This window comes from Rhizobium etli CFN 42 (genome assembly GCF_000092045.1).
Lineage (GTDB): Bacteria > Pseudomonadota > Alphaproteobacteria > Rhizobiales > Rhizobiaceae > Rhizobium > Rhizobium etli.
Genome location: NC_007764.1, coordinates 112996 through 170666 on the forward strand (window position 1 = coordinate 112996; position 57671 = coordinate 170666).

General features: G+C 61.8%; 50 protein-coding genes and 3 pseudogenes (1 of these 53 running past the window's edge). 35 read left to right on the forward strand and 18 right to left on the reverse strand.

Annotated features, from left to right (window positions below):
- Positions 1–578 carry the 5' portion of a zinc-dependent alcohol dehydrogenase family protein gene (locus RHE_RS23375; RefSeq protein WP_020922833.1) on the reverse strand. It extends 406 nt beyond the left edge of the window, so only the first 578 of its 984 coding nucleotides appear in the window; its start codon is at positions 576–578; its stop codon lies beyond the left edge, outside the window.
- Between the two features lie 197 nt (positions 579–775).
- On the opposite strand from RHE_RS23375, the gene adhP reads away from it, so the two are divergent.
- From adhP to RHE_RS23390, 3 genes are all read left to right on the forward strand, one after another.
- A complete protein-coding gene (gene adhP, locus RHE_RS23380) occupies positions 776–1849 on the forward strand; it encodes an alcohol dehydrogenase AdhP (RefSeq protein ID WP_187331740.1) in 1074 nt (357 codons plus the stop codon).
- Positions 1850–2096: 247 nt separating this feature from the next.
- The gene (locus RHE_RS23385) at positions 2097–2819 is read left to right on the forward strand and encodes a CBS domain-containing protein (protein WP_011427734.1); all 723 of its coding nucleotides are present in this window, start codon (positions 2097–2099) and stop codon (positions 2817–2819) included.
- A 159-nt stretch (positions 2820–2978) separates the two neighbouring features.
- Complete coding sequence (locus tag RHE_RS23390; RefSeq protein ID WP_011427735.1) at positions 2979–3593, forward strand: hypothetical protein; 615 nt, start codon at positions 2979–2981, stop codon at positions 3591–3593.
- 110 nt (positions 3594–3703) lie between these two features.
- Here RHE_RS23390 and RHE_RS23395 read toward each other — a convergent pair whose 3' ends face one another.
- Positions 3704–4528: a universal stress protein gene (locus RHE_RS23395; RefSeq protein ID WP_011427736.1), complete on the reverse strand. Its 825-nt coding sequence runs from the start codon at positions 4526–4528 to the stop codon at positions 3704–3706.
- A 215-nt stretch (positions 4529–4743) separates the two neighbouring features.
- Here RHE_RS23395 and RHE_RS23405 point away from each other — a divergent pair, with 215 nt between their 5' ends.
- From RHE_RS23405 to RHE_RS23415, 4 genes and pseudogenes are all read left to right on the forward strand, one after another.
- Entirely contained in the window at positions 4744–5064 is a 321-nt protein-coding gene (locus RHE_RS23405) for a TraR/DksA family transcriptional regulator (protein ID WP_011427737.1), read from the forward strand.
- A gap of 27 nt (positions 5065–5091) precedes the next feature.
- Positions 5092–5628, forward strand: coding sequence for a hypothetical protein (locus RHE_RS32165; RefSeq protein WP_244425812.1), 537 nt, complete (start codon positions 5092–5094; stop codon positions 5626–5628).
- Positions 5517–5896: pseudogene (locus RHE_RS34530) on the forward strand (HAD family hydrolase); the annotation flags it as partial. The gene RHE_RS32165 and the pseudogene RHE_RS34530, both read left to right, overlap by 112 nt.
- Before the next feature lie 202 nt (positions 5897–6098).
- Positions 6099–6554: a pyridoxamine 5'-phosphate oxidase family protein gene (locus RHE_RS23415; protein ID WP_011427738.1), complete on the forward strand. Its 456-nt coding sequence runs from the start codon at positions 6099–6101 to the stop codon at positions 6552–6554.
- Positions 6555–6708: 154 nt separating this feature from the next.
- Here RHE_RS23415 and RHE_RS23420 read toward each other — a convergent pair.
- Positions 6709–7541: pseudogene (locus tag RHE_RS23420) on the reverse strand (universal stress protein).
- A 154-nt stretch (positions 7542–7695) separates the two neighbouring features.
- Between RHE_RS23420 and RHE_RS23425 the strand changes: the two are divergent.
- A complete protein-coding gene (locus RHE_RS23425) occupies positions 7696–8022 on the forward strand; it encodes a hypothetical protein (protein WP_011427740.1) in 327 nt (108 codons plus the stop codon).
- A 64-nt stretch (positions 8023–8086) separates the two neighbouring features.
- Positions 8087–8521 (forward strand): annotated as a pseudogene (locus RHE_RS23430) (DUF4010 domain-containing protein); the annotation flags it as partial.
- Positions 8522–8652: 131 nt separating this feature from the next.
- On the opposite strand, the gene RHE_RS23435 reads toward RHE_RS23430, so the two are convergent.
- Together RHE_RS23435 and RHE_RS23440 are read right to left on the reverse strand one after the other, a co-directional pair.
- Positions 8653–9237 (reverse strand): cysteine hydrolase family protein, encoded by a 585-nt coding sequence (locus tag RHE_RS23435; protein ID WP_011427742.1) that lies wholly within the window; start codon positions 9235–9237, stop codon positions 8653–8655.
- 56 nt (positions 9238–9293) lie between these two features.
- Positions 9294–11666, reverse strand: coding sequence for a putative bifunctional diguanylate cyclase/phosphodiesterase (locus tag RHE_RS23440; RefSeq protein WP_011427743.1), 2373 nt, complete (start codon positions 11664–11666; stop codon positions 9294–9296).
- Positions 11667–11789: 123 nt separating this feature from the next.
- Between RHE_RS23440 and RHE_RS23445 the strand changes: the two genes are divergently transcribed.
- Positions 11790–12596 (forward strand): transporter substrate-binding domain-containing protein, encoded by an 807-nt coding sequence (locus tag RHE_RS23445; protein WP_011427744.1) that lies wholly within the window; start codon positions 11790–11792, stop codon positions 12594–12596.
- A 108-nt stretch (positions 12597–12704) separates the two neighbouring features.
- Here the strand turns inward: RHE_RS23445 and fdhA are convergent, their stop codons facing one another.
- Positions 12705–13895 carry a formaldehyde dehydrogenase, glutathione-independent gene (gene fdhA, locus RHE_RS23450; RefSeq protein WP_011427745.1) on the reverse strand — a complete coding sequence of 397 codons (1191 nt, stop codon included), beginning with the start codon at positions 13893–13895 and terminating at the stop codon, positions 12705–12707.
- Positions 13896–14617: 722 nt separating this feature from the next.
- On the opposite strand from fdhA, the gene RHE_RS23455 reads away from it, so the two are divergent.
- Positions 14618–15052, forward strand: a complete 435-nt coding sequence (locus tag RHE_RS23455; RefSeq protein WP_011427747.1) for a hypothetical protein — start codon at positions 14618–14620, stop codon at positions 15050–15052.
- 154 nt (positions 15053–15206) lie between these two features.
- Here RHE_RS23455 and RHE_RS23460 read toward each other — a convergent pair whose 3' ends face one another.
- Positions 15207–16103 (reverse strand): DMT family transporter, encoded by an 897-nt coding sequence (locus RHE_RS23460; RefSeq protein WP_041678960.1) that lies wholly within the window; start codon positions 16101–16103, stop codon positions 15207–15209.
- Between the two features lie 108 nt (positions 16104–16211).
- Here RHE_RS23460 and RHE_RS23465 point away from each other — a divergent pair, with 108 nt between their 5' ends.
- Positions 16212–17084 carry a LysR substrate-binding domain-containing protein gene (locus tag RHE_RS23465; protein WP_041678978.1) on the forward strand — a complete coding sequence of 291 codons (873 nt, stop codon included), beginning with the start codon at positions 16212–16214 and terminating at the stop codon, positions 17082–17084.
- Here the strand turns inward: RHE_RS23465 and RHE_RS23470 are convergent.
- On the reverse strand, positions 17062–18051 hold the full coding sequence (locus RHE_RS23470) for a GlxA family transcriptional regulator (protein WP_011427750.1): 990 nt from the start codon (positions 18049–18051) through the stop codon (positions 17062–17064). The two genes, RHE_RS23465 and RHE_RS23470, sit on opposite strands and share 23 nt — an antisense overlap.
- Positions 18052–18157: 106 nt before the next feature.
- Here RHE_RS23470 and RHE_RS23475 point away from each other — a divergent pair, with 106 nt between their 5' ends.
- From RHE_RS23475 to RHE_RS23515, 9 genes are all read left to right on the forward strand, one after another.
- Positions 18158–19060 (forward strand): BKACE family enzyme, encoded by a 903-nt coding sequence (locus RHE_RS23475; protein WP_011427751.1) that lies wholly within the window; start codon positions 18158–18160, stop codon positions 19058–19060.
- Positions 19061–19067: 7 nt separating this feature from the next.
- Entirely contained in the window at positions 19068–20558 is a 1491-nt protein-coding gene (locus RHE_RS23480) for a carnitine 3-dehydrogenase (protein WP_011427752.1), read from the forward strand.
- Positions 20559–20568: 10 nt separating this feature from the next.
- Entirely contained in the window at positions 20569–21729 is a 1161-nt protein-coding gene (locus tag RHE_RS23485) for an acyl-CoA dehydrogenase family protein (protein ID WP_011427753.1), read from the forward strand.
- Between the two features lie 4 nt (positions 21730–21733).
- Entirely contained in the window at positions 21734–23788 is a 2055-nt protein-coding gene (locus RHE_RS23490) for an acetate--CoA ligase family protein (protein WP_011427754.1), read from the forward strand.
- A 7-nt stretch (positions 23789–23795) separates the two neighbouring features.
- The gene (locus RHE_RS23495) at positions 23796–24578 is read left to right on the forward strand and encodes a carnitinyl-CoA dehydratase (protein ID WP_042119745.1); all 783 of its coding nucleotides are present in this window, start codon (positions 23796–23798) and stop codon (positions 24576–24578) included.
- 117 nt (positions 24579–24695) lie between these two features.
- Positions 24696–26285, forward strand: a complete 1590-nt coding sequence (locus RHE_RS23500; RefSeq protein ID WP_042119747.1) for an ABC transporter substrate-binding protein — start codon at positions 24696–24698, stop codon at positions 26283–26285.
- 97 nt (positions 26286–26382) lie between these two features.
- On the forward strand, positions 26383–27390 hold the full coding sequence (locus tag RHE_RS23505) for an ABC transporter permease (protein WP_011427757.1): 1008 nt from the start codon (positions 26383–26385) through the stop codon (positions 27388–27390).
- Positions 27387–28214 carry an ABC transporter permease gene (locus RHE_RS23510; protein ID WP_011427758.1) on the forward strand — a complete coding sequence of 276 codons (828 nt, stop codon included), beginning with the start codon at positions 27387–27389 and terminating at the stop codon, positions 28212–28214. Before RHE_RS23505 ends, RHE_RS23510 begins: the two co-directional genes overlap by 4 nt.
- The gene (locus RHE_RS23515) at positions 28207–29838 is read left to right on the forward strand and encodes an ABC transporter ATP-binding protein (RefSeq protein WP_011427759.1); all 1632 of its coding nucleotides are present in this window, start codon (positions 28207–28209) and stop codon (positions 29836–29838) included. The genes RHE_RS23510 and RHE_RS23515 overlap by 8 nt, the downstream gene beginning before the upstream one ends.
- A gap of 59 nt (positions 29839–29897) precedes the next feature.
- On the opposite strand, the gene RHE_RS23520 is transcribed toward RHE_RS23515, so the two are convergent.
- On the reverse strand, positions 29898–30683 hold the full coding sequence (locus RHE_RS23520) for a helix-turn-helix domain-containing protein (protein ID WP_011427760.1): 786 nt from the start codon (positions 30681–30683) through the stop codon (positions 29898–29900).
- Between the two features lie 121 nt (positions 30684–30804).
- Here RHE_RS23520 and RHE_RS23525 point away from each other — a divergent pair, with 121 nt between their 5' ends.
- Both RHE_RS23525 and RHE_RS23530 read left to right on the forward strand, forming a co-directional pair.
- Positions 30805–32382 carry an ABC transporter substrate-binding protein gene (locus RHE_RS23525; RefSeq protein WP_011427761.1) on the forward strand — a complete coding sequence of 526 codons (1578 nt, stop codon included), beginning with the start codon at positions 30805–30807 and terminating at the stop codon, positions 32380–32382.
- 21 nt (positions 32383–32403) lie between these two features.
- Positions 32404–34407, forward strand: a complete 2004-nt coding sequence (locus RHE_RS23530; protein WP_011427762.1) for a CocE/NonD family hydrolase — start codon at positions 32404–32406, stop codon at positions 34405–34407.
- 3 nt (positions 34408–34410) lie between these two features.
- Here the strand turns inward: RHE_RS23530 and RHE_RS23535 are convergent, their stop codons facing one another.
- Positions 34411–35322: an alpha/beta hydrolase gene (locus RHE_RS23535; RefSeq protein ID WP_011427763.1), complete on the reverse strand. Its 912-nt coding sequence runs from the start codon at positions 35320–35322 to the stop codon at positions 34411–34413.
- 265 nt (positions 35323–35587) lie between these two features.
- Between RHE_RS23535 and RHE_RS23540 the strand changes: the two genes are divergently transcribed.
- Both RHE_RS23540 and RHE_RS23545 read left to right on the forward strand, forming a co-directional pair.
- Positions 35588–36109 carry an RNA polymerase sigma factor gene (locus tag RHE_RS23540; RefSeq protein ID WP_011427764.1) on the forward strand — a complete coding sequence of 174 codons (522 nt, stop codon included), beginning with the start codon at positions 35588–35590 and terminating at the stop codon, positions 36107–36109.
- Complete coding sequence (locus tag RHE_RS23545) at positions 36106–38208, forward strand: vWA domain-containing protein (RefSeq protein ID WP_042119749.1); 2103 nt, start codon at positions 36106–36108, stop codon at positions 38206–38208. Before RHE_RS23540 ends, RHE_RS23545 begins: the two co-directional genes overlap by 4 nt.
- A 251-nt stretch (positions 38209–38459) precedes the next feature.
- Here the strand turns inward: RHE_RS23545 and RHE_RS23550 are convergent, their stop codons facing one another.
- Positions 38460–39386: an SMP-30/gluconolactonase/LRE family protein gene (locus RHE_RS23550; RefSeq protein ID WP_011427766.1), complete on the reverse strand. Its 927-nt coding sequence runs from the start codon at positions 39384–39386 to the stop codon at positions 38460–38462.
- Between the two features lie 180 nt (positions 39387–39566).
- On the opposite strand from RHE_RS23550, the gene RHE_RS23555 reads away from it, so the two are divergent.
- Entirely contained in the window at positions 39567–40637 is a 1071-nt protein-coding gene (locus RHE_RS23555; RefSeq protein WP_042119751.1) for a LacI family DNA-binding transcriptional regulator, read from the forward strand.
- 11 nt (positions 40638–40648) lie between these two features.
- On the opposite strand, the gene RHE_RS23560 is transcribed toward RHE_RS23555, so the two are convergent.
- Together RHE_RS23560 and RHE_RS23565 are read right to left on the reverse strand one after the other, a co-directional pair.
- Positions 40649–41680, reverse strand: coding sequence for an L-idonate 5-dehydrogenase (locus RHE_RS23560; RefSeq protein ID WP_011427768.1), 1032 nt, complete (start codon positions 41678–41680; stop codon positions 40649–40651).
- Positions 41681–41690: 10 nt separating this feature from the next.
- A complete protein-coding gene (locus tag RHE_RS23565; protein ID WP_042119753.1) occupies positions 41691–42632 on the reverse strand; it encodes a 2-hydroxyacid dehydrogenase in 942 nt (313 codons plus the stop codon).
- A gap of 135 nt (positions 42633–42767) precedes the next feature.
- Between RHE_RS23565 and RHE_RS23570 the strand changes: the two genes are divergently transcribed.
- From RHE_RS23570 to RHE_RS23610, 9 genes are all read left to right on the forward strand, one after another.
- A complete protein-coding gene (locus RHE_RS23570; RefSeq protein WP_011427770.1) occupies positions 42768–43532 on the forward strand; it encodes an SDR family oxidoreductase in 765 nt (254 codons plus the stop codon).
- A gap of 13 nt (positions 43533–43545) precedes the next feature.
- The gene (locus RHE_RS23575; protein ID WP_042119755.1) at positions 43546–44100 is read left to right on the forward strand and encodes a gluconokinase; all 555 of its coding nucleotides are present in this window, start codon (positions 43546–43548) and stop codon (positions 44098–44100) included.
- On the forward strand, positions 44090–44983 hold the full coding sequence (locus RHE_RS23580; protein ID WP_011427772.1) for an NAD(P)-dependent oxidoreductase: 894 nt from the start codon (positions 44090–44092) through the stop codon (positions 44981–44983). Before RHE_RS23575 ends, RHE_RS23580 begins: the two co-directional genes overlap by 11 nt.
- 107 nt (positions 44984–45090) lie before the next feature.
- Entirely contained in the window at positions 45091–46587 is a 1497-nt protein-coding gene (locus tag RHE_RS23585; RefSeq protein ID WP_011427773.1) for a sugar ABC transporter ATP-binding protein, read from the forward strand.
- An 18-nt stretch (positions 46588–46605) separates the two neighbouring features.
- Positions 46606–47646, forward strand: coding sequence for an ABC transporter permease (locus RHE_RS23590; protein WP_011427774.1), 1041 nt, complete (start codon positions 46606–46608; stop codon positions 47644–47646).
- Positions 47647–47695: 49 nt separating this feature from the next.
- Complete coding sequence (locus tag RHE_RS23595; protein WP_011427775.1) at positions 47696–48793, forward strand: ABC transporter substrate-binding protein; 1098 nt, start codon at positions 47696–47698, stop codon at positions 48791–48793.
- 92 nt (positions 48794–48885) lie between these two features.
- Positions 48886–49224: a hypothetical protein gene (locus RHE_RS23600; RefSeq protein ID WP_011427776.1), complete on the forward strand. Its 339-nt coding sequence runs from the start codon at positions 48886–48888 to the stop codon at positions 49222–49224.
- A 237-nt stretch (positions 49225–49461) separates the two neighbouring features.
- Positions 49462–50532, forward strand: a complete 1071-nt coding sequence (locus RHE_RS23605) for an LLM class flavin-dependent oxidoreductase (protein ID WP_011427777.1) — start codon at positions 49462–49464, stop codon at positions 50530–50532.
- A gap of 442 nt (positions 50533–50974) precedes the next feature.
- Positions 50975–52945, forward strand: coding sequence for a HAMP domain-containing methyl-accepting chemotaxis protein (locus RHE_RS23610; protein ID WP_011427779.1), 1971 nt, complete (start codon positions 50975–50977; stop codon positions 52943–52945).
- Positions 52946–53013: 68 nt separating this feature from the next.
- On the opposite strand, the gene mctP is transcribed toward RHE_RS23610, so the two are convergent.
- From mctP to RHE_RS23635, 5 genes are all read right to left on the reverse strand, one after another.
- Entirely contained in the window at positions 53014–54489 is a 1476-nt protein-coding gene (gene mctP / locus RHE_RS23615; protein ID WP_011427780.1) for a sodium:solute symporter family monocarboxylate transporter, read from the reverse strand.
- A complete protein-coding gene (locus RHE_RS23620; RefSeq protein ID WP_003591841.1) occupies positions 54479–54676 on the reverse strand; it encodes a DUF3311 domain-containing protein in 198 nt (65 codons plus the stop codon). The genes mctP and RHE_RS23620 overlap by 11 nt, the downstream gene beginning before the upstream one ends.
- A 248-nt stretch (positions 54677–54924) precedes the next feature.
- Complete coding sequence (locus RHE_RS23625; protein WP_011427782.1) at positions 54925–55596, reverse strand: two-component system response regulator MctR; 672 nt, start codon at positions 55594–55596, stop codon at positions 54925–54927.
- On the reverse strand, positions 55593–56978 hold the full coding sequence (locus RHE_RS23630; protein WP_011427783.1) for a two-component system sensor histidine kinase MctS: 1386 nt from the start codon (positions 56976–56978) through the stop codon (positions 55593–55595). Before RHE_RS23630 ends, RHE_RS23625 begins: the two co-directional genes overlap by 4 nt.
- 95 nt (positions 56979–57073) lie before the next feature.
- On the reverse strand, positions 57074–57538 hold the full coding sequence (locus RHE_RS23635; protein WP_011427784.1) for an Lrp/AsnC family transcriptional regulator: 465 nt from the start codon (positions 57536–57538) through the stop codon (positions 57074–57076).
- Between the last annotated feature and the right edge of the window lie 133 nt (positions 57539–57671).

Genomic DNA, 57671 nt, shown 5'->3' on the forward strand with positions numbered 1-57671 from the left:
CTCGAGAACGCATAGACCTCACGGCCCTGCCAGCGGCAGATTTGGGCGATGATATGAGCGGCCGCACCGAACCCGTAGAGCCCGATCCTAGCGCCGTCGCCAGCCTTCTTCAATGAACGCCATCCTATGAGACCGGCGCAGAGCAGCGGGGCAAGAGCGACAGGATCAGCCTGAGCGTCCAGCGCGAAGGCATAGTCGGCATCCGCGACGACATGGGTGGCAAAGCCGCCGTCGCGCGTATAGCCGGTGAACTGCGGCCGGTCGCAGAGGTTTTCCTCTCCGGCCCGACAAAAGGAACAGGATCCGCAAGCGTGGCCAAGCCATGGTACGCCGACCCTTTGTCCAATCCGCGACGAGGCGATCCCCTCCCCGACCGCCTCGACGATGCCGACGATCTCGTGGCCGGGAACGAGCGGGAGCTTGGGGTTGTCAAGATCGCCGTCACAGACGTGAAGGTCGGTCCGGCAGACGGCGCAGGCCTCCATTCTCAGCATCAGCTGCCCCTGTCCCGGCACGGGATCGGGCCGCTCGACCGGGCGCAAGGGAGACCCGACCGCTTCGAGGATCATTGCCTTCACGCGTCCTCCTCCCGTTGGTGATGCCACGTTGCGCAGGGGACAAAGGGAAACCCCATGATGAGCGCGCTTTGGCCGGCGTCAAGCTTCAAGCGCGATCAGCGCGATGTTCCCTCCCGCTCTTTGCGATAGCTCAATGAGCGGCGCTTCCATCGCAAGCATGATCCGACCGGGATAACCATCGCGAAGGGATGAAGATCATGACGAGCAAGATGATGAAGGCGGCAGTGGTGCGCGAATTCGGCAAGCCGCTTGCAATCGAATGCGTGCCGATTCCTGTTCCCGGTCCAGGTGAAATCCTGGTGAAGGTTGCCGCCTGCGGGGTGTGCCATACCGATCTGCATGCCGCCGAGGGCGACTGGCCTGTCAAGCCGGTGCCGCCGTTCATTCCCGGTCATGAAGCAGCCGGCATTGTTGCCGCCCTCGGTCCTGATGTCACCGAATTCAAGGAAGGCGATGCCGTCGGCGTCGCCTGGCTGCACGATGCCTGCCTGCGCTGCGAATATTGCGAGACCGGCTGGGAAACGCTCTGCGCGCATCAGCACAATACCGGCTATAGCTGCAACGGCGGCTTTGCTGAATATGTCGTCGCCTCGGCCGCTTTCGCAGCCCGCCTGCCGGCCGGCCTCGATTTCGCCGAGATCGCTCCCATCCTCTGCGCCGGCGTGACGACCTACAAGGGATTGAAGGAGACGGAGGCGCGGCCCGGCGAGTGGGTGGCAATATCGGGCGTCGGCGGCCTCGGTCATGTCGCAATCCAATACGCCAAGGCGATGGGCCTCAAGGTGGTGGCGCTCGATGTCGCCGCCGCCAAGCTCGATCTCGCCCGCCAGGTGGGCGCCGATCTCGCCCTCAATGCCCGCGCCGAGGACACGGTCGAAAAGGTGCTGAAGGCAACGAATGGGGGAGCGCACGGCGTGGTCGTCACCGCCGTCTCGCCACCGGCTTTCTCGCAGGCTCTCGGCATGGTGCGGCGCAAGGGCACCGTCAGCCTCGTCGGCCTGCCGCCGGGCAACTTTCCGACGCCGATTTTCGACGTCGTGCTGAAGCGCATTACCATCCGCGGCTCGATCGTCGGCACCCGCCGCGATCTCGACGAAGCCCTGGCTTTCGCCGCCGAAGGAAGGGTCCGCGCCGAGATTGCCAAGGCGCCTCTCGACGATGTCAACGATATTTTCGCCAGCCTTAAGGCGGGAACGATCGAAGGTCGCATGGTGCTCGATATCGCTGGGGAGGCGGGCGTATCCGCAGCGGCAGAGCAATCCGCCGCATAGCCTGTCCGTAGGCCGCTGCCTTTGCCATAGGGAGAGCGGCCTACACATTCGCATGCCGGCAAGCCGCGGCGGGATGTCCGCATATATGTCAGCGCCGACGCTCAAATTTGACGTCGATCAAAGAATTCGGACTGCATCGCCGCTAGCTTGTTCCCATTGGGTTCGCCGGCAAGCGCCTGCCCATTCAAATGCTTGAGACCATGTCCGCCCGACGTGAAACGGACGCTTGTCTCATCGGGAGTGAACCATGCTCGTTCAAGCCATCATGACGTCGCCGGCGATCACCGTAACGGCATCCGCCTCCGTAGCCGAAGCGGCCAGGTTGATGCTCGACAACAGGATCAGCGGCCTGCCGGTCGTCGGTGCCAACGGTGCGCTCGTCGGCATTGTCAGCGAGGGGGATTTCCTGCGCCGCAGCGAACTGAGCACCGAGCGCAAACGGTCGTGGTTGCTCGAATGGCTGACAAGCTCGGGAAGGATCGCCGCGGAATATGTGCGCACGCACGGGCGGCGGGTGGAGGAGGTCATGACAGCGCCGGTCAGCGCGATTGCCCCGACCGCCTCCCTTTCCGATGCGGTGCGGCTGATGGAGCGCCAGGAGATCAAGCGCCTGCCGGTCGTGGAGGGTGGCAGGCTCGTCGGCATCGTCGCCCGCTCCGATCTGCTGCGCGCGCTTTCGCAGGCGCTGCCGGCCACTTCCACGTCTGCCGGAGATGCGCAGATCCAGGCGGCGATCGAGGCAGCGCTGGCAAAGCAGAGCTGGAGCCGCAACGGCTTCATCCACTCCCGCGTGACCGACGGTATTGCCGAGCTCACCGGAACCGTCTTCGACGAACGGGAGCGTCTCGCCGCAAAAGTCGCCGTCGAGAATGTTGCGGGCGTCACGTCAGTCAAGGATCAGCTCGTCTGGGTCGATCCCTATTACGGCATCGCGCTGCCGCCGCCGGACGCCGAAACCAGCCAGGCGTGAATTTGGTCAGCCGGCAGGGGGGCGCCGCAAAAAGCGGAAGCCGGCACCCGCCGTTCGCGATGGCGCCGGCCGTTCTGACGCGCGAGGCACGCTGTCGCGGCGCGGGCTGCGGCCTGCCCAAACCTCTCGCGCGGACACATATGGGAGCGAGACGCTAAAATGCCGAAAAGTCTGCTCGGTTTCGTGCTTCTCATCAGCCGCTACATCAGATGGCGATTGCAGCCCTATCCATCGTTCTTTTTCCTCGCCGGCACGGCACCGCTCGAAATCCAGAGGCGCATCATCAATGCAGCCACTGAGCGCGGCTCCTATAGGGCAATCCTGATCCTCGTCCTTGCCTATCTCGGGCTTGTCCTGCTGGAGGGGCTGACCAAGCTGATGTTGAACGTCTATCGCGGCTGGGTCGGGGAAATCGCGGTCCGCTGGCTGCGCAAGTCGGCGCTCGCCGCTTCGCAGCGATCGGAAGAAGCGCCCCTCGATGCGCTTGCCGAAGGCGTTCAGCTCTCGATCATTATCGCCGAGGCGGAGCCGGTCGGCGGTTTCGTCGGCACCAGCATCTCGGGAGCCGCTGTTGCAGGCTGGGATTCTGGTCGCCGTCGGCTGCTATTTGATCTTCCTGCAGCCACTGATGGCGCTTGCCGTCGCCGTCGTCTTCCTGCCGCAGATCGGCTTCGTGCCGCTGATGCAATCGGCGATCAACCGCCGGGTGAAGACAAAGATCACCGTGATGCGACGTGTGAGCCAAAGCATGGTCCAGCATGTCGTTACCGATGATGCGCTTGATGCCCAGACGCCCCGGGTGGAGAGACTCTTCTCGCTGAACATGAGCGTCTACAGCACCTTGCCCTCGCCGGGCCGATCCTTGAACAGGGCCCCGCACTCTCCTAATGCGACAGTAGGATAGGCAGGGTGATGCTGGTCAGCACTGCCCGGGTGGCGCCGCCGAGCACGAATTCTCGCAGTCGCGAATGACCGAAGCCGCCCATGACGAGAAGGTCGGCCCGCAGTTCGAAAGCCTTGTTCTGCAGCACCTCGCCAACCGGCTCGTCACGAGCGCGCACCTGCGCCACCTCGGCCACCACGCCGCTCTTCAGCAGGTTCTCGACGAGATAATCTCCCGTTTCGTATGTCACCGGCTTTTCGTCGATGACGGTGAGCAGGTAGACCTTGGACGCGCATTCCAGGAAGATCGAGGCATCATGGGCCGCCCGCGCAGCCGCGTGGCTGCCGTCCCACGCAATGGCGACATGATCGATCCGGCCGCCGAAAGGTGCGGGTGGATAAAGGATGAGCGGTCGCCCGGATCCGAACAACACCGCCTCGACGATCGGACGGGAGAGTCCCGCCAGTTCCAGAAGCACGAGATCGTAGGCGCGCGAGGCTTCTGCCAGCGCTTCGACGACGAAAGGTTCTTCAACCTTGATCTTGCGCGTCCGCAGATCGACGGAAGCCGCCCTTGCCTCGTCCATCGCCTTCTGCGTCAGCACGGAACCGCGTTTGCGGCTCAGCGCTCCGGCCTCCCGCGCCATCTGCGCCGCATCGATGATCAACGAGGACAGCGCATTGGAGACATCCGGAACGGTGATCTCGACCGCACAGACCGTGAGTGTCGCCTGCATGTGGCGCGCAAGTGCGATGGCATTGGCGATCATGACGTCCGAAGTCGCATCCGGATAGGTGAGGAGCGGAACAAAGATATGCTGTTTCATGACAATCCTCCGGAGGAGAGTGCGATAGCTGATGTCGCGACCCTGACAGCTGCTCGGAATTGCGCATTGACATGCCTCAAGCCGGGCGCCTCACATCCGTTGATGCCGATCAATGCAGCGCTGCTCAGAGGCTCTACGGTGATGATCAGTGATTTGTGGATGGCCGCCGGCCGGTTGAGACATATGCCGCCGGTCCTGCAGCAGGGAGAACATCGATGAGCGAAAAGATGGAAAACAGACTGAAGACCTTGAGAGCGGATCTGCAGCGCCGGGTGTCGGCGATCGATGCCGACCTTGCTGCCGCTCTGGACCCGGATAGCGAAGATCGTGTGACCCAGCTCGAAAACGATCAGGTGCTGATGGAAATGCGGAAGGAAGCACGTGAGCAAATCATCTCTATCGACGCGGCTCTCGAGCGCCTGAATCACGGAAGCTTTGGCCGCTGCGTCAGATGCCTCGACCCGATCGACCCGGGCCGGTTGGAAGCCATTCCCTACACCCCCTATTGCGTGACCTGTGCTCGCCTGGCGGGCTAGCAGCCGACCGGGACGCCGGGGACTGACATGACCGCGAGCAATCTGGATCTCTCCGGTCCAAGGGGTGCGAGGCCAACGATCATGTCATACCCATTGCGCCAACTTCGTCCGGTTGTCCTCATTTTGCTGTCGACGTTTGGCATTGTCGCCTCCATCGCTTTCCGTTTTGCCAGCCTGCCGGCGGCATCCTCCTATGTGCTTGCCGGATGTATTGTCGTCACATTGCTGTCTCTTGCCGTGGACGTCGTTGCAGGACTTCGTGCCGGAGAGTTCGGGCTGGACTTTCTCGCCGCCGTTGCGATGGCTTCGGCGCTGTGGTTCGGCGAGAATCTGGCCGGTGCGATCGTTGCCGTGATGTACGCCGGCGGCCAGTTCCTGGAGGCTTACGCGCACCATCGAGCCGACGAGGGCATGTCCGATCTCCTGGCGAAAATTCCGCGCACGGCACGCAGGTTGCGGCGGCGGTCGCCTCCACCCTCAGCCTCGGCGCCGTCAAAGCGCGCCTTTCGCCCGCCGACAAAGTGGCCGTCATCAAGGAAGAGCGCGCTGGCGGATCGGTGCTAATGGTCGGTGACGGGGTGAACGATGCTCCGGCCCTGGCGGCGGCCGACATTGTCCTTGTCAGGGATAGCCTTCGAGGCATCGTAGATGCGATCACAACCGCCCGCCGCGCGCGCAATATCGCACTGCAAAGCGTCCTTGCCGGATGGGCCTGTCTATCCTTGCAATGATCGCCGCGGGATTGGGATATCTGCCTCCGGTCGCCGGCGCGATGCTGCAGGAAGTGATTGATGTTGCAGTCATCATGAACGCGTTGCGAGCCCTTCACTGATTGCTGACAAGGCATAGCGGCTGTCGTCCGGCGACCTTGAATACCGCAGCAAGGCTTGGCGAGGTGCTCGCTGCGGCAGGCCGGCATCTGTCAAAGACTCTTCGGTTGCTTCCTTGTCTTGGTCTCGGAAATTGCGCTTCATCAATGCACGAGGCGGGCGTCAACCTACAATACGTTGGCGATCAGGTGAAAGGAGCACCTCATGTCATTGGGTTTACGGGAATTCACCTTGGCCGAATGCTACGCCATCCTGGAAGAGACGCGCTTTGGGCACCTGGCCTGCTGCAAGGACGGCCAGCCATATGTCGTCCCCATCTATTTCGCCTATGACAGCGGCGTCGCATACTGTTTTTCGATGCCCGGCCGCAAACTGGAATGGATGCGCGAAAACGACAAGGTTTGTCTGCAGGTCGATCAGCGGGCGGGCTCGGGCTGGAGGAGCGTCATCGCTGAAGGAAGGTTCGAGGAGTTTCCAGATACCGAAGTTTGGCGCAGCGAACGCCTGCACGCCTGGGAAATGTTGCAGAAACACTCGGACTGGTGGGAAGTCGGCTCGCTTAAACCACAAGAAGTTCCAGTCTTCGGCAAATCTCCGCACATTTTCTTTGGAATCCTTGTGCGGTCATTGTCGGGCCGAACCGCTTTCGCCGTCGACTAGCGCGCGCTTTTGGGAACGCATGGGGGCGGTTCAAAGATTACAGCGCTGCGGGGCGGCTCCTGCAGCGCTGAATTGTCGTGGTGTTATCATTGCCGATGCGGCCTGGCTCCGACCGCAGGCCTCCTCCTCCGAGGTCGGCTCGCGGTCTGCCCGTTCAATGGGCCATGAAAATCGGGGCCTTGGCCTCTTCGATCATCCTGCGCGTCACGCCGCCGAATATCGTCTGCTGCCAGCGCGGATGATTGTAGGCGCCCATGACGATCAGATCGGCCGATGTATCGACAGCGTGCTGCCGAAGAGCCTCGTCTGCGCGCTGTCCGCCACTGGCAATGCGGTCCACCTGAACTTTGACGCCATGACGGGCAAGATAGGTGGCGATATCGGCGCCCGGCTCCTCGCCATTCGCGCGCATCCTGGCAACCGGATCCACCAGAGTGACATAAACAATGTCTGCCTGTTTGAGCAGATCAAGCACCTGCCGGGCTGCGCGCGACGCCTCGTCGCTCGAATCCCAGGCCAGCAAAACCGACCTGCACGGCGAATTCATCGGCCGTGTTCCGCGGTTGATGAGAATTGGGGTTGGCGTCCGGAAGAGTGCGCCGTCGATGATCCTTTTGCGCAGCTGGTCGTCCCGGGCCGCCTGCCGTCCGACCAGGACGACATCGGCGTAAAGCGCCCGCTCGGCAATGTCCTCGCCAGCCCATGCAAACTCCGTATAGACGTCCTGGACTTCGTAGGAGATTCCGCTTCGGCCGAGAATAGTCTTGATCTCGTCGGTCTTTTCGGAGAGCGCGTCGATTTCGCGCTGGCGCTCTTCGATCCAGACGGTAGAGATGGCGTTATACTCGCCGATCATCGGAGGCGCTCCCAGCGAAATCACCATCGCATTGAGATGTGCGCCATGAGCGCCGCAAAATCGACTGCGGTTTTCAGGTCTTCCTCGAACTGATTGACGCTGACGATATTCAGTACCGTCCGGATGGTCATGTCGATATACCTCTCTGGTTGGATAGGAGAAAGCGTAGCAGCCACGGCAGAGCGTTCCTTGACCTTCGTCAAAGCGATGCCGATTTAACTGTGTAGGCTGTTCTTCCCTGGCAGGACTTTCCGGGCAGGCCCGGTATCAGTTTGGAGGCGGCAGATGCTTTCGACGGAGCGAGATTTGAAGCGGGGCGGTGAGCGCTTCCCCATCCCTTCGCAAGGTGAAGTCGAAGGCAGGCTGCTGATGTTCGAAGTGGTTGCCGTCACCTGTCTGCAGGAGCTTCTCGCGAAAACGGATCCGCATCTGGTTTTCAGGCTTCGCCGCAAGCTCCTTCGCAATCTGAAGGAAAAGTGCGCCCCGCTGAAGCTATGCGCGGACGACGAAAAGGCCGCAAAGGAGTTCGCACTCCAGCTGTTGAGCGCAGCTGTGGAACAGGCAGAAGACGAGGGGCGAACCGGCAGCCAAGATCCTCAGCAAGGCCATTAGGAGCCACTGCTCCATCTCTTTCTCGCCTTGCGATCAAGGGCCTCCCTGTAGGCGGGTTCCAGGAGCCGGCCTGCTGCTGACGGGTGCCTGCGGCGGTATCGTCTCCTCGACGGCACTGACGCTTTCCTTTGCCCGTCAATCGAAGCAGACGCCCGCCCTCTCGCCGCTGCTTGCGGCCGGAGCGATGCTGGCGGGGGCCGTATCCCTGAGACGTGTGCTATTGATCTGCGGTGTCATCGCACCTGGTGTGTTGATGGAGCTTGCGGCATTGCTCGGACCGGCTGCCGCAGTGCTCGCCATCGGCGGCGGCCTCGCCGACTTCTCGCCGCGCTCCAACGACGGCCCCGACTTTTCACCGAAAAATCCGTTGGAGGTGATGGTCGTGTTGCGTTTTGCTCTGCTGCTTGCCGTCGTCGACGTGCCTGCGGATGCGGCGCCGGACGACTTCATCATTCCACTGATCAGCTTCAACGACATTGCTTTTCTCCGGATCGGTTGAACTCGTAAACCTGCCGCGGGAAGCCGCCGGGCTCGTGGCGCAGGCTGTCGGACATTCTGTCCCCATGCGGAGCCACCTGCCTTGACGCATATCAAGTGAAATCGCCCACCGGATGCCCGCGCAAGGCCTCCTCAGCCGAGGTCGCTCAGGAATGCGTCGGTCTCCATGAGTTCCAGCTGGACGGAAAAACGATCGTGCAGCAGTTCCAGCGACGCGTCATAAGTGTCGTCGGCGCTGCTGCAGACAGCATCCTTCAGCAGGATGACACGATAGGCGAGATCGATGGCGCCGAGGGTCGTGGCAAGCACGCAGACATCCGTCTCCCCGCCGGTGATGACAAGGGTGTCGACCCGCTCCGACTGAAGAAGCGTATGGAGGCGGCCGTCGATCCACGGTGAATAGGTGCGTTTGTCGAAGCATCGTGCCGGCGGAACAAGCGAGGCCAGCGAGGAAGCCAGATTGACGAGCTCGGGCGGCAGATGCTCGCCCGTCATCATCCACCATTTCTGGTAATAGTCGCGCCATTTCCCCGGCATCGCGTCCGGATGCTGGGGTGGCACGAAGCGCGTAAAAATCGTCCGGGACGGATGCCGGCCGGCAAGTTCCTCGATCTGCGGAGAGATCCGAACCATCCAGGGCACGTGCCATGGGGTGTCTTCCGCAAACATGCGCTGCATGTCGACGCAAAGATGCCGCCACTCGCCGATCCCGGCCATCACATCCTCCCTTCGTCTTCGGGCGTCAACCGCTGCCCGGAACGAAAGTTCCCGCTTTAGGCAATGGCTCCTGAGGCGATTGTTCGTGGTCCGGCGCCGCCCTCCGATTTGGCGAAGCAGTCGAGTTCGCGAAGCGGAACCGGTTTGGAGAAGAAATAGCCTTGGAGATCGGTGCAGCCGAGGGCGGTCAGAAAGTCGCGCTGATATTCGGTTTCGACACCTTCCGCCGTTGTCGAGATGCCGAGGTTGCGGCTGAGGGTGACGATCGCGCCGATGATGGCCGCGCCGTTGGCTTTTGCGCCAAGCTGCGAGACGAAGGAACGATCGATCTTGATGCGGTCGATGTCGAAACGCACCAGGTGGCTGAGGCATGAAAAGCCGGTGCCGAAATCATCGAGAGAAATTTGAATGCCCCGGCTGCGCAGCGTTTTCAGGACCGTATATACATCCGAATTATCCTCGATCAGCGAGGACTCGGTGAGCTCGAGCTCGAGGCGGGATGGCGGCAGGCCGGTCTCTTCAAGAACGGTGAAGACTTCCTCGGCAAAATTCGGTCTTCTGAGCTGAGCCGGCGACACGTTGACCGCCACGAAGGTCTCTACCGGCCATTTGCAGGCAGCCTTGCAGGCTTCGCGCAGGACCCAGAAACCGAGGGCGTCGATGAGGCCGCCCTCCTCGGCAGCAGGGATGAAGCTCGCGGGGGTCAGCAGTCCGCGCTGACTGTGACGCCAGCGCACGAGAGCCTCCGCGCCTGAGGCCGCGTATCCACCCTCGGCGCGATGCACCGTCTGGTAATAGACCTCCAGCGATCCGAAATCCGGCCTGGTGCTGCCCGAGCCGGTTTGGGCACTGTCAGCGGACGAGGCCGTGCCTTTGGCCAGAACTTCGCGTAATTCGTTCTTGAGAATGTCGCGCGCATTTCTGCCCCCGTCCATGGAAGGGGAATAGACGCGCCACTGGCCTCTTCCGCCCATCTTTGCCTCGTAAAGCGCGACGTCGGCATAACGCATGAGGTCATCGGCAGTTCGCCCGGCATCGGGCACGATGGTGAGGCCGATCGAGCCGCCGACCCGGGCGACCGCTTCGCCCCTCAGGAGCGGGAAGGGCCTGCCAAGTTCGGCGACGATCGCGTCGCATATGGACAGCAGGACTTGATCGTCATCCCTGATGTCGCGCAGAAGCAGGGCAAATTCGTCGCCCCCGAGCCGGGCGAGCGTGTCGCCTGGGCGAAGGACGGACCGGATCCGCTCCGCGGCCATCCTGATCAGCTCATCACCGGCGGCATGGCCGAACGTGTCGTTCACCGCTTTGAAGCGGTCGAGGTCGAGAAGTGCGACGGCCGAGCGCTCGGTCGAATACCGCGTTTCGGCCAGGCACTCCTCGAACCGCATGGCGAACAAAGCGCGGTTGGGAAGGTCGGTCAGCACGTCATGCAAGGCCAGCTGCCTTGCATGCAACTCGCTTCGCTTCAACTCGCCCAGACTGCTCCGCAGCCGCACGAGCAGCACCGAAAACAGCACGGCGATCACCAGGGCCGCAATCGAAAGCGCCGGCATCAATCGGCCGATCACCCGTGAACCTGGAAGATCGGGTCGCCATACGATGAAGCCGATCGGTTCACCATTTGCCGTTGCGTCGATCTGGAACGCAACCTCGTTTTCGTCAGCATCGGCGGTGCGGGCAAAGCGCGCCCCGTTGAGACCCTGCTGCCGGCTCAATTCGTCGAGGGCCGCACCATCGAGAAACCGCACGACGATCAGGAATTGCCGCGTCGGCTGCGGCTGTCCCTCGGGCGCTTCGTTGATGGCGACGATGCCGACGATCGTCGGCCGCCCCTCCAGCCGCATCAGATTGGCCAGCGCATGGTTGGGGCGAACCGCGCTCGCCCGGCGGCTTTCCAGCGAGGATGGCATTCGGTCGGTGAATGTCGGGCTTTGGCTCGCGGTAAGACGGCTGTCTTTAAGGAGCGGCAAAAACAGAGGCTTCATCCAGCGATAGCGCTTTTCCGTTTTCGCATCGGTCAGCATGCTCAACTGAGCCTTGTCGTCGACGACAAAGGCCTGGTCGTATCCGAAGGCGGACATTGCGGTTTCGCTGATTGCGCTGCCGGCCGCCCCGGTCAGAACCGTATCGAGGCTGGAGGAAACACCTGCCGACCGGGACGCAGGATAAACGCGGGCAAGATAGCCGTTGCCGAACTGACCGATGACGTGGGCGACCTGATCAACCTGTTCCCGCAGGCGCGCATTGACCAGCTGACGCTGGCGATCAAGCGCCGCAGCATCGCTTTCTGTTCCCGCCCAAAGCGCGGAGAGGACGACCAGTCCAATCGCTCCGAGCCCGCTGATGGCGATCAGAAAGAGAATTCTTCCCGAGGCGATCCAGGACTTCTGAAACGTGTTGGAGCTGGAAGGAACAACGATGTGCAAGCCTGGACCCCTGGACCCCACGATACGGGCGCAATTGCCACGCTAACAAATAAGCGTTCACGTAGAATTAAAGCCTGCGGCGCACGATAGGACGAGATCGATCACGCCCAGGGGGTTCCGGCGATGTTGCGAATATCCATTCAGACTTTGTTGCGCGGAGCGCTGATGTTGGGCGCGGTCGGCGTCGTTTTGGGTGTGGCCTCGCCGCTGCCGGTGGCCGCGCAAGAGCGGATGCCGATGAGAGTGGCCGTCGAAGGTGCGTTTCCGCCCTTCAACTATCTCGACGCGAACAACAAACTTCAGGGTTTCGACATCGATATTGCCAATGCCCTCTGCGAGACCGGCAAATTCGAATGCCAATTCATCATCGAGAAGTGGGACGACATGATCCCCGATCTCGTTGCCGGAAAATACGACGCGATCATTTCATCGATGTCGATGAGCCTGGAGCGGCGCCAGAAGGTCGCTTTCACCGAGAAATACTATAACAGTCCGTCAGTGTTCATCGCTCGCAAGGACTCGCCGATCACTGACGTCAGCCCCGCGGCCCTCAGTGGCAAAAAGCTCGGGGTGACGTCGTCGACGGCGCAGGAATCTTACGCCAACCATTTCTATCCCGACATGAAGAAAACAGTATTCCGGTCATCGCCGGAATTGTACAAGGGCCTGTCGGACGGGCGCGTCGACATTATCCTGGAGGATAAGCTCGCCATTTACGACTGGATCGCCAATACGAAGGCGGGAACCTGCTGCGCGTTCAAGGGGCCGGATCTGGTCGACGTCACTTATTTTGGCGAAGGTGCGGGAATTGCGGTGCGTCTGGATGACAAGGACCGCCTTGCACGCCTGAACGAGGCGTTGAAGACGATCAAGGAAGACGGGACTTATGACATGATCAATGCCAAATATTTCCCGTTCAGCATCCAGTAGCAGGCAACAGAATTTTCGTGTGACTGCTGCGAGATGGCCGGTTTTCCCAGCCATCTCCGTTTTGAGCTAAAGCGCGCCGTTGCGCACTTTAGCGCGACATCCTTCTCGTCAGGCGGCTTTCGCGACCTCGCCGTGCGGATCGAGGACATACTTCGTTGCCGCGCCATGGTCGAAACTTTCATATCCAGCGGCGGCATCGTCGAGCGGGATGACCTTAGCGTTGACGATATCGGCGATCGGCAACCGGTCGTGGAGAATCGCCTGCATGAGCTGGCGATTATATTTGAGCACCGGAGTCTGGCCGGTGTGGAAGGATTGTGCTTTTGCCCAGCCGAGACCGAAGCGAAGCGAGAGATTGCCGTGCTTGGCGGCATTGTCGACCGCGCCCGGGTCCTCGGTCACGTAGAGGCCGGGGATGCCGATCGAGCCTGCGGCGCGGGTGATCTCCATCATCTGGTTGAGCACGATCGCCGGCTGTTCGCCGCCGGAATGGCCGCGTGCTTCGAATCCTACCGCGTCGATGGCGCTGTCGACCTCGTTGCTGCCGACGACCTCGGCAATCATGTCGCCGAGACGATCGCTCTTGGAAAGATCGATGGGTTCGAAACCGACCTTCGCGGCATGCGCCAGGCGGTCCTTGTTGAAATCGCCGATCATGACGACGGCGGCACCGAGGATGCGAGCCGAAGCCGCAGCCGCTAACCCGACAGGACCGGCGCCGGCGACATAGACGGTCGAGCCGACCCCGACGCCCGCGCGCACTGCACCGTGAAAGCCGGTGGGCAGAATGTCGGAAAGCATGGTGAGATCGCGGATCTTCGCCATCGCCTTATCCCGATCCGGGATTTTCAGCAGGTTGAAATCGGCATAGGGAATGGTGACGTAGCGTGCCTGCCCGCCGATCCATCCGCCCATGTCGACATAGCCGTAAGCGCCGCCGGCGCGGGCCGGATTTACCGTCAGGCAGACGCCCGTATCCTGGGATTTGCAGCAGCGGCAGCGGCCGCAGGCGACGTTGAAGGGCACCGAGACGATGTCGCCGATTTGGAGCATCTCGACGTCGACGCCTTTCTCGATGATCTCGCCGGTGATTTCATGGCCGAGGATTAGGCCCGGCATTGCAGTCGTGCGGCCGCGGACCATGTGCTGGTCGGAGCCGCAGATATTGGTGGAGATAACCTTCAGGATCACGCCGTGCTCGATGCGGCGGCCATCGGGCGCTTCCAGTTTCGGATCGTCGATATCGCGGACTTCGACCTTTCCCGGCCGGAGATAGACGACGCCTCTATTCTTGCTCATGGATTCCTCCCATGTGTTGAATGCCTCGAGCTGCAACCGATGCAGTCGACGGCAAGCTTTCCTCCGGCCTGCCTCCTCTGCAGTCCGGTATTCACATCGCCGCATCGGGCGATATGTCGAATTTCGCAGCTAGGCGCGGACAGGCTGGATCGAGGAGAGAGTGTGCACGATAGGTCTGGCCTGTCGTTCCGCTCGTCATCGCCCGCCGCAATCCGGAGATCTGCTGCGCAAAGAGCTGGTTTCGGGCTCCAGAACCTCCTTTCGATCCGTCTCGAGGTCTGCGGATATCAATCCGACGACCGCTTTCAGGACTTCAGTTCTTCTACCGCTGCGGGGCAGCGCGCCGGCGGCTGGCCAGCCTCGCATGTTCATGTCGTCAGCTTGCAAGGCAACGCCGTGAACATGACCAGAAAACCATGCCTGACCGAAAACGGCGCCCGAAAAAACGACATAGGTGCACCTCCAGGCGACAGGCGGCAAAGCCGCAATCACTTTCGGTCGGGGACGACAGGTTGATCTCGCGAATGCGGCAGTTTTCCGGGTCGCTCCGGATGATGTGATCGCAGCTGTCGGGCTCCCCCCGTTGAACTCGTGGCACTTGTGATCACATCTATTGGCCAGCGGCAGATGTCGTTTTCAATCGTGATTGGACTTCGGCTGTGACCTGAGCGAGGCTGTTTTTGGGAGCGGACCATCTATTTTTCCGGGGATAGGAGGCCGAAATGGAACAGCATGCACTCGAGCAGTTGAAAACGATCGCGAAGGTCAGCACGACCTATAATCACCTTGAAATGACGAGGCGCGAACGGCTTGAACGGTGGGCCGACAGTCTGGAACGCAGTCCCAGGCCGTTTCTCAAGACGCTTCACGAAACCGAATATCAGCCGATTGCAGATCGGCTTGCCTTGCGAGACGACGACACTCCGATCTCTGTTGCGTTCGCTGATCCCATTCTGCGGGCGGCAGGAATGGAAAATGACAGCTATGGAGAAGCCAGGCGGTTCTTCGAACTCAGCGATGAGCAATTGCACGACCTGGTCTGCTTTTGTCATTTCGGGGAACGCGTCAGCGCAGCAACACTAGCTCGCCGCGTACGAAAGATGGCGGCTTACAAACCAGGCGGGTTTTTCGCTCAGCTTCGTGCATTCTTTGGCTGATCGAAGCTGAGGCCACCTGGAGCTACAAAGGGCTGGTCCGTTCCGGCGGGTGGAGCGGCCGCCGCCGCAATCGCTTGGTCGCTCATCGGCGCATGAGCGAACACGGTCAAACCCGTCGCCTCAGTGGACTGGAGGATAGGCGGCAGCTAGCCGCCTACGGTCGGCGGGCCCGGTTGAAGTCGACCGCGGTGTGCCAGAACACAGCGCCGATGATGATCGCGCCGCCGAAATAGGTGGCGATCGGCGGCTGCTCGGAAAACAACAGCCAGACCCAGAAGGGCGTCAGCACGATTTCCATCGTGCCGATCAGTGCCGCCTCCGCCGGCGGCATCCGCTTTGCCCCGGCAAGGAAGAGCACCAGCGCCAGCGAGAAATTCGTCGCCCCGAAGGCGGCAAGGACGATCCAATTGTGCAGATCGAGGGAGCCGACCGAACCGAAAGGCGCGAAGATGGCGAGCGTCAGGAAAGCGCTGACCACAGTCGGCGGCAGGCTCGGCACGCCTGGGTCGATGCGGGGAATGATGATTACGAGCGCGAAGGAGGCGGTCATGCCGAGCGCCAGAAGGTCGCCCCAGCCGGTGCCGCCGCCGATCGAGGAGGCGACGATGACGCCGACGCCGAAGAGGGACACGGCGCCGGCGATCAGCGTCCGCCTGGCAACCCTCTCCTTGAGGATGAGCCAGCCGAACAAGGCCGCGATGAAGGGCGTCGTCGCATAAATCATCGTCACATTGGCGACGGTGGTCATGTAGAGCGCGCCGATGAAGCATCCCTGACTGAAGGTCTGGCAGGCAATCATCGCAAGACCGGACGGATGGAGGACGGAACGCCATTGCCGCCGCGAGATGCCCCCTTCGAGGAAAAGGCAGGGGATCAGCAGGAACAGGCCTCCGAACAGCGACCGCCAGGCGATCGCCGTCCATACGTCGGTCGTAAGCAGCCGCGAATAGACGCCGCTCGCACTCCAGGCGAGCGTCGCGGCAACGATGAGAAGCACACCCTTCTCATGCTCGCTGCCTGCGAGGCGTGTGGTCGAATTATCAATGGTCACGCAGATTCTCAAAGAAGGAAGTCGAACGCCGCCCATTTCTGCGCCAGCGATTGACATAAGGCAAACGAATAGTAGTGATAGCTACCATCGATTTTTTCTATGGCGGCCATGCAAGAACCTGTTGAAAGCGATCTTCTCAGAACCTTCCTGGTCGTTGCTGAGACCTCGAATTTCTCCGCGGCTGCCCAGCGCATCGGCCGGACTCAATCGGCCGTCAGCACGCAGATCAAGAGGCTCGAGGCGGCGATCGGCGAAACTCTGTTCGAGCGCGTCGCCCGCGGCGTCCTGCTGACGCGTCAGGGCATACAGCTCGTGCCCTACGCCCGTCGGGTCATCGACCTGCTGAACGAGGCGGCCGCTACAATCCGCAGCAAGCCGCTTGACGGCCCGGTGCGCATCGGAATTCCCGAGGAATACAGCCAGACGGTACTGCCGGCAGCGCTCGCGGCTTTTGCGGTTCGCCATCCGGCGGTCGAAGTGACTGTCTCCTGCGATTACACGGTCCGCAACCTTGCGGCCCTGGAACGGGACGAACTCGATCTCGCCGTCGTCTTCGACTGGAGCGATCAGAACAAGGGCGAGGTTCTCTGTGTCGATCCGACCGTCTGGGTCACGTCGATGGTACACCGACTGCACGACATCGATCCCCTGCCGGTTGCGACCTATCGCAATTCCACCTGGTCACGCGATTTTGCGCTACGCTCGCTGGAGCAGATCGGCCGCAGCTACCGGATCGCCTTCATCGCCGATACCGGTTCGGGACTGAAGAATGCCGTGACAGCCGGCCTTGCCGTTACGACGCTTTCGCGCAGCAGCATTCCGCCCGGCTGCCGCGAACTGACCGCCGGGGATGGCTTCCCGCCGGTCGATTCCTCGAAGGTCGTGCTGCGCCGCAATAGTTTCCGCTCCAGTGAGGCCGTGCGGGAACTCGCCGAAATGCTGCGGGACGCGTTTCAGCCTATGTCGGTGCCGATGATATGATGCGGCGGCGCAAGCGGCGCCGCGTCTCCGACGGGCTCTCGGAAAAGCTCGCCCGGTAGCTTCTCGCAAAGGCCGAGGCTGAGTTGAAGCCGGTTGCCGCTGCGATGTCGGCGAAGGAGGCCGTCGTCTCAATCACCTTGCGGCGCGCCGTGTTCAGACGCAGCGCCAGATAATGCACATGCGGCGGCGCGCCGATGCTCTGCTGGAAGAGGTCCTGAAGATGCCGGGCGCTGACACCGACCCTGCGGGCGAGCCGGGCCAACACCAGAGGCTGCTCGATATGCTCCTCCATCAGATGCACCGCCTGCGTCACGCGTGGATCATGCGCACGCAGCCCCGCCGAAGCGGCGGAAAGCGTTTCGTCGGCATGGAAGGAAGGCTGCTCGTAGCGGAACAGCCGGCTGACTTCGAGCGCCAGCGAATAACCCTGCCGTTGCCGTATCACTTCCAGCATCAGGTCAACGGTCGGAAGCGAACCCGAAGTCGTCAGCCGCTTGCCGTCGATGACGAAGCGATCCTTGACGGCCCTCACCTCGGGATAGGCGAGTGCAAAGTCCTCGTAATCCTCCCAGTGAACGGTCGCTGATAGACCGTCGAGCAGACTTGCCTCCGCCAGCAGCCACGTGCCGGACTCGATGCCGGCAACGATCGAGCGGTGGCGGGCAGCTTGCGAGAGCTGCATTTTGAGTGCTGGCGTCGCGCTTTGGCGCCAGCTGTAGCTCGCAAGTACGAACAATGGCACATTCTCGGTCGTCGTCCGAAAAGCTCCTTGGGTTGGGATGGCGATATGGCTCGTGGTTGGGACCGGCGCGCCGTCCGGCGTCAACAGCCGCCAGCGATAGAGCTCGGTGCCGGCGATGCGATTGGCGCCGCGCAGCGGCTCGATGACCGATGCGATCAGGATCAGGTTCGTCTCCGGCAGAATCAGAAGGTCGATATCGAGCCGTTCCGTCGATCGCTGCAGCAAGGTCGCCTCCTAAGGTTTCCGATAATGTATCAATCGTCGCCGAAACTGCAAAGCATCCCCGCTCATCCTGTCGCGTAATGGCTGACAAGACGGGGAGAACAAAAACATGCCTCTTGCGATGAACCGCGATGTTTTCATCACCTGCGCCGTCACCGGCGCCGGCGATACGGTTTCCAGATCCAGCCACGTTCCCATTACTCCCAAGCAGATCGCGGATTCCGCGATCGACGCCGCCAAGGCTGGAGCGGCCGTTGTTCATTGCCATGTCCGCGATCCGGAAACGGGGGCCGCCAGCCGCCGCAACGACCTCTATAGAGAGGTCACCGACCGCATCCGTTCGGCCGATATCGACGTCGTCCTCAATCTCACCGCCGGCATGGGCGGGGACCTGATCTTCGGGGATGTCGAAAGCCCCCTTCCCCTCAACGTGAAAGGCACCGACATGGCGGGCGCCAGCGAGCGCGTCAGTCATATCGCCGAATGCCTGCCGGAAATCTGCACGCTCGATTGCGGCACGATGAACTTCAATCTCGGCGACTATGTCATGACCAATACGCCGGCCATGCTGCGGGCGATGGCCAAGAAGATGACGGATCTCGGCGTGCGGCCGGAGATCGAGGCTTTCGACACCGGCCATCTCTGGTTCGCCAAGCAGCTTGCCGAAGAGGGGCTGATCGAAGATCCGGTGCTGATCCAGCTCTGCATGGGTATTCCGTGGGGCGCGCCCGACGACCTCAACACCTTCATGGCGATGGTCAACAACGTGCCTCAGAGCTGGACCTTCTCGGCTTTTTCGATCGGCCGCAACGCCATGGCCTATCCGGCGGCCGCGGTTCTCGCCGGCGGCAACGTGCGCGTCGGCCTGGAAGACAATCTCTTTATCGGCAAGGGGCAGCTCGCCACAAATGCGCAGCTCGTCGAAAAGGCCGTGCAGGTGGTCGAAGGCATGGGCGCGCGCATCATCGGGCCGGAGGATGTGCGCAAGAAGCTGAAGCTGACGAAGCGCTGAGGATATCATGACGAAGATCAGCAAGGCGGCCTGTATCGGCGGCGGCGTCATCGGCGGCGGATGGATCGCCCGTTTCCTGCTCGCCGGTATCGACGTCGACGTGTTCGACCCGCATCCGGAAGCAGGCCGCATCGTCGGCGAGATCATCGCCAATGCGGAAAAAGCGTATGCAATGCTGACCGGCGCGCCCTTGCCGCCGCGCGGCAAGCTGACCTTCTGCGAGACGCTCGCGGAAGCCGTTGCCGATGCCGACTGGATTCAGGAAAGCGTACCGGAACGGCTCGACCTCAAGCGCGGCGTCCTGACCGAGATCGATGCCGCCGCGCGCCCGGAGGCGCTGATCGGCTCGTCCACCTCGGGCCTGCTGCCGACCGATCTGCAGCGCAACATGACGCATCCCGAACGCCTCTTCGTCGCCCACCCCTATAATCCCGTCTATCTGCTGCCGCTCGTCGAAATCGTCGGCGGCGAGAAGACCTCGGCGGGGACGATTCGGGCGGCGATCGAAAGACTGGCGCCGATCGGCATGAAGGGTGTTCACATCGCTAAGGAGATCGAAGCCTTCGTCGGCGACCGGCTGCTCGAAGCGCTCTGGCGCGAGGCGTTGTGGCTCATCCATGACGACATCTGCACGGTCGAGACGCTCGACGACGTGATTCGTTATTCCTTCGGCCTGCGCTGGGCGCAGATGGGCCTGTTCCAGACCTACCGCATTGCCGGCGGCGAGGCCGGCATGCGTCACTTCCTCGCCCAGTTCGGCCCCTGCCTCGCCTGGCCCTGGACCAAGCTCACCGATGTCGTCGATCTCGACGACGCCCTGATCGAAAAGATTGGCCGGCAATCCGATGAGCAGGCCGCCGGCCTCTCAATCCGCGCGCTCGAACGCATCCGCGACGAAAATCTCGTCGGCATCCTCCAGGCCCTCAAGGGCGGTGATAACGGCAAAGGTTGGGGTGCCGGTAAGCTGCTGAAGGATTTCGAACAAACCCTCTGGGCGCGAGGCGGTGATGCGGCCGCTTCTGCCGATCCGTCGAAGCCGCTACGGCTGGTCGAAACCAAGGTGAGCCCCGCCTGGGTCGACTACAACGGCCACATGACCGAGCACCGTTATCTCCAGGTATTCGGTGATACATCCGATGCGCTGCTGCGCCTTATCGGCGTCGACCTTGCCTATGTCGAGGCGGGGCACAGCTATTACACAGTGGAAAGCCATATCCGCCATCTCGGCGAGGCGAAGCTCGGCCAGGCGATCCATTCGGCCTGCCAGATCCTGACCGCCGACGAGAAGCGGCTGCATGTCTTCCACACATTGCGCGACACGGCGACGGGCGCGGTCATCGCAACCGCCGAGCAGATGCTGCTGCATGTCGACAGCAAGGAGGGCAAGGCAGTGGCGGCGCCCGCCGCGGTGCTCGACAGGGTGAAGGCGATTGCCGCGGCCCATGCGGAACTGGCGCTGCCCGAAGGCGCCGGCCGTCACGTTGGCCAGAGGCGGTAGGAGGATCGGCATGGATTTTGGTCTCAGCGAAGAACAGGAAATGATCGTCGAGACGGTCCGCGCTTTCGTCGAAACCGAGATCTATCCGCATGAGAACGAGGTCGAGCGGACCGGCATCGTGCCACCGGAACTCGGGCGCGAGATTCAGCGCAAATGCATCGATCTCGGCTTTTACGCCTGCAATTTCCCGGAGGAGATCGGCGGCGCCGGCCTCGACCATGTCACCTTCACGCTGGTGGAGCGCGAGCTCGGGCGCGGCTCGCTCGGCCTGACGGTCTTCTTCGGCCGGCCCTCCGGCATCCTTATGGCCTGCGAGGGCGAGCAGCGCGAGCGCTATTTGCTGCCGGCGGTGCGCGGCGAGAAGATTGATGCGCTTGCCATTACCGAGCCGGGTGCCGGTTCCGATATGCGCGGCATGAAATGTGCTGCCCGCCGCAGCGGCGGCGATTTCGTCCTCGACGGCACGAAACATTTCATCTCGCACGCCGACGTCGCCGATTTCGTCATCGTCTTCGCCGCCACCGGCGAGGAGGAAACGCCGAAAGGCATCAAGAAGAAGATCACCGCCTTCCTCGTTGATCGCGGGACGCCGGGGTTCGAGATCCTGAAGGGCTACGATTCGGTTTCGCATCGCGGCTACCACAATTGCACCCTCAGCTTTACCGATTGCCGGATCCCTGAAGCCCAAGTGCTGGGCGAGGTGCATCGCGGCTTCGATATCGCCAATCGATGGCTTTACGGCACCCGGCTGACGGTTGCCGCCACCTGCGTCGGCCGGGCCCGGCGCGTCTTCGAGATGGCACTTCCCTATGCCGCCGAACGCAAGCAGTTCGGCAGGCCGATCGGCGCCAATCAGGGCGTTTCGTTCAAGCTCGCAGATATGATCACCGAGATTGACGCGGCCGACTGGCTGACGCTTGCCGCCGCCTGGCAGGTCGATGCCGGTCTTGCAGCCGACCGCCAGATCGCCTCGGCCAAGCTCTACGCCTCCGAAATGCTGGCCCGGGTCACTGACGAGGCGATCCAAATCTATGGTGGCATGGGTCTGATGGATGACCTGCCGCTCGCCCGCTTCTGGCGCGATGCGCGCGTCGAGCGCATCTGGGACGGCACCTCGGAAATCCAGCGGCATATCATCAGCCGCGATCTGCTTCGGCCCCTGGGAGCGTGAACGGATGACATCCAAACCGCTCGACCGCCTGCTCAGACCTCAAACGATCGCCGTCTTCGGCGGTCGCGAGGCGCGCAGGGTGATCGAGCAATGCGACCGCATGGGCTTTTCGGGCCAGATCTGGCCCGTCCATCCCAAACTCGAGGAGGTGCTTGGACGGCCGTGTTATCGCTCTGTATCCGATCTGCCTTCTGCCCCGGACGCTGCTTTCGTGGGTGTCAACAGGACGCTGACGGTCGAGATCGTGCGCAGCCTTTCAGACGCCGGCGCCGGTGGAGCGGTCTGCTATGCATCGGGCTTCAGCGAGGCGACGGCGGAACTTGCCGACGGCACCGAACTGCAGCAGGCCCTTATGGAGGCGGCGGGTGACATGCCAATCCTTGGGCCGAACTGCTACGGGCTGATCAACGGTCTCGATGGCGCCCTGTTATGGCCCGACCAGCACGGCATGAAACGCATCGAACGCGGCGTCGCGATCCTCACACAATCCTCCAATATCGCCCTCAACCTCACCATGCAGACCCGCGGGCTGCCGATCGCCTATATGGTCACTGCGGGCAACCAGGCGCAGACATCGCTTGCCGATATCGCCAGCGCGCTGATGGAGGATCAGCGGGTCACGGCGATCGGTCTTCATGTCGAGGGTTTCGGCGACCTCGCGGCCCTAGAACGCCTTGCAGCCATCGCCCGCCGGTTGAAGAAGGCGGTCGTCGTGCTGAAGGTCGGCAGGTCCGAGCAGGCGAAACACGCGGCCGTATCCCACACCGCCTCGCTCGCCGGCAGCGACGCGGTGGCGGATGCCATGCTCACCCGTCTCGGTCTCGGCCGTGTCCAGAGCCTGCCGGCGCTGCTTGAAACCCTAAAATTACTGCATATCGCCGGCCCTCTCCCGAGCCATTCGATCTCGTCCATGAGCTGCTCCGGCGGCGAGGCTTCGCTGATGGCGGATGCCGCCGTCGGCCGCGAGGTGGAATTCCCGGCGCTGCAGCCACAACAATTGCCGCGTCTGCGTCAGGTCCTCGGCGATATGGTGGCGCTTTCAAATCCGCTCGACTACCACACCTTCGTCTGGGGCGATTTCGAACGCCAGGCCGAAGCCTTCAGAGCCATGTTCGAAGGCGGTTATGCCCTCAATCTCGTCGTTCTCGACTTCCCGCGTGGCGACCGCTGCGATGCGGCCGAATGGGCGACGACGGTGGATGCGGTGATCGCCGCCGCCTCTGCCACCGGTACACTGGCCGGCCTTCTCGCAACCCTTCCGGAGAATATGCCGGAGCCGATCGCCGATCGTCTCATGGCGAATGGCATCATCGCCTTTTCGGGCATCGACGAAGCCATTATTGCGGCGGAAGCCGCCGCCGGTATTGGCAAGGTCTGGGATCGCCCGCCTCCCCTGCCGCTGCTCGACGTGCCGTCCATGGACGGCGAAATCGAGACGCTGACGGAAGCCGACGCGAAGACGGAACTTGCTGCCTGCGGCCTCCCTGTTCCCTGGGGGCTGCAGGCTTTTTCTCCTCGCGAAGCCGCCGAGCAGGCCGAGCGGCTCGGTTTTCCCGTCGTGCTGAAGGGTCTCGGCATTGCGCACAAGACCGAGGCCGGCGCTGTCGTTCTCAACCTCAGAGATCCGGAGGCGGTGTCAAATGCGGCGGCAGCGATGCCGGCGAATGGCGGTTACCTCATCGAGAAGATGATCGATCCGCCGGTCGCCGAGCTCATTGTCGGGGCTACCCGCGATCCTGTATTCGGTTTGTCGCTCACCTTGGGAGCTGGCGGAATATTCGTCGAACTGCTTGACGATTCCATCGTTTTGCCGCTGCCCGCAACAAAGGCCGAAATTCGCGACGCGCTTTTGGGCCTCAAGATTGCTAAGGTGATCCATGGCTATCGTGGGCGGCCGAGGGGTGATCTCGACGCCGCCGTAGACGCTGTCGCAGCTGCGGCAGAATATGTCGTAAAAAATGCGGTGCGCCTGGAGGAACTGGACCTTAATCCGTTGATGGTTCTGCCCGAAGGGCGCGGTGTTGTTGCAGTTGATGCTCTCATACGCCGAAGGAGGTAGCATAGGTGTGAGCGACTACGTTCGTACACGACGTGACGGCGCAGTACTGGAAGTCGTTATCGACCGGCCGAAGGCGAACGCCATCGACCTCGCGACCAGCCGTGCCATGGGCTTGATCTTCCGAGATTTTCGCGACGATCCCGAACTGCGTGTCGCCATCATCTCGGGCGCGGGCGAAAAGTTCTTTTGCGCTGGATGGGACCTGAAGGCGGCGGCATCAGGCGATGCCGTCGACGGCGATTACGGCGTGGGCGGCTTCGGCGGGCTCCAGGAACTGCGCGACCTCAACAAGCCGGTCATTTGTGCGGTCAACGGCCTCTGTTGCGGCGGCGGCCTGGAGATCGCGCTTTCGACCGACCTGATCATTGCCGCCGAGCATGCGACTTTCGCCTTGCCGGAAATCCGCTCGGGCACAGTCGCCGACGCGGCCTCGATCAAGCTGCCGAAGCGCATTCCCTATCACATCGCCATGGACATGCTTTTGACCGGACGCTGGCTCGACGTGCACGAGGCGCATCGCTGGGGTTTCGTCAATGAGGTTGTGCCGGCCGAACGGCTGATGGAGAGAGCCTGGGAGCTCGCCCGGCTGCTCGAAAGCGGACCGCCGCTCGTCTATGCGGCCATCAAGGAGATCGTGCGCGAAGCGGAGGGTTCGACGTTCCAGACAGCTATGAACAAGATCACCAAAAGGCAGTTTGCAACAGTCGACCGGCTCTATTCGAGCGAAGACCAACTGGAAGGCGCGCGGGCTTTCGCGGAGAAGCGAAGCCCCATTTGGAAAGGACGATAAGGAGGCGGCGGCAACCGCGCATTTTCCCGCATGATGCGGGCACCGGAGGTGGAGAGGAAACCGCCTGCGATCCTGCCCGGAAGTTCTGTCAACGCACCACAAAGAAGGAACTGGGGAATGAACGACTATACGAAATACCTCGCAAGCCGCGTCACCGCGGGCGGGCTCAGCCGCCGCGAATTCATGGGACGCGCCATGGCGGCGGGCATCACACTTGCCGTCGCCGACAAGCTCTTCACCGAAAGCGCCGAAGCCGCCGAACCGAAGCGCGGCGGCCATCTGAAGCTCGGCCTTGAGGGGGGCGCCGCCACCGATTCCAAGGACCCGGCGAAATTCCTGTCGCAGTTCATGTTCTGCGTCGGCCGCTGCTGGGGCGACATGCTGGTTGAGTCAGACCCGCTGACGGGTGCGGCGGTGCCGGCGCTCGCCGAATCCTGGGAGCCGTCGAAGGACGCGGTGACCTGGACCTTCAAGATCCGAAAGGGCGTCAAGTTCCACGATGGCAAGGAACTGACGATCGATGATGTCGTCGCCACGCTGAAGCGTCACACCGACAAGAAATCGGAATCCGGCGCGCTTGGCGTTCTCGGCTCGATCAAGGAGATCAAGGCTGACGGAGGCAATCTGGTGCTGACACTCAGCGAAGGCAATGCCGACATGCCGCTGCTGCTGTCCGACTACCATCTGGTCATTCAGCCGAATGGCGGCGTCGACGATCCGCTGGCTTCGATCGGCACAGGTCCCTACAAGCTGACGAGCTTCGAGCCCGGCGTCCGCGCCACCTTTGAGAAGAACAAGGACGACTGGCGCAGCGACCGCGGTTATGTCGATTCGATCGAGATCATCGGCATGAACGATGCGACCGCCCGCATCGCCGCACTTTCGTCCGGCCAGGTGCATTATATCAACCGCGTCGATCCGAAGACCGTCAATCTCTTGAAACGTGCCCCCAATGTCGAGATCCTCTCGACCGCCGGCCGGGGCCATTACGTCTTCATTATGCATTGCGACAAGGCGCCGTTCGACAACAACGACCTGCGGCTGGCGCTCAAATACGCCATGGACCGCGAAACCATGGTGCAGAAGATCCTCGGCGGCTACGGCAAGGTCGGCAACGACTTTCCGATCAACGCCACCTATGCGCTGTTTCCCGAGGGCATCGAGCAGCGCGTCTACGATCCCGACAAGGCCGCTTTCCACTATAAGAAGTCAGGCCATAGCGGCTCGGTCCTTCTGCGCACCTCCGAAGTCGCCTTCCCCGGCGCCGTCGATGCCGCCGTGCTCTACCAGGAAAGCTGCAAAAAGGCCGGGATCGAGATCGAGGTCAAGCGTGAGCCGGGCGACGGCTACTGGACCAATGTCTGGAACGTCCAGCCCTTCTCGACCTCATATTGGGGCGGCCGTCCGACGCAGGACCAGATGTATTCCACCGCCTATCTCTCGACGGCGGACTGGAACGACACCAAGTTCAAGCGTCCTGACTTCGACAAGCTGTTGTTGCAGGCCCGTTCCGAGCTTGATGAAGCCAAGCGCAAGGACATGTATCGTACCATGGCGATGATGGTGCGCGATGAAGGCGGCGTGATCCTGCCGATGTTCAACGACTTCGTGAACGCCTCTACCAAGCAGGTGAAGGGGTATGTTCACGACATCGGCAACGACATGTCGAACGGCTACGTCGCCACCCGCGTCTGGCTGGACGCCTGATGGCAAGGGGTGCAGCGCCCCTCCGATCTCCGACGAAGCTGGGACCGTGGGAAGAAAACCCGCGGTCCTCCCGACGTTTTAGCCAAAGGCATTTGCCATGACCAACCCTGCCCCAAGCAATATCTTGCCGGGCCTGAGGCTCCGGCAGCGTTTTCCGTTGCTTGCCCTCATCCTCGAGCGCTTCGTGCTCAGCATTATTCTGCTTTTTGCGGTTTCCATCCTGATCTTCGGCGGGCTCGAAGCCCTGCCCGGCGATTTTGCCACCACCTATCTCGGCCAGTCGGCAACGCCGCAGGCCGTTGCCAATATCCGCCAGGATCTCGGACTGGACCGTCCGGTCACGACACGTTACGTCGAGTGGCTCGGCAATGCCGTCCAGGGTGACTTCGGCACCTCATGGGCCAGCAAGAATTCGGTGAGCGAGCAGATCGGCAAACGTCTCGGCAATTCGCTCTTCCTGGCGGGGTTCGCAGCGGTGATTTCGGTGCCGCTCGCAGTCGGCCTCGGCATGTTCTCGGTGCATTTCCGCAACCGCATGCCGGATAAGATCATCAACGTGATCTCGCTTGCCGCGATCTCGCTGCCGGAATTCTTCATCGGTTACCTGCTGATCCTCTTCTTCGCCGTGAAGTTCGGCATCGCCACCTTTCCGGCGACCGTCTACGACAGCATGGGCTTCGCCGAGCGGCTGAAGGCGATCGCGCTGCCGACCGCTACCCTGGTGCTCGTCGTATTGGCGCATATGATGCGTATGACCCGGGCTGCGATCCTCTCGGTGATGTCGTCGGCCTATATGGAGACCGCCGAGCTTAAAGGTCTCAGTGCCTTCCGCGCGATCGTCAAGCACGCCGCCCCCAACGCGCTGGCGCCGATCATCAATGTCGTCGCATTGAACCTCGCCTATCTCGTGGTCGGCGTTGTCGTCGTCGAAGTGGTCTTCGTTTATCCCGGCATGGGGCAATACATGGTCGACGCGGTCACGGTGCGCGACATGCCCGTGGTGCAGGCCTGCGGCCTGATCTTCGCGGCCGTCTACATCTTCCTCAATATGATTGCCGACATCCTTGCGATCATCGCCAATCCGCGGCTGAGGCATCCGCGATGAGAGCAAGAGACATACCCATCACCGCCTGGATCGGCATGGCCGGCATTGCCGTCGCCTTCATTTTCGCTGTCTTCGCGCCCTGGATCGCGCCCTTCGGGGAGACCCAAGTCGTCGGCGACGTCTGGCAGCTGCCCGACGACAAATATGTCTTCGGCCTCGACAATCTCGGCCGCGATATCCTCTCGCGGCTGATCTACGGCGCGCGCACGACGCTGCTCGTCGCCTCCGCCGCCACCATCATATCCTTCTCGCTCGGCATCATCCTGAGCTTCACGGCCGCCGTCTCGCGCGGCCTCATCGACACGGTCTTTTCCCGCTTCAACGATCTGATGATGTCGATCCCGACGCTGATCTTCGCGCTGGTGGTGCTCGCGGTTCTGCCGCAGAATATCCTCGTCCTGATCCTTGTCATGGCGATCCTCGATTCCACTCGCGTCTACCGTCTCGGCCGCGCCGTGGCGCTCGATGTGGCGGTGATGGAATTCGTCGAGGCGGCCAAACTGCGCGGTGAAGGCAAGCTCTGGATCATCTTCCGCGAAATTCTGCCGAACACGCTGTCGCCTCTGCTGGCCGAGTTCGGACTGCGCTTCGCCTTCTCGATCCTGTTCCTCTCGACGCTCTCCTTCCTCGGCCTCGGGATCCAGCCGCCGGCGGCCGACTGGGGCGGCATGGTGAAGGACAACAAGGACGGGATCATCTTCGGCATTTCAGCCGCACTGGTGCCGGGTACGGCGATTGCGGTGCTCGCCATCTGCGTCAACCTCGTCGTCGATTGGCTGCTGAAACGCACATCCAGCCTCAAGGGAGGGCGTGGCGATGCCTGAGCTTCTTTCCGTTCGCAACCTAAAAATCGAGGCGACCAGCTATCCGCCGGGCGAGCCGCCCAAGCGGGTTACGATCGTCGACGACGTTTCCTTCGACCTCAAGAAGGGCAAGGTTCTCGGCCTGATCGGAGAATCGGGCGCCGGCAAGTCGACGATCGGCCTCTCGGCGCTTGCCTATGGCCGCGGCGGTGCCGAAATCACCGGCGGCGAGGTTCGGCTCGACGGCACCGATATTCTGGCACTCGGCAAGAACGGTGTGAGGAAAATCCGCGGCGCCCGCGTCTGCTATGTCGCGCAATCGGCGGCAGCCGCCTTCAATCCGGCGCACAGGCTCGGCGATCAGGTGATCGAAGCATCGGTCAAGCATGGGCTTATGACGAGGGAGGAGGCGCGCAAACGGGCGCTTTATCTGTCCCGTGTCCTCGGCCTGCCCAACCCCGAGACCTTCGGCGAGCGCTTTGCCCATCAGGTTTCCGGTGGCCAGTTGCAGCGCGCGATGACGGCGATGGCGCTCTGCTCCAACCCCGAGCTCATCGTCTTCGACGAGCCGACCACGGCACTCGACGTCACCACGCAGATCGACGTGCTGGCGGCGATCAAGCATGCGATCGAGGAGACCCATACGGCCGCCCTCTACATCACCCACGATCTTGCCGTCGTCGCGCAGATTTCCGACGACATCATGGTCCTGCGCCATGGCAAGCAGGTGGAGTATGGCAGTGTTCAGCAGATCATCGAGGCGCCGCGCGAGGACTATACCCGCGCCCTCGTCAATGTCAGGCAGGCCTATCGCGAGGAAGCCGCCGATCAGTCCACGGCCCTTCTCAAAGTGGAGAATGTCAGCGCCGAATATTCCAACGGCTTCAAGGTGCTGCACGGTGTCTCGCTGCATGTGCCGAAGGGGCAGACGCTTGCCGTCGTCGGCGAATCCGGCTCCGGAAAATCGAGCCTGGCACGCGCCATTACCGGCCTCCTGCCGCCAAGCAGCGGAGGCATCGTCTTCGGCGGCAAGCCACTGGTGCCCGATCTGAAGAACCGGCAAAACGACGACCTCAGGCGTATCCAGCTGATCTATCAGATGGCCGACACGGCGATGAACCCGAGGCAGACGGTTCGCGACATCATCGGCCGTCCGTTGACCTTCTATTATGGCCTCAGAGGTGCGGAGAAGACGGCCAGAGTGAAGGAATTGCTCGATCAGATCGAGATGGGCAACGGCTTCATCGACCGCTACCCGGCCGAACTCTCCGGCGGCCAGAAGCAGCGCGTGGCGATCGCAAGAGCCCTTGCCGCCAAGCCCGAGCTCATTCTTTGCGACGAGCCGACCTCGGCGCTCGACCCGCTGGTGGCCGAGGGTATCCTCAAGCTGCTGCTGCGCCTGCAGCAGGAGGAACAGCTGTCCTACATCTTCATCACCCACGACATCGCGATCGTCCGGGCGATTGCCGACAGCGTGGCGGTGATGCATCGCGGCAAGCTCGTGCGCTTCGGGCCGAAATCGACGGCGCTGTCGCCACCCTTCGATGATTACACCGATCTGCTGTTGAAATCGGTGCCCGAAATGGAAATTGGCTGGCTGGAACGGGTGCTGACGACGCGGAAGATGGCAAGCGCCGGGAATTGAAGGCTCGAAATCTTTCGGCACTCATCCGGATATGATGGCTTCGTTGGAAAGCGGTGTCTTCAATACTCTGCCGGCACCGCATACACTTCCGCGGATGGATCTGCGAGGAACGAGCGCACCGTCGGTGGCAGCTGGCGTGAAGACAGCGGCAGTGGTCCGCAACGCGACAGAAGCTCGCGTAGGTTGGGCTCGGCGCCGACATGCCGCCAGATCATGCGCGACGCATACGGGAGATTTTCCCGTCGCCACGAAACTCCCATTGTCGTCCCGCGCAGATAGACGCGCTGGTACTCATCGAATGGCAGGAGGATCGTCTGTGAAAGTACCGGATTCGGGCCGACGACTCGCTCCGTAATGAAGATCCGGTTTCGATAGAAGGCCGCAAGGCCGACATATTTCGAAAATTGCTGGATGCCGTTTCCAGCGTCCCGCAGACGCTCCATTGATTTGACATGCACAAGCCCACCCTTCTCCACAAAGCGGCTGCACGAACAGACAACCATCCCCGGCCAGGACGGGGAGCGATGATAGGTCTGGAAATAGCCAATATGGCGCCGGAGCGCGGTCAGATCGCCTGGGAACGCCTTTAATAGTTCGGAACTTTGATTGAGGTCTAGAGTCGGTTTGCGAAGCCGCTCGCGAAAGAGCCTGGGAGCGAGACCAAAATCGGCTGCGTCGAGGTCGAAATACTTGGCTATGCGCGCGAGATTATGGGCAGACGGCCTCGTCTGGCCGTTGATATATCGATTGAATTGCTGCCGGTTGATATCGATCGCGCGGCAAAGATGCGAAATGGAACGTTGCGTGGCACAGGCGATCTTGAGGTTCTCGACTAGGTGGGGCATCGGCGGTTCCATCTGAATGATGGCAGCGTAAACTCGCTCAAAGATGCGTCAAGTCGCGAAATTGCGTGAAGCAGCCTGATCTCTACGTTCCCTTCTAATAACGTTGAAAAAGGGAACTGAAATGACACGTGAAAAGGATCAATCTTCGCCTCTGAGTATCGGCCGCCGTCACTTCGTTGGCGGTGCCGTCGCGCTGGGTGCTTTGCCAGTCCTCACCTCCGGCCTCTTGATGCCGCGCGATGCCCGCGCGGAAGCGAAGCGCGGTGGTCATCTGAAACTCGGTCTCAAGGGCGGGGCCACCAGTGATACGCTCGACCCCGCGACCTATAGCGCCTCGGTGTTGTTCGTGATTGGCCGTCTCTGGGGCGACACCCTTGTCGAATCCGACCCTAAGACCGGGGCGCCCTTGCCGTCGCTGGCGACTTCCTGGACGCCATCGGCGGACGCATCCGTCTGGACTTTCAAAATCAGGAACGACGTGCAGTTTCACGACGGCGGCAAGATGACCGTCGCGGACATCGTCGCGACACTGAAACGACACGCGGACAAGAATTCGCAGTCGGGCGCTCTGGGGCTCATGGCCTCGATCACCGGTATCGAAGAAAAAGCTGGCGACCTTATCCTCACACTTTCGGAAGGCAATGCGGACCTGCCTTTGCTTTTGACCGACTATCACCTGATCATCCAACCGAAGGGCGGCCTCGACAAGCCTGCGGCGGCCATCGGTACAGGTCCTTACATTCTGAAAAGCTTCGAACCGGGCGTTCACGCAACCTTCGAGAAAAACCCGAAGGATTGGCGCTCCGACCGCGGCTTTGTCGACAGTATCGAAATCCTCGTCATCAACGACAACACCGCCCGCGTTGCCGCACTTGCCTCCGGCCAAGTCCATTTCGTCAACAATGTCGACCCCAAGACAGTCCCGATGCTGCAGCGAGCACCGACCGTCGAAATCCTCCGGAATGCAGGCAAGGGCTTCTATTGTTTCCTAATGCATTGCGACACGGCTCCCTTCGACAACACCGATCTTCGGCTTGCGCTGAAATATGCCATCGATCGTCAGGCGATCCTCGACAAGGTTCTGGGCGGCTACGGAGTCATCGGCAACGACTATCCGGTCAATTCCAACTACGCCCTCGCCCCGACCGATATCGAGCAGCGCCCTTATGATCCAGACAAGGCCGCCTTCCACTTCAAGAAAGCGGGTCTCGACCGCTCCATTCAACTGCTCACGTCAGACGCAGCCTTTCCGGGCGCTGTGGATGCGGCGATCCTGTTCCAGCAAAGCGCGCGCAAGGCCGGCATCACGATCGACGTCAAGCGCGAACCGGAAGACGGCTACTGGACCAATGTCTGGAACAAACAGCCCTTCTGCGCCTCGTTCTGGGGCGGTCGTCCGACCCAGGATTCGCGCTATTCCACCTCTTACCTGTCGACCGCAGAATGGAACGACACGCGTTTCAAGCGCCCTGACTTCGACAAATTGGTTCTGCAAGCAAGGTCAGAACTCGATGAGGCCAAGCGCAAGGTGCTTTATCGGCAATTGGCCCTGATGGTGCGAGACGACGGCGGTCTGATCCTGCCCGTCTTCAACGACTACATCATGGCCTCTTCGAAAATGCTGCAGGGATATGTCGACGACATCGGCAACGATATGTCCAACGGCTACATCGGCAGCCGTGTGTGGCTTAATGCCTAAAGCTCTTCTGGATATATGACAATGTCAGACCGCAGCTTCACAACCATCGAAAATCAGTGGATCACCTTGAAGGATCGGACGCGGCTGGCGGCACGCATCTGGATGCCCGACGGCGCTGAGCAGAATCCCGTTCCTGCAGTGTTCGAATTCCTGCCCTACCGCAAGCGGGACGGGACCAGCCCCAGGGATGAGTCGACCTATCCGGTGTTCGCCGCCGCCGGCATTGCCGGCGTGCGGGTCGATATCCGCGGATCGGGCGAATCCGACGGCGTCATCGACGGCGAATATACCGAGCGGGAGCTTGCCGATGCCTGCGAGCTGATCGCCTGGATTGCGGCGCAGCCCTGGTCGAACGGCTCCGTCGGCATGATGGGCATCTCCTGGGGCGGCTTCAACAGCCTGCAGGTCGCCGCATTGCGGCCGCCGGCGCTCAAAGCCGTCATCTCAATCGCCTCGACCGTCGACCGCTATAATGACGATATCCATTATAAGAACGGCTGCCATCTTTCCGCCCAGCTCTCATGGGCGGCGACGATGCTTGGCTACCAGTCACGCCCCCCTGATCCGGCACTTGTCGGCGAGCGCTGGAAGGAGATGTGGCTGGAGCGCCTGGCAGGCGAACCCTTTTTCATGGAGGAGTGGCTGGCCCATCAGCGGCGCGATGATTTCTGGCGTCACGGCTCGATCTCGGAGGACTTTTCGAGCGTCGAGATCCCGACGCTCGTGATTGCCGGTTGGGCGGATGGCTACCGCAATACGCCGTTGATGGCGGTCGAGGGTCTGGGCGAGAAGGCGAAGGCACTGATCGGTCCCTGGGTGCACAAATATCCGCACTTTGCCTGGCCGAAACCGCGCGCCGATTTCCACGGCGAAGCGATCGCCTGGTGGAACAAGTGGCTGCGGGGCGAGGACAATGGCATCGACAAACTGCCGCAGGCCCGCGCCTATATTCTCGACGCCGTCCGCCCGGCGCCGCGGCGCGACAGCGATCCTGGTTTTTGGATCGCGCGGGATGTCTGGACGCCGCCGCACATGCAATGTTTCTACGTCGAGCAATTCGGCAGGTTGACCGAAGGCATGCCGATCCCGCATGCGCCCGAGCATCCCGTCTATGTCAGGTCTCCTCTCGATACCGGCACGGCATCGGGTGAATATTTCACGCTGAAGCCCGACGCGGAAATGGCGATCGATCAACGGTTGGACGATGCCGGTTCGTTGGTCTTCGATACCATGCCGCTTGCCGATGATTGCGACTATCTCGGTCGGCCGGTGCTGACACTGCGGCTGCGGCCCCGGGCGGCGCATGCGAACCTCTGCGGCCGGCTCGTCGATGTTCATCCTGATGGCACGGCGACGCGGGTCGCCTTCGGCGTCGTCAATCTCAGCCATCGCGACGGCAACGCCGATCCGAAACCGCTGATCCCGGGCGAGACGGTGTCGATCCGACTGGTGCTCGATGCCTGCGGCTATCGCTTCCGCAAGGGGCATCGCATCCGCCTTTCGCTGTCCACCGCCTATTGGCCGATGATCCTGCCGCCACCTGAGGACGAAGGGATGGACATCGATATCGCCTCGCTCGGCTTGGGACTGCCGGTGCTCGGCGATCATCGCAGGATTACAGTCGAGGCGCCGGCCAATCCCGATCCCCTGCCGAGATATATCGAGCATGCGGCTGCCGCGACGAAACGGCAGATCGTCCGGGATCTCTCGGCAAACCGGACGGACTATCGCATCCACGAGGAGACCGGGCTTTACGAACATCCCAAGACGGGCCTGTCGACCCGGCAATTGCGCGAGGAAGTCTGGTCGATTTCGCCGGATGATCCGCTGTCGATGACCGGTGTGTCGACCTGGACCTGCGACATGCACCGTCCCGGCTGGTTCGTGCGGACGGTGGCAAGGGCGCGGATTGCCTGTACCGCAACCGATTGGATCGTCAGCGCCGTCGTCACGGCGTTCGAGGACGACGTACAGATCTTCGAAAAGATCTTCGCAGAAAAGAAGATTGCGCGCGACCTGATGTGATCGTCAAAGCATGGCGAAATGCCTGACGGCCTCGCAGACAGCGCGGAAGCCGTCGCGCGCGCCATCGCTCATATGGCGGGCGCGTAGCCAGGCATGCACCATCTGCGGTTCCTCCCGGAACGAAACCTCGATGCCCTCCGCAGCCAGCCGGGCGGCATAGTGCCGGCCGTCATCGCGAAGCGGATCGAAATGCGCGACGGTGATGAAGGCCGGCGGCAGTCCGATGAGCGAAGCTGCCTGCAGCGGCTCGGCGATCGCATTTCCTGCAGGGGCCCGCAGGATCTCGCGATAATAGGCGACATCGGCCGTCGTCAGTCCGGGTGCGGCGGCCATTTCCACATAGGACCCTGCGTCGAGGTCGCCGCCGAGGCTAGGGTAGATCAGCACCTGGCCGACGACACCCGATAGCTCCTCGTCGCGCGCCCGCAAGGCAAGGCCTGCCGCAAGATTGCCGCCGGCGCTGTCGCCGATCAGCACGACTTTGTTGCTGGCGGCAAGCAGATGTTTCAGCACGGCAAAGCCGTCATCCGTCTGTGCCGGCCAGCGAAATTCAGGGGCCAGCCGGTAATCGACGGAAACGAGTTCGGCGCCGGCAAAATCGGCGATCTCGGCGCAGATGGCATGATGGCTCTCGAGCGAACCGACGACGAAGCCGCCGCCATGGAGATAGAGCAGAACAGTCCGGGTGATGATTTTCCGCGGACGGTAGCGCCGGATCGGTATGCGCTGAACCATGCCGTCCGCAAAGATCATATCCGGGGGCAGCGGGCGGTCGAAGCGCGCACAAAGTGCATCGTACCAATGCCGCTGCTGTTCGACCGGCGCTTCAACGGCGTCCGCGGGATAGAAGCTATCGCAAATCTGGAGAAACTGCAGAATGCCCTTTTCGGTGGGGACAGGCGATGGAGCGGACATTGAGGGTCCTTTCGATTTTGGACATGCGGATCACGCCCTTGGCCGACTCTGCGTCCATCATGCGCCTTTGCGGCGGAGGCAATCTGTCTGGTCGCGACCCGTGGATGTCGCGATGCTTTCTTATTTTGATCCTGCATTTCCAGGGGCTTTGCCGTTTTTTTCAAAAACCCGACAAATCTTTCGCCTGCGACCCAAGGAAAGTCATCGGCGAAACGTCTAAATCCTGAAATAGCATCGTGCTTGATAGCTTGGGGGTAAGTGCGCATTGGATGCGGAGCTCATAGAACGAGCACAGCGCGGCGACCGGGAAGCCTTCGGGCAACTGGTCTCGCGCCATTATGATTTCGTCCGCGCGACGGCGTGGCGGTGGTCGGGCAGTTCCACGGATGCGGACGATATCGCCCAGGAGGTCTGCGTCAAAATCGGTGCCGCCATGCGCAGCTTTCGCGGCGCCAGCCACTTCAGGACATGGCTTTACACGCTGACGCTGAACGCCGCTCGCGATCACAGACGCAAACGCGCACGAGAGCAGCAGACGTTCCGCGCCTATGCTGCTGAACCCCGGCAGGATGCGCCGGGCGGAGAAGACGAGATATCGAACGCATTGTGGGCGGCCGTGCGCGCTTTGCCGGAACGGCAATGCGACGCCGTGCTGCTCGTCTATGGCGAAGGCCTCAGCCATTCGGCCGCCGCCGATGTCATGGGCTGCTCGGAGGCGACCGTCTCCTGGCAGGTCCACGAGGCGCGCAAGCGGCTGAAGGCCATGTTCGGCAAGGAAGAGGTATGATGGACAAGGAACTCGAAAAGCTCTCCCGCCTCACCCCGCCCGCCATCGATCCGCAGGCGCGGGCGCGCGCCCTTGCGGCGGCGATGCAGGCCTTCGACAGCGCAGAAAATAATGCAGCGGCAGCCCAAGGAAATACCAAGGGCTGGCGTCCAAGCTCCATCATCGACTGGATATGGAGCCCTGCTGTGAATAAGAAATTCCTCGCCGGTTCAGCCCTTGCGACGCTCATCGTCATTCCCGCCGCGGGTTATCTCACCCTCGAGCTGACCCGCAACCAACCAATTATCGACCAGGAGAAGATCGCCGGCACAGTTTCGAAAAATGGGGTGGCGAAACCGGCCGAACCTCGGCTTTCCGAAGCGCCGGCCGAAGAGAATCGGCCGGCTCAATCGTCTGCGGCTGATAGCGCTCAAATCATGCAGGACAAGGAGCCTCAGGCGGCAAAGTCCGCCGCGGAGTTGCGCGCTGAATTCGATGCAGGCGAAATCGCCGCTCTCAAGAGCAAGTCGGAGGATTCCGCGGCGGCTCTTGGCATGGCCAAACGTGCTGCGCCGGCCGCTCCTGGTGTGGTTGCTCAGGGCCAGCTGTTGGCTGAACCGATGGCCGCCGTCGCCCCCTCCCCTGTCCCGCCGACGGATGGACGGGCCCAGCTCCAGCTCGATCCCAGCCGCGAGCGGTTTGCCAATGCCGCGGTAAATCCGATCAAAAGTGTCGCGGCCGATCCGGTTTCGACCTTCTCCGCCGATGTCGACAGCGCTTCCTATTCTTTTGTCCGCCGGTCGCTCACCGCCGGGGCGATGCCGGATCCGCAATCGGTTCGCGTCGAAGAGATGATCAATTATTTCCCCTATGACTGGCCGGGTCCCGAGAAGGCCGACCAGCCTTTCAAGGCGACCGTGACGGTGATGCCGACCCCGTGGAATCACGACACGCAACTGATGCACGTGGCGATCAAGGGTTATGACATCGCGCCGGCGACCGCGCCGCACGCCAATCTCGTTTTTCTGATCGACGTCTCGGGCTCGATGGACGAACCGGACAAGCTGCCGCTGCTGAAGAGCGCCTTCCGGCTGCTGGTCAACAAGCTGAAGGCGGACGACACCGTGTCGATCGTCACTTATGCCGGCAATGCCGGCACGGTGCTCGAGCCGACGCGGGTGGCGGAGAAATCGAAGATCCTGTCGGCGATCGACAGGCTGGAGGCTGGAGGCTCGACCGGCGGCGCGGAGGGCATCGCGGCGGCGTACGATCTTGCCAAAAAGGCCTTCGTCAAGGACGGCGTCAACCGGGTGATGCTGGCGACGGACGGCGACTTCAATGTCGGCCCGTCGATCGACGAGGATCTGAAACGCATCATCGAGGAGAAACGCAAGGACGGCATCTTCCTGACCGTTCTCGGCTTCGGCCGCGGCAATCTCAACGATTCCCTGATGCAGACGCTCGCCCAGAACGGCAATGGCAGCGCCGCCTATATCGACACCCTGGCGGAAGCGCAGAAGACCTTGGTCGAAGAAGCCGGATCGACGCTGTTTCCGATTGCGAAGGACGTCAAGTTCCAGGTCGAGTTCAATCCGGAACGGATCGCCGAATACCGGCTGATCGGTTACGAGACGCGCGCCCTCAAACGCGAGGATTTCAACAATGACCGCGTCGATGCTGGCGATATCGGCTCCGGCCACAGTGTCACGGCGATTTACGAGATCACGCCCACGGGAAGTCCCGCGATGATGAATGACGAACTGCGTTACGGCGCCGCCGATGAGGCACCGGCCGAGACATCGGACGGTACGCATCAGGGTGAGCTTGCCTTCGTCAAGATGCGTTACAAGCGGCCGGGCGAGGACAAGAGCGCCCTGATTACAGCGCCGGTCGGTGACGGCAACGCGGTCGCCACCATCGACGCCGCGCCTGAAGATGTTCGCTTCTCGGTGGCCGTCGCCGCCTTCGGCCAGAAATTGAGCCGCACCAGCGCCCTCGATGACTATCCCTATCAGGCGATTGCCGATCTCGCTGCGGCATCGCGGGGGGTGGATCCTTTCGGCTACAGAGCGGATTTCCTCGGCCTCGTTCGTTTGGCTGACGGCCTCAGCCAGCAATAGGGAAGAAGCGCCCGTGCTTCTAGTAAGAGGCAGGCCTGAAAAGGCGGCCTTAGGCTTGCGGGCAAACCACTGCAAAACCCGCGACGTCATCCTCGGCCTTGTGCCGAGGATCTACGCCGTCCCAATTAAGTCGCTGAAAATAAATGTTTTCCCCTCTAGAAATTATTGTGGTCAGATGCTCGGCACAAGGCCGAGCATGACGGAGGAGAGTTTGTCAACAAACCGAGGCCGTCTGAGAGGCGGCTCAGGGATTATCCCAGTCTTGAGCCGTTGGCGGTGAGATAGACGGCGTAAAGCGACGTGGTTGCGGTGATGAAGAGGCGGTTCAGCTTCTCTCCTCCGAACGCGACATTGGAGACCATTTCGGGAATATGGATCTTGCCGATCAGCGTGCCATCGGGATCATAGCAGTGCACACCGTCGCCGGCGCTCGTCCAGATCCTTCCCTTCCGATCGACGCGGAAACCATCGAAAAAGCCCGCGGTGCATTCGGCAAAAATGCCGAGGTCGCTCAGCTTGCCATCGCCGGACACGGCGAGCTTTCTGATATGGCGCGGACCGCCCGATAGGTGCGTCCCGCCGGTGTCGGCGACATAGAGCGTCGTTTCGTCAGGCGAGAAGGCGAGCCCGTTCGGCTTGACGAAATCCGAAGTCATTTGGTCGGTGGCACCCGTTGCCGGATCGTGCCGGTAGACATGGCATCCGCCGATTTCCTCCTCGCCATAATCGCCCTCATAGTCGTGGAGGATGCCGTAGCTCGGGTCGGTGAACCAGACGGTGCCGTCCGATTTGACGGTGACGTCGTTCGGCGAATTGAGCCGTTTGCCGGCCACCCGATCGGCCAGAATGCTGACCTTGCCGTTGAACTCGGTGCGGGTGATGCGGCGCGTCAGGTGTTCGCAAGTGATAAGCCGCCCCTGATTATCGACGGTGTTGCCGTTCGAGTTGTTGCTGGGCGAGCGGAATACCGAGGTCTGGCCGCTGGTATCGTCATAGCGCATCATGCGATTGTTGGGGATATCCGAGAAGACCAGATAGCGCCCGGCGGCAAACCAGGCCGGTCCCTCCAGCCAGCGGCCGCCCGTCCAAAGCCGCTCGACGCGGGCATGGCCGACGAAGCAGTTCTCAAAGCGCGGGTCGAGAACCTCGAACCCCGTACCCTCGATTTCCCCGAACATGATGCCTCCTCCTCTCAATTTGTTATCGATATCATCCTGCCCTGTTTCGCGGCCTTCGTATAGAGATCGATGGACTGTGGAACGCTGCACTCCCGCAATAATATCGATTGTGCGATGATAGCGATAACTTTATTCTATCGTGCGTTGCCAACTCGGAAGCTGTTTTAAGGGCGGAGACCAGTGAAAAACGAGGATGAGCCAAAAGACAAGCGTCTCAAGGGAGGAGACGCCCAAAAGCTGACGATGGCCGAGGTCGCCAAATATGTCGGCGTATCGGCCATGACCGTTTCGCGCGCCTTTCGCCAGGATGCGAGCGTTTCCGAAGAGACGCGCAAGCGCATCATGGAAGCGGTCGATGCGCTCGGCTATGTGCTCGACCTTTCGGCCGGCAGCCTCTCGTCGCGGCGCAGCGGCTTCATCGCCGCGCTCGTACCTTCCATCAACAATTCGAATTTCTCCGACACTGCCCGCGGCATCACGGATGCGCTTGAGAATACCGGCCTCCAGCTTCTTCTTGGCTATACCGACTATGCCGCGGAGAAAGAGGAAAAGCTGATCGAGGCCATGCTTCGCCGGCGCCCCGAAGGCATCATCCTGACGGGCGGTTCGCACACCGAGCGCGCGCGGCGCATGCTTGATAAGGCCGGCATTCCGGTGGTTGAAACCTGGGAAATTCCGGAAGAACCGATCAATCACGTTGTCGGCTTTTCCAACAGCGAGGCGATGTCGCTGCTGGTGCGGACGCTTGCCAGCCAGGGCTATCGCAGATTCGGTTATATCGGTGGTACGACGGCGCGCGATACGCGCGGCAGCCAGCGGCGAAGCGGTTTCCTGAAGACTGTCGAAGAACTGGGTCTCGGACCGGGCCGGGCGATTTCCTTCGGCGTGCCGCCGATCACCATGGAACAGGGCGGCCAGGCGATCGTCAGTCTGCTGGAGCGCTGGCCTGACACGGAAGTCGTTCTCTGCGTTTCCGACCTGTCCGCCTTCGGCGCGATCATGGAGTGCAAGCGCAGGGGGATGCGCGTGCCTGAAGATATCGCCATTGCCGGTTTCGGCGATTACGAGATCTCGTCGATCTGTCATCCCAGCATCACGACGATCAATGTCGACTGTTACGGCATCGGCCGCCAGGCCGCCGTCCGCCTGCTGGATGCCCTGCAGGCGGGCAGCGAGGCGAGCGGCGACGAGATCACATTGATCAGCTACAAGGTCGTCCTGCGCGAAAGCACGGATCGCAGCGCCCGATAGTCTGGACCTTGTCAGAAGGCGATCTGCACTTTCATTGACTTGCTGCGGTCGCTCGCCAGTTCGAAGGCGGCGACAGCCTCTTCGATGGCAAAAACACCTGTGAGCAGCGGTTTCAGATTAACGCGGCGCGCATTGATCAGTTCGACGGCGAGCGCAAATTCCTCGTGAAAGCGGAATGTTCCGCGCATCTCGATTTCCTTGGCGACGATCATGTTCTGCGGGATGGAGACATCGCCGCCAAGGCCGAGTTGCACGAGGACGGCACGAGGTTTCAGCGCCTCCAGACCGGCGCGCACCGCCCGCTCATTGCCCGAGGCTTCGAACATGATGTCGAAATATCCCTTGTCGGCGCCGTAGGCGGCAAGGTCGGCGGCATGCGTGGCAACATTGATCGTTCGATCCGCGCCGCTGGTGCGGGCAATCGCCAGAACGCTGTCGGTCACATCGGTCGCGACAATTTCGCGGGCGCCAAGAACGCGCGCCGCAACGATCGCCAGCATGCCGATCGGGCCGCAGCCGGTGACGAGAACCCGTTTGCCGAGCAGCGATCCGGCGCGGCTAGCGGCATGCAGCGTCACGGCAAAAGGTTCGGCGAAGGCCGCTTCGTGAATGGAGATGCCGTCGGCAACCTTGTGGCATTGCCAGCGCTCCGCCACCAGCCGCTGGCGAAAGCCGCCCTGAATATGCGGCATCGGCATGGCGCTGCCATAAAACCGCATGTTGAGGCAGTGGTTCTGCTGTCCCTTCAGGCAATATTGGCAATGATTGCACGGCCGGCTCGGGGACACCGCAACGCGGTCGCCGACGGTTAGGTCGCTCACACCGGCGCCGAGCGCCTGGACCGTGCCGGCGATTTCGTGGCCGAGAATCATCGGCTCGCGCAGGCGAACGGTGCCGAAGCCGCCATGATTGTAATAATGCAGGTCGGAGCCGCAAATCCCGCCGGCTTCGATGGCGATCTCCACCTGCCCCTCTCCCGCGACCTCCGGCTCGCGCTCTTCAATCCTGAGATCCTTGGCGGCATGAATGACGATGGCTTTCATATCGGGATCCTCACACGACGGGAGTTGGCAGCGCCTGACCGGCAAAATGTGCAGCGAGATTGTCTCGCACCAACTGACCCATGGCCTTGCGGGTCTCGATGGTGCCGGAGCCGTGGTGGGGCTGCAGCACCACATTTGGCAGCGTCAGGAAGCGCTCATCGATTTTCGGCTCGTTGAGGAAAACGTCAAGGCCTGCGGCCTGGATGGTGCGGTTCTGAAGCGCTGCGATCAGTGCCTCCTCGTCGACGGTCGTTCCGCGCGAAACGTTGATCAGCATGCCTTCCGGACCGAGCGCTTCAAGCACCTCGGCGTTGATGATCTTCATGGTCGCGGCCCCTCCGGGAACGATGACGATCAGAAAGTCGGCCCAATTGGCAAGCGCGACCAGATTGGCTTCATAACCATGGGCGACATCCTGGTCCCTATTGCGGGCGAAATAAGAGATGTCGCAGCCGAAAGCGGCAGCCCGCTTGGCGATCGCCTTGCCGATCCGCCCCATGCCGACGATCCCAACCTTCTTGCCCGAAACCCGCCTCACCAGCGGCATGGGAATCTTGCCCCACTGGCCGGTGCGGACGAATACGTCGGCCTGCGGAATCTGCCGTGCCGTGGAAAGCAGCAGTCCGATGGCGATATCGGCGACGTCTTCGGTCAGCACGTCAGGGGTGTTCGTCACGCGAATGCCGTTGGCGCGGGCATAGGAGAGGTCGATGGCGTCGGTGCCGACGCCGTAACAAGAAACGATTTCCAGCTTCGGCAATTGCTTCATCAGCTCGGCGGAGGCGCCGAGTTCGCCGCGCGTCGCGATGGCGCGGATATTGCTGCCGACTTTCGAAATCAATTCCTGACGATCCGCGGCTTCCCACAGGCGGTGGACGCGGTAGGTCGCCTCCAGATCGACCATGTCCCACTCCGGATAGGCCCCGGCCATCAAGATTTCTACGTCAGGCATTTCGTCTCCATCCCGCATTTTGGCTGTTGATTATGTTATCGATAACATATAATTCGGAAAAGCGATGTCAAGTGAGTTTCACCTGAAGTGGCGGTATAAGCCGTCATTCGCAGCGACACCGGAGGAGTGATTTGCATGAAGAACCTGTTTGATCTGACCGGACGGCTTGCCCTGATCACCGGCTCGAGCCAGGGGATCGGCTACGCGCTCGCCGAGGGTCTGGCGCAGCATGGCGCGGAGGTCGTCATCAACGGCCGCACGCCCGAAAGCGTCAAACGAGCCGTCGAGAGCCTCAAGGCTCAAGGCCTTTCTGCCCATGCGGCCATCTTCGATGTGACCAGCAAGGATGCCGCCAAACAGGGCATCGATGCGATCGAGGCCGATATCGGACCGCTCGACATCCTGATCAACAATGCCGGCATGCAGTTCCGTACGCCGCTGGAAGATTTTCCGGCGGACAAATGGGAGCTGCTGCTGACCACCAATATTTCGAGCGTGTTTTACGTCGGCCAGGCAGCCGCCAAAGCCATGATCGCCCGCGGCCAGGGCAAGATCATCAACATCGCCTCGGTGCAGAGCGAACTCGCGCGCCCCGGCATCGCCCCCTATACGGCGACCAAGGGCGCGGTGCGCAATCTGACGCGCGGCATGTGCGCCGACTGGGCCAAGCACGGCCTGCAGATCAATGCGATCGCGCCCGGTTATTTCAAGACGCCGCTCAACCAGGCGCTCGTCGACAATCCCGAATTTTCCTCATGGCTCGAGAAGCGGACGCCGGCCGGACGCTGGGGCAATGTCGAGGAACTGGTCGGTGCCGCCGTTTTCCTCTCGGGCCGCGGCTCGTCTTTCATCAACGGCCACACGCTTTATGTCGATGGCGGCATCACGACCTGCCTCTGATAGAGACGCGACGATGGGCTTCGAGCAAAAGATACCGCCTCTGGCAGTCATCGTCATGGGTGTCAGCGGCTGCGGCAAATCCTCGGTTGGAGAATGCGTCGCCACGCAAAACGGCATGCCGTTTCTGGAAGGCGACCAACTCCATCCGGCCGCCAATGTCGAGAAAATGGCTAAGGGCCTCCCGCTCACCGACGATGACCGCCTGCCTTGGCTCGACCGGATCGGCGAGGAAATAAGGGCCGCGCAAAAGGCGTCGCGCGGATTGGTGATTTCCTGTTCGGCGCTGAAGAGAAATTATCGGGACAGGCTGAGACAGGCGGCGGGCGGGCGCCTGGCGTTTGTTTTTCTCGAAGGATCGCGCGAGCTTCTGCTGTCGCGGATGCAGGCACGCCAGGGCCATTTCATGCCGGCCTCCCTGCTCGACAGCCAGCTGCAGACGCTGGAGCCGCCGACCGGCGAGCCCGGTGTCGTGACGGTCGCAATCGATGGTGCTTTGGATGATATGGTGGCGCTGGCTTGTGAGGAGCTGAGAGGCGCGGCCATCAAGGGAGGGTTTCATGCAGGATGACTACAGAGCAGATGTCGCCGTCATCGGTGCCGGCATCATGGGTACGGCAATCATCACGCGCTTGATCGAGACCGGGCATAAGGTCTCGGTGTTCGACCTCGATGCCGAAAAAGTCGCGGCGCTGGAAGCCAACGGGGCTCGCGCCGCGAGTTCCGTGGAGGATGCGGTCGCGGCGTCGCAATTCTGTGTGCTCAGCCTCAACCACGCAAATATCGTGCGTGCCGTCGTTTTCGGCGAAAAGGGTGTTGCGTCGGCTGCGAACGCCGGCAAGCTGCTGATTGACATGTCCTCTATTGATCCCGCCGAGACGGCCGACATGGCAAAGCGGCTGCGCGAGGAAACCGGCATGGCATGGGTGGATTGCCCGCTATCGGGCGGCGTGCCCGGTGCGCTTGGCGGAAAACTGACGATCATGGCCGGCGGCAGCCCCGAGGATTTCGAGCATGCGCGGGTGGTGATGCGGCATCTTGCCGCCAATTATACCCTGATGGGCGAATCCGGCGCCGGCCAGACCACGAAGCTGATCAATCAGCTGTTCTGCGCCGTGCTGTTTCAGGCGGTTGCGGAGGCGGTCAAGCTCGCCGAAGCCGGCGGCGTCGATCCGGCGGCTATTCCGGCCGCCCTTGCCGGCGGCAGGGCAGATAGCCGCATCCTGCAGGAGTTCATGGCGAAATTCGCGGCCCGCGATTACTCGCCGACGGGCAGGATCGACAACATGCTGAAGGACCTGGATTCGCTTCAGGCCTTTGCGCTGAAGACGAAGACGCCGCTGCCGATGACGGGCGCGGTGGTCGAGATTCACCGCCTGCTCTGCGCTGCCGGTCTTGGGCCGAAGGATTCGGCCGAGATGATGCGCCTTCTCGATGGATTGCAGGCCGACTGACATCATCTTCGACGGCGTTGGAGATTGTCACTTTCCGCTTGACTATCGATGAATGTTATCGATAACATATTTTCATCAGGACAGCTGCAGCTTTGGGAGGAGCCACAGTGGAAGCCAAGAGACTGCTGGAGTTCCAATCGATCACCAAGAGCTTCGGCGGCACGCAGGCGCTGCGTGACGTATCGATCGATCTGCGCGAGGGCGAGATCCTGGCGCTGCTGGGCGAAAACGGTGCCGGCAAATCGACGCTGATCAAGACGCTTGCCGGCATCTACAAACCGGATCATGGCGACATCCTCTTTCGCGGCCAGAGCTACCATCATCGCCCGCCGAAACCGAACGAGCGCCAGCCGGTCGCCTTCATCCATCAGGATCTCGGTCTGATCGAGTGGATGACGGTCGGCGAGAATATGGGCTTGTCGCAGGGCTTCTCGATGCGCAGCGGCCTGATCGACTGGGGAAGGACGCAGGCGCGGGCTAAGGAAGCGCTAAAACTGGTCGGCTGCGACTTCGATCCGACGACGCGCGTCTCGGCCCTGTCGCGCACCGAAAAATCGCTCGTCGCCATTGCCCGGGCGCTTGCCGTCGAAGCCGATGTTCTCGTGCTCGACGAGCCGACGGCGAGCCTTCCCGCCGATGAAGTCAATCGGCTGTTCAATGCGATCCGCCCGCTGAAGGAGCGCGGCGTCGGCATGATCTATGTCTCCCACCGGCTCGACGAGATTTTCCGCATCGCCGATCGCGTCGCCGTGCTGCGCGACGGATGCATGGTGGGACAGAAGCCCGTCAGCGAGACGACACCCGACGAACTGGTGACAATGATCATCGGCCGCAGCGGCGACAGTCTGTTTTCCAAGTCCGAGATCAAGCCCGGCAAGGCGATCGTCAAAGTCCGCGACCTCGTCTGCGCCGGCACGAGCCCGATCTCCTTCGATGTCCGCGAGGGCGAGTTGCTGGGCCTTGCCGGACTGCGCGGCGCCGGCCAGGAGCGCATCGGCCGGGCGCTGTTCGGCTGCGAACCCTTCAACGGTTCGGTTCTGCTGCATGACCGGGCGCCGGATCTTTCCAGCCCGCGGCAGGCGATGGCATCGGGCGTCGGTCTGATCGCCCGTGACCGGACGGAGGAATCCGTCGCGCTGTCGCTGTCCATCCGGGAAAACACCTACTTCAATCCGGGTGCCGTTGGTCGCGGGCTTTTCTCCTTCTTGTCTCCGCGCGGCGAAGCGGACCTTGCCCACGCGATCGGCCAAACGGTCGGCCTTCGACCGAACGATCCGGATCTGCCGGTGGAGGCCCTGTCGGGCGGCAACCAGCAGAAAGTCGTCGTCGGCCGTTGGCTGGCGACCGGACGCAAGCTGCTGGTCGCCGAAGATCCGACGGCCGGCGTCGACATCGGCGCGCGTGCCGAGATCTACCGCCTGATCACGCAGGCGCTGGAGGCCGGTCTCGCGGTCGTCGTGGTCTCGACGGATTTCGAGGAAATCGCCCATATCTGCCACCGCGCGCTGGTTTTCTCGCGCGGCAAAATCGTCAGCCAACTGACTGGAAGCGCCCTGACGACAGAAGCGGTCATAACAGCCGCCTCTGCCTCGGAAGCGGCTTGAGCCATCGGGAGAACAGCCATGCAATCCATTGAATCCACCGCGCTGGAGCCGACCAAGAGCGAAATGGCCGGCCTGTCCACCGGCCAGAAGATCGGCCGCCTGATCCCGGTTTACGGGCTCGTCATCCTGACGGCCGGCCTGATCGTGCTCTTCTCGATCCTGCTGCCCGATACGTTCCCGACCGTCCTGAACGTCCGCTCGATCGTCTCCGATAAGGCGATCATCGCGCTTCTGTCGCTCGCCGCGATGATCCCAATGGCGTCCGGGCGCATCGACCTGACCGTCGGCTATGGCATCGTGCTCTGGCATATTCTCGCCATCAGCCTGCAGACGGTCTACGGTCTGCCCTGGCCGGTGGCGGTTGTCATCGTGCTTGCCCTCGGCGTCCTCACCGGCTTCATCAACGGCCTGCTGGTCGAAGTGGCGAAGATCGATAGCTTCATCGCCACCCTCGGCACCGGAACAGTCCTCTATGCGCTCGCTCTCTGGCACACCGGCGGCCGGCAGGTGGTCGGCGTCCTGCCGCAGGGCTTCTACGCGTTGAACGGCACCATGCTCTTCGGCCTGCCGATCACCGGCTTCTACGTACTCCTGATCGCGATCTGCATGTGGATCGTGCTCGAATACCTGCCGATCGGCCGTTATCTCTATGCCATCGGCGCCAATCCCAAGGCCGCCGCTCTCAACGGCATCCCGGTCCGCAAATTCGTGATGGGCGCCTTCGTCACCTCGGGCCTGCTCGCGGCTCTGACCGGCGTCCTTCTCGCCTCGAAGCTGCGCATCGGCCAGGCGAGCGTCGGTCTCGAATATCTTCTTCCGGCGCTCGTCGGTGCGTTCCTGGGATCGACGACGATCAAGCCGGGCCGGGTGAACGTCTGGGGCACCCTGATCGGCGTCATCATCTTGGCGGTCGGCATTTCGGGAATTCAGCAATTCGGCGGATCGTTCTTCGTCGAACCGCTGTTCAACGGCGTAACCCTGCTGATCGCCATCGGCATCGCAGGTTACGCACAGCGCAAGCGCGGGGCCGTGAGGAGGATCACGCCCGCGTCCAAGTGAGGATGCCGGCTCGCCGGCATTTCATAACAAATAAACAAGAGGAGTGAACATGAAGCGCAGGACTTTATTGCAGGCAACGGTCGCAACCGTCGCCGTTATGCTCAGCGTGCCGGCACTGGCCGATTCGATGGCCGACGCCAAGGCGGTGGTCGACAAATATGCTTCCAAGGTGAGCGCTTGGGACGGCCCGACAAGCGGCCCCAAGGGTGCCGCCGGCAAGAACATCGTCATCCTTGCCGCCGATATGAAGAACGGCGGCATCCTCGGCGTGGCCAATGGCGTTCAGGAGGCGGCAGGCGCCCTCGGCTGGACGGTGAAGGTGCTCGACGGCGCCGGTTCGATCGGCGGGCGCACGGCGGCTTTCGGGCAGGCCATGGCGCTGAAGCCGGATGGTATCATCATCAACGGTTTCGATGCGGTCGAACAGAAGCCGGCGATGGAAGCGGCCAAGGCGGCCGGCATTCCGATGGTTTCTTGGCACGCCGCCTCGGCGGTCGGCCCGGTTCCTGAGGTCGGCGTCTTTGCCAACGTCACCACCGATGCGATGGAAGTGTCGAAATCGGCGGCAGACTGGGCCTTCGCCGACGCCGGCGGCAAGCCGGGCGTCATCATCTTCACCGACTCCACCTATGCGATCGCGATCGCCAAGGCCGACCGGATGAAGAAGGAGATCGAGGATCTCGGCGGCACCGTCCTCGAATATGTCGACACGCCAATCGCCGAAACCTCCCAGCGCATGCCGCAGCTCACCACGTCGCTCTTGCAAAAGTACGGCGCCAAGTGGACGCACTCGCTGGCGATCAACGACCTCTATTATGACTTCATGGGACCCTCGCTCGCTTCGGCCGGCATTGCCGGCGACGGGAAGCCGGTGAATGTCGCAGCCGGTGACGGCTCGGAGAGCGCCTATCAGCGCATTCGCGCCAAGCAATACCAGGCCGTCACGGTCGCTGAGCCGCTCAATCTCCAGGGCTGGCAGCTGGTCGATGAACTCAACCGGGCCTTCGCCGGCGCGCCATGGTCGGGCTACGTGTCGCCGCTTCACGTGGTCACCAGCGCGAACGTCGAATTCGACGGCGGACCGAAGAACAGCTTCGATCCCGATAACGGCTACCGTGATCAATATAAGAAAATCTGGGGCAAATAAGCCTTCCTCAGGGCGCGTCAACCGATGCGCCCTCCCCTCATTTCATCACCTCGACATCGATCCGGCTCCCCGAGTTTTGGAAAAGAGAACCTATGATCATTCGCTACGCTTTGTTTGAAGGCGAAATCCATCCCGGCCGGGAAGAGGAATTTCGCGATTTTGTGAGACAGCGCCTTGTCCCGCTCTGGACGAAATTTCCGGGCGCGGAGGAAATCCGGGTGCTGGATGGAATGGAGCGCGACGAAGGCGCGCCGATTTATGCCATGGCGCTCGCCATTCGCTATCCTCACATGGAGGCTGTGAACGCGGCGCTTCTCTCCGACGTGCGTTTTGAGAGCCGCGAGGTCACCGGCGAGCTCCTGAAGCTCTTCACCGGCAAGGTGCATCATCACATATTCCAGGCCAATGAATACCCGCCGGCCACTGCCTGACATCGAGGGTGCTGGCGATCAAGCTTGCAGAGAAGCGCCTGCGGACAAGGATCTCAGGTGCTTTTTGCGTGTGCCGCGCATCGACAATTCGCTGATGTCCGATCCGGCTGCGCGCTCTGGCACAATTTTTTATTAGTGCCGCCATTATTTAAATAGTCTACGTATTTGGTGGATAATATTCCATCCTGCCACCCATCGTTTCTGCAGCCTTTCCGATCACCAGACCCGCGGCGTCGCATGAGTAATCATTCCGAATTTCTGTGGTATATTCCGAACGACGTCAGGCCCGGCCATCGCGGTGATACCACCGTCGAAAATCACAATAGCCTGGAGACGCTGACCAGCCATGCGAGGGCGCTGGAGGAGCATGGCTGGAAGGGCGCGCTCATCGGCACCGGCTGGGGCCGTCCCGATACCTTCACCGTCGCGGCCTCGCTCGCCGTGCGGACCACCACCTTCGAACCGCTCATTGCCATCCGACCGGGTTATTGGCGGCCGGCAAACTTCGCTTCCGCGGCGGCGACGCTCGACCACCTGACTGGAGGCCGGGTGCGAATCAATATCGTCTCGGGCAAGGACAACTTGGCGGCTTATGGCGACAGTGAGGGCGATCAGGCGCATCGCTATAGCAGAACAAAGGAGTTCATGCGGCTGGTCCGCAGACTATGGACTGAAGAAAATGTCACCTGGGCAGGCGATCATTTCCGGGTTGCCGAATCCACCGTGGTGCCGCCCATTGAGGAGCGCGGCGACCGCCGGCACCCGAAACTCTATTTTGGCGGCGCCTCCGAAGCGGCCGAACGGGTGGCCGCCACAGAGGCCGATGTCCAGCTTTTCTGGGGCGAGCCGCTCGAGGGCGTCCAGGAACGGATCGGGCGACTTAAAAAACTGAGCCGAGAGCTCGACCGCGACCTCCCGCCGCTGGAATTCGGGCTGCGAATAACGACGCTGGTCCGCGACACGACGGACGAGGCCTGGGCCGAGGCTGAGGCGAAGGTCGCCGAGATGGCAAGAAGCAACGGCACCGGCTGGCACGATCACCAACGCGCGCTTGCCGTCGGTCAGCTGCGGCTGCTCGCTCTTTACGAACGCGGCGACGTGCTCGACGATAATCTCTATACCGCTCCGGGAAAATTCGGCGGCGGTGGTGCAGGCACCACTTGGCTGGTCGGTTCAGCGGACGACGTCGCCCGCTCGCTGCGCAAATACCAGGATCTGGGGATCACGCATTTCGTGTTGTCCGATACGCCCTATCTCTCTGAGATCAAGCGGCAAGGCGATCAGCTTTTGCCGCTGCTGCGTAAATAAGCCGAAGGCGCCGGTACCTGGCGCCGGGCAAGAAGATCAGAACCAGTGTATCTGCAACATAGGATGGATGGCGACTGCATCCGGCAACCAAGCATACTGCCATTTATCCATTCTCCGCAGAAAAACGCCGCAAAATATACGAACGGCGCAGCATACTGGCGCTCCGCTCACCCCGTTTACATTCCCTAAAGGATATCCTCTTACCTTTTAACTTATCGGAACGACGTCCCAGAGATGGTCACCTACGCCATGAGGGCGATCGGGCATCCGGATCGCGCATGAAATCGGCTTTGGCAGCTTGATGGAGGCCCGCACATTGGATGTGCTGCCGCCAATTGTATGCGCGCTCCGGCCAAAGAGCTCCCGCATTTGCGCGAGATGCGCCGACGATCCTGGCAGCAATGACACCTGTGACAAACCTCCCATGCGACGGAGAGTGGTAATGAACAGCATTAAGAATTCCGGGATTGCGGTGCGTCTCGCTCTTGGCTTCAGCTTCCTGATCTTGTTGATGGCCGGCCTGAGCATCTACTCAACGGTGAAAGTCGCCGAAATCAACAGCAATCTTCAAACGATCAACGACGTCAACAGTGTCAAGCAGCGGTTCGCCATCAACTATCGCGGCAGCGTGCACGATCGGGCGATCGCCATTCGCGACGTGACCCTGGTGACGTCTGTCGATGAACGCAAGGCGGCCGAGGCACTGATCGAAAAGCTGGCGGCATCCTACACCGAAAACGAAAAACGCATGGCTGATATGGTCGCCTCCCCGGCTGGCGCGACCGACCAGGAAAGGTCCATTCTGAAGGAGATCGCCGACATACAGGCAAAAACCAATCCCCTGGTCGCCCAGATCATCGCGCTACAGGAGAAGGGCGACGGCGAGGCTGCCCGCAAGATCCTGCTCGAACAGGCGCGGCCAGCCTTCGTTGCCTGGCTCGGCGCCATCAATAAATTCATCGACTACCAGGAAGCATTGAACAAATCGATCGGCGGAGACGTCCGCAGCACGGCAAGCGGCTTTAAGCCGATCGTTCTGACGGCGCTCGGTATCGCGGCGCTTCTTTCCGTCCTCGCCGCGGTCGTTACCGCGCGCACGATCGTTGGCCCGCTGACAAAACTGCAGCTTTCGCTGAATGCAATGGCGGAAGGCAATCTCGATGGCGATCGTCGCCTCGAAGCGCGTGGCGACGAGATCGGCAAGCTTGCCCGCGCCGTCGCGGGATTGCGCGATGCCATTTCGGCAAAGGCGGAGCGGGAAGCCGATGCGGAAGCCAAGCGGGCTGTGGCGGAACGGCACCGGCTCGAACAGGATGCCGACGAACGCCGCACGCTTGCCGAGCAGACGGACCGGGCTGTCGGCCAGCTTGGCAGTGCATTGCAGGCGCTGGCCGATGGCGACCTCACCCAGCAGATCGGCACGCCGTTCATCCCGTCCCTGGAAAAACTCAGAGCCGACTTCAATTCGGCGGTCGAAAAGCTCCGCGCCGCCATGCAGAAGGTTGCCGAGAACGCCAGCGCCATTGCCGCCGGCGCACAGGAAATCCGTTCGGCTTCGGATGATCTCGCCAAGCGGACCGAGCAGCAGGCCGCCTCTGTCGAGGAGACTGCCGCCGCCCTGGAAGAGATCACGACCACCGTCGCCGACTCCAGCAACCGGGCTCAGGAGGCCGGTCAGCTCGTCCGCAAGACGAAAGACAATGCCGAGCGCTCGGGCAGCGTCGTTCGTGACGCGGTCGATGCCATGGGCAAGATCGAATCCTCCGCCACGGAGATCGGCAGCATCATCGGCGTCATCGACGAGATCGCCTTCCAGACCAACCTGCTGGCACTGAATGCCGGCGTCGAGGCCGCCCGCGCCGGTGAAGCCGGCAAGGGCTTTGCCGTCGTCGCCCAGGAAGTGCGCGAACTGGCGCAGCGTTCCGCCAAGGCGGCAAAGGAAATCAAAGAGCTGATCAACGCTTCGAACGGCCATGTCAAAAACGGCGTCGCACTGGTTGGCGAAACCGGAAAGGCCCTGCAGGAGATTGCGGTACAGGTGCAGCAGGTCGATGGCAATGTCGGCGCCATCGTCGGCGCCTCGCAGGAGCAGGCGACGGGGCTGAAGGAAATCAATACCGCCGTCAACAGGATGGATCAGGGCACCCAGCAGAACGCCGCCATGGTGGAGGAGGCCACAGCTGCCGCTCACAAACTCGCCAAGGAAGCCGACGCACTGTTCCAGCTCCTGGGCCAGTTCAATATTGGCGGTGCAGCAGCATCGAGGCGCATATCGCAGCCGGCCGCCGCGGCACAGCATGCTCAGCCCGTGCCTTCGCCGGCCCGCCAGATGATTGCCAAGGTCGGCAGGTCGTTCCAGGGGAATGCAACCCAGGGGAACGCGGCACTGGCCGGCGATTGGGAAGAGTTCTGAACCGCACGGCAATCTGCTGAAAAATGAAATAGCGAGGGCAGCAATTGCTGCCCTTCGTATTTTTTGGTTTACGCCCGAGCCGGGACCTTGGCCGGCAGCAGGGCGTTGACGATGACGGCGACGCCGATATTTGCCGCGAGAGCCAGCAGCCCGGTGTAGACGGTGAAGGGCTCGCCGCCGAGGCTGATCAGGTGCAACGGCTTCCAGCCGGCATCCCAGACGAGGAAGGTGCCGGCGCAGAAGCCGACGAACCAGCCGGCAAGCAGACCGGGCGCGCGGAACCAGTTGGTGTAGAGACCGAAGACCAGGGCCGGAAGCGTCTGCAGGATCCAAATGCCGCCGAGCAGCTGCAGATCGAGGGCGAACTGCGTCGGCAGGAAGATGATGACGAGCAGCGCGCCGACCTTCACCACTAGCGACGTCACCTTCGCGACCTTGGCCTCGCCCGCATCGCTGACCTTGGGGTCGACATAGGCCTTCCAGAAATTGCGGGTGAAGAGGTTGGCCGCGCCGATGCTCATCACCGCCGCCGGCACCAGTGCGCCGATCGCGATCGCCGCAAAGGCGAAACCGGAGAACCAGCCCGAAAACAGCGTCTTGAACAGGGTCGGTACGACATCGTTCGCACTGTCGAGCTTCAGGTTGGCGGCATGACCCATGTAGCCGAGCAGCGCCAGGAGGCCGAGCAGCAGCGTATAGGCCGGTAGCAGGATCGCATTCTTGCGGATCGTCTTGCCGCTGTTGGACGCAAAGATGCCGGTCAGCGTATGCGGATACATGAAGGCCGCCAGCGCTGAACCGAAAGCGAGCGTGGCATAGGCGACATATTGATTGCCGCCGAGCAGCAGGCTGCCGGAGCCCTTGGCCTGGAAAGCCGCATCGGCCGAGGCGAAGACATTGGCATAGCCGCCGAGCTTCGACGGGATGAGCGCGACGGCGGCGATCACCACGATATAGATCATGATGTCCTTGACGAAGGCGATCAGTGCCGGGGCGCGCAGCCCCGCCGAATAGGTGTAGAGCGCCAGCACGATGAAGGCGATTGCAAGCGGCAGCTCGCCATGCAGCCCCAGCGCCTTCAGGACCGCCGTCATGCCGACGAGCTGGAGGGCGATGTAAGGCATGGTGGCGATGACGCCCGTTGCGGCGACCGCGAGTTCGAGACCGCGTGATCCGTATTGGCCGTGGACGACGTCGGCCGCCGTGACATAGCCGAATTCCTTGGCGCGTTTCCACAGAACCGGCATGACCATGAAGACGAAGGGATAGACGACGATCGTGTAGGGTAGCGCGAAGAAGCCGTAGGCGCCGACGGTATAGACCAGCGCCGGGACGGCGATGACGGTATAGGCAGTGTAGAAATCGCCGCCGACGAGGAACCAGGTGATCCAGGTGCCGAAGTTGCGTCCGCCGAGACCCCATTCATCGATATGGGCGAGGGTCTCGGGCTTGCGCCAGCGGCTGGCGACGAATCCCATGACCGTGACGAGGGCGAAGAAGAAGATGAAGACGGCAAGCGCCGTGCCGTTGATGTCAGTCGTCATGGCGAACGCTCCGATAGGCGATCCAGGTCAATGTCGCGGTAATCGGCACCCAGAGAAGCTGATACCAGTAGAAGAAGGGAAAGCCGAAAAGCGACGGCTCGCGGAGATTGTAGAATGCCGGCCAGAGCAGACCTATGTACGGAATGATCAGCAGCCACAGCGCTGCCTTGCTACGTGGTTTTTCCATGTCGGAGTACCTTTCAGGCGCCGCAATTGGCGGTCGCCATGTTCCAGTTGTCGGCGTGGAAGGCAGGTCTATCAGCCGGCGGCGGCAGCAGGCCCGGTTCGGGTCGCTCGAGCTTTTCCGGCGGATCGGAAGCTGATGTAACGCATGTGAATTCCTCCCAACGGCTTGGCACTTGGCCGGCCGCGAATGGAGTCCTAGGGCGTCGGTTTTATCCCCACAAGATGGGCGCAGTGCCAAAATACCGGGACCTACCCAGAAGTGGGTAGGTGCGAATTCGCGTCGATTTTCGAGGCGATGCCGTGATCGAGCGCGTAGCGGATCAGGCCTGCGGTGGTGGCGATGCCAAGTTTCTTCTTGAGGTTTTTGCGATGGGTTTCCGCCGTGGCAGCGCTTATCCCGAGCACTTCAGCGATCTCGCGGTTGCTGCGGCCGGCAACGATCAGCCCGAGCGTGTCGCGCTCGCGCGGCGTCAAGGGATCGCTCCCCTGCTCCGCCCGTTCCCTCATCAGCGCGTCGAAGACGCCGGAGGAGAAATAGGTGCCGCCATCCGCGACGGTCTCGATCGCCGCGACGATCTCCTCTGTGGAGACGTCTTTCAGAACATAACCGGCGGCGCCGCGCATCACCGAAGAGGAGATATACTCGCGGCTGTCATGCATGGAGAGCATCACGACGCGGGTCTGCGGAAGTTCGCTCCTGAACAGCTCGATCGCATCGATGCCGCTGAGCTTCGGCATGTTGATGTCCATCAGCACCACCTGCGGCTGGATCTGCCGGGCGATATCGAGTCCGGTTTGCGCGAGACCGGCGGTGCCTGCGACCTCGATATGATCGAATGTCTCGAGCACGGCTTTCAATCCATCCAGCACCAGCGGGTGGTTGTCGATCAGGAGCACCCTGATTTTCGCCCCTTCGTTCATGCGGCTTCCGCCTGTTTGCCGGCGGCAAGATTGGCCGATCTCGGCATCATCGCCGTCAGCGTCGTGCCGGCCTCGCTGCTGTTGATGAGGAGCAGGCCCCGGAAGTGCGCCATTCGCTCCTGCATGTTGCGCAGGCCGAGGCCCGCGCCGCCGGAGGCGCCATCCCTGGCGCCATCAAAGCCGGTCCCGTTGTCGGAGATGGTCAAGCGGGCGCGGCCGCCGTCGCTCCAGAGCTTGACCGAGAGCTTCGAGGCGCCCGAATGCCGTTCGACATTGTTGAAGGCCTCCTGGGCGACGCGATAAAGGGCGGTACTGGCTTCCGCCTTCAGCGTGCCTGCGAAGCCCGAGGCGTCGATCTTCGTCTCGATTCCCGTCCGGTCGGCAAAGTGGTGACACAGTGCTTCCAGTGCAGCCGTCAGGCCGAGATCGTCGAGCACGCGCGGGCGCAGATCGTGCGAGAGCAGCCGGATTTCCTTGATGGCGCCGTTCAGCGCCTCGACGCCGCGCTCGATGGTCTGCGCCGCATCGTCGACATTGGTCCTGACCTTGCGGCCGGCAAGATCCATCGCATAACGAACGCCGAGAAGGGTCTGGGAAATGCCGTCATGCAGTTCGCGCGCCAGCCGAGTGCGCTCTTCTTCCTGGGTGTCGATGACCCGCTGCATCAACTCCTTCAGGCGGCTATCGGCCATGCGGCGCTCGCGAAAGGTCAGCAGCATGCAGGTTGTGAAAACGATAAGCACCGATGGCACCGCGATCAGCGCGACGATGACGAAGGTCCGCCGGATGTTGGCGCGCATCACTTTGTTGGCGGCCGCACTCTGGGAATAGACATCGTCGAGGTAGACGCCGGTTCCTACGACCCAGTGCCATTTGTCGAGGCTGACGACAAAAGAGAGCTTGTCGGCGATCTGCCCGGTCGACGGCTTCTGCCATTTGTACTGATGCAGGCCGCCGCCGGCCTTTGCGGTGGCGATCAGTTCGGCAATGACCTTGTCGCCATCCGGGTCGGTGAGATCGATCCAATTGTGCCCATGCCGGAAGCTTTGGCGGGGGTGGACGATATTGTTGCCGTCGTAATCATAGACGAAGAAATACCCGTCCTTGCCGTAGTCGAGCGAAGTCAGAATATCAGCCACCTGCTGCTTGGCCGCCTCGTCGTCGGGACCGGCTCTGTCATAGATCGTCTGGATGGCCGACAGGGCAAGGTTGGTCAGATTGAGGATTTCGGCTTCCTTCGTCTTCAGCATGTTCTGCTCGAAGGTGTCGATGCTGTTCTTGGCGAGATTTGCCGATTGCCAGGTGATGAAGGTGGTGACCGCAAGGATCGAGATGACGAGCGGGATGATCGCCAATGCGATGATCTGGTGTCGTAACGTCAACGATCAGTCCTCCCGAGAATTCGTACCGGGAATTATGCGCTTTGACGGATGCGAGTCCAGCGGTTTGCCCGTAAGGTCGGGCGATCGCGCGGGCGCTATTCCAGCGGCACGAACTGGCCGAGCTTGACGTCCCGCAGCACCACATTCGTGTGCATGCGGCGGATCTGCGGGTTTTCGGCCATGATCAGAGCGGCGATGTCGTCATAATGCTCGACGTCACGGGCGGTGACGATCGCGATCAGATCGACCGCACCGGTGACGTAATAGACCTGTTGGATATGATCCTGTTTCTCCGCCCAGACGCGGAACTTCGCCAAGGCGTCGTAATTGTCCCGCTCGATCTCCATCCCGACGATGAACACCATCGATGTTCCCGTCGCCTTCCGGTCGACGACGGCGACCTCCGCCTTGATGATGCCCTCCTCGCGCAGCCGCTTCAGCCGCCGCTGCACGGCCGAGACCGACAATCCCACTCGTTCGGCGATCGTTTCGGCCTTCAGCTGACAGTCGCGCTGAACGATATCGAGGATGTCACGGTCAAAGCGATCCAGTTGTTCCATTATCCGGTCCTAATTCTTGCCGCAGCATTTCACGCGTTCTGCTGCATTCGCCGCGTGAAGAAGATTATTTTGCACAAAATATGCAGAAGAGACAAAAATTGCGCGAAAAAACCGCGCAACTTTATCATTATCC

Bases quoted from the DNA above. Each gene is read 5' to 3' on its own strand.
- RHE_RS23395 (WP_011427736.1), bottom strand. From the start codon at position 4,528: ATGAAACAGCATATCTTTGTTCCGCTCCTCACCTATCCGGATGCGACT.
- RHE_RS23525 (WP_011427761.1), top strand. From the start codon at position 30,805: ATGACACGTGAAAAGGATCAATCTTCGCCTCTGAGTATCGGCCGCCGT.
- RHE_RS23465 (WP_041678978.1), top strand. From the start codon at position 16,212: ATGCAAGAACCTGTTGAAAGCGATCTTCTCAGAACCTTCCTGGTCGTT.
- RHE_RS23600 (WP_011427776.1), top strand. From the start codon at position 48,886: ATGATCATTCGCTACGCTTTGTTTGAAGGCGAAATCCATCCCGGCCGG.
- RHE_RS23530 (WP_011427762.1), top strand. From the start codon at position 32,404: ATGTCAGACCGCAGCTTCACAACCATCGAAAATCAGTGGATCACCTTG.
- RHE_RS23605 (WP_011427777.1), top strand. From the start codon at position 49,462: ATGAGTAATCATTCCGAATTTCTGTGGTATATTCCGAACGACGTCAGG.
- RHE_RS23445 (WP_011427744.1), top strand. From the start codon at position 11,790: ATGTTGCGAATATCCATTCAGACTTTGTTGCGCGGAGCGCTGATGTTG.
- RHE_RS23595 (WP_011427775.1), top strand. From the start codon at position 47,696: ATGAAGCGCAGGACTTTATTGCAGGCAACGGTCGCAACCGTCGCCGTT.
- RHE_RS23490 (WP_011427754.1), top strand. From the start codon at position 21,734: ATGACATCCAAACCGCTCGACCGCCTGCTCAGACCTCAAACGATCGCC.
- RHE_RS23560 (WP_011427768.1), bottom strand. From the start codon at position 41,680: ATGAAAGCCATCGTCATTCATGCCGCCAAGGATCTCAGGATTGAAGAG.
- mctP (WP_011427780.1), bottom strand. From the start codon at position 54,489: ATGACGACTGACATCAACGGCACGGCGCTTGCCGTCTTCATCTTCTTC.
- fdhA (WP_011427745.1), bottom strand. From the start codon at position 13,895: ATGAGCAAGAATAGAGGCGTCGTCTATCTCCGGCCGGGAAAGGTCGAA.
- RHE_RS23415 (WP_011427738.1), top strand. From the start codon at position 6,099: ATGTCATTGGGTTTACGGGAATTCACCTTGGCCGAATGCTACGCCATC.
- RHE_RS23545 (WP_042119749.1), top strand. From the start codon at position 36,106: ATGATGGACAAGGAACTCGAAAAGCTCTCCCGCCTCACCCCGCCCGCC.
- RHE_RS23550 (WP_011427766.1), bottom strand. From the start codon at position 39,386: ATGTTCGGGGAAATCGAGGGTACGGGGTTCGAGGTTCTCGACCCGCGC.
- RHE_RS23520 (WP_011427760.1), bottom strand. From the start codon at position 30,683: ATGCCCCACCTAGTCGAGAACCTCAAGATCGCCTGTGCCACGCAACGT.
- RHE_RS23570 (WP_011427770.1), top strand. From the start codon at position 42,768: ATGAAGAACCTGTTTGATCTGACCGGACGGCTTGCCCTGATCACCGGC.
- RHE_RS23405 (WP_011427737.1), top strand. From the start codon at position 4,744: ATGAGCGAAAAGATGGAAAACAGACTGAAGACCTTGAGAGCGGATCTG.
- RHE_RS23635 (WP_011427784.1), bottom strand. From the start codon at position 57,538: ATGGAACAACTGGATCGCTTTGACCGTGACATCCTCGATATCGTTCAG.
- RHE_RS23510 (WP_011427758.1), top strand. From the start codon at position 27,387: ATGAGAGCAAGAGACATACCCATCACCGCCTGGATCGGCATGGCCGGC.
- RHE_RS23385 (WP_011427734.1), top strand. From the start codon at position 2,097: ATGCTCGTTCAAGCCATCATGACGTCGCCGGCGATCACCGTAACGGCA.
- RHE_RS23580 (WP_011427772.1), top strand. From the start codon at position 44,090: ATGCAGGATGACTACAGAGCAGATGTCGCCGTCATCGGTGCCGGCATC.
- RHE_RS23565 (WP_042119753.1), bottom strand. From the start codon at position 42,632: ATGCCTGACGTAGAAATCTTGATGGCCGGGGCCTATCCGGAGTGGGAC.
- RHE_RS23505 (WP_011427757.1), top strand. From the start codon at position 26,383: ATGACCAACCCTGCCCCAAGCAATATCTTGCCGGGCCTGAGGCTCCGG.
- RHE_RS23620 (WP_003591841.1), bottom strand. From the start codon at position 54,676: ATGGAAAAACCACGTAGCAAGGCAGCGCTGTGGCTGCTGATCATTCCG.
- RHE_RS23435 (WP_011427742.1), bottom strand. From the start codon at position 9,237: ATGGCCGGGATCGGCGAGTGGCGGCATCTTTGCGTCGACATGCAGCGC.
- RHE_RS23475 (WP_011427751.1), top strand. From the start codon at position 18,158: ATGCCTCTTGCGATGAACCGCGATGTTTTCATCACCTGCGCCGTCACC.
- RHE_RS23515 (WP_011427759.1), top strand. From the start codon at position 28,207: ATGCCTGAGCTTCTTTCCGTTCGCAACCTAAAAATCGAGGCGACCAGC.
- RHE_RS23390 (WP_011427735.1), top strand. From the start codon at position 2,979: ATGCCGAAAAGTCTGCTCGGTTTCGTGCTTCTCATCAGCCGCTACATC.
- RHE_RS23610 (WP_011427779.1), top strand. From the start codon at position 50,975: ATGAACAGCATTAAGAATTCCGGGATTGCGGTGCGTCTCGCTCTTGGC.
- RHE_RS23455 (WP_011427747.1), top strand. From the start codon at position 14,618: ATGGAACAGCATGCACTCGAGCAGTTGAAAACGATCGCGAAGGTCAGC.
- RHE_RS23500 (WP_042119747.1), top strand. From the start codon at position 24,696: ATGAACGACTATACGAAATACCTCGCAAGCCGCGTCACCGCGGGCGGG.
- adhP (WP_187331740.1), top strand. From the start codon at position 776: ATGACGAGCAAGATGATGAAGGCGGCAGTGGTGCGCGAATTCGGCAAG.
- RHE_RS23625 (WP_011427782.1), bottom strand. From the start codon at position 55,596: ATGAACGAAGGGGCGAAAATCAGGGTGCTCCTGATCGACAACCACCCG.
- RHE_RS23480 (WP_011427752.1), top strand. From the start codon at position 19,068: ATGACGAAGATCAGCAAGGCGGCCTGTATCGGCGGCGGCGTCATCGGC.
- RHE_RS32165 (WP_244425812.1), top strand. From the start codon at position 5,092: ATGACCGCGAGCAATCTGGATCTCTCCGGTCCAAGGGGTGCGAGGCCA.
- RHE_RS23485 (WP_011427753.1), top strand. From the start codon at position 20,569: ATGGATTTTGGTCTCAGCGAAGAACAGGAAATGATCGTCGAGACGGTC.
- RHE_RS23535 (WP_011427763.1), bottom strand. From the start codon at position 35,322: ATGTCCGCTCCATCGCCTGTCCCCACCGAAAAGGGCATTCTGCAGTTT.
- RHE_RS23590 (WP_011427774.1), top strand. From the start codon at position 46,606: ATGCAATCCATTGAATCCACCGCGCTGGAGCCGACCAAGAGCGAAATG.
- RHE_RS23425 (WP_011427740.1), top strand. From the start codon at position 7,696: ATGCTTTCGACGGAGCGAGATTTGAAGCGGGGCGGTGAGCGCTTCCCC.
- RHE_RS23575 (WP_042119755.1), top strand. From the start codon at position 43,546: ATGGGCTTCGAGCAAAAGATACCGCCTCTGGCAGTCATCGTCATGGGT.